Source organism: Salinispora cortesiana (assembly GCF_000484695.1).
Classification (GTDB): domain Bacteria; phylum Actinomycetota; class Actinomycetes; order Mycobacteriales; family Micromonosporaceae; genus Micromonospora; species Micromonospora cortesiana.
Window position 1 is genome coordinate 1 of sequence record NZ_AXVR01000022.1, and the last position, 57,671, is coordinate 57,671.

43 protein-coding genes and 2 pseudogenes (1 of these 45 running past the window's edge) are annotated in these 57,671 nt (G+C 70.5%); 35 read left to right on the forward strand and 10 right to left on the reverse strand.

Annotated features, from left to right (window positions below):
- Nucleotides 1–536 (reverse strand): annotated as a pseudogene (locus K228_RS0112075) (CAP domain-containing protein); the annotation flags it as partial.
- 358 nt (nucleotides 537–894) lie between these two features.
- On the opposite strand from K228_RS0112075, the gene K228_RS0112080 reads away from it, so the two are divergent.
- The 3 genes from K228_RS0112080 to K228_RS0112090 all read left to right on the forward strand — a co-directional run bounded on the left by K228_RS0112080 (nucleotide 895) and on the right by K228_RS0112090 (nucleotide 5,730).
- Nucleotides 895–1,089, forward strand: coding sequence for a hypothetical protein (locus K228_RS0112080; RefSeq protein WP_012181397.1), 195 nt, complete (start codon nucleotides 895–897; stop codon nucleotides 1,087–1,089).
- A 424-nt stretch (nucleotides 1,090–1,513) separates the two neighbouring features.
- On the forward strand, nucleotides 1,514–5,110 hold the full coding sequence (smc, locus tag K228_RS0112085) for a chromosome segregation protein SMC (RefSeq protein ID WP_025618671.1): 3,597 nt from the start codon (nucleotides 1,514–1,516) through the stop codon (nucleotides 5,108–5,110).
- Nucleotides 5,107–5,730, forward strand: a complete 624-nt coding sequence (locus K228_RS0112090; protein WP_025618672.1) for an HAD family hydrolase — start codon at nucleotides 5,107–5,109, stop codon at nucleotides 5,728–5,730. Before smc ends, K228_RS0112090 begins: the two co-directional genes overlap by 4 nt.
- 3 nt (nucleotides 5,731–5,733) lie before the next feature.
- Here K228_RS0112090 and K228_RS0112095 read toward each other — a convergent pair whose 3' ends face one another.
- Entirely contained in the window at nucleotides 5,734–6,261 is a 528-nt protein-coding gene (locus K228_RS0112095) for a DinB family protein (RefSeq protein ID WP_025618673.1), read from the reverse strand.
- Between the two features lie 128 nt (nucleotides 6,262–6,389).
- The gene (locus tag K228_RS0112100) at nucleotides 6,390–8,126 is read right to left on the reverse strand and encodes an alkaline phosphatase D family protein (protein WP_025618674.1); all 1,737 of its coding nucleotides are present in this window, start codon (nucleotides 8,124–8,126) and stop codon (nucleotides 6,390–6,392) included.
- A 143-nt stretch (nucleotides 8,127–8,269) separates the two neighbouring features.
- On the opposite strand from K228_RS0112100, the gene ftsY reads away from it, so the two are divergent.
- The 22 genes and pseudogenes from ftsY to K228_RS25560 all read left to right on the forward strand — a co-directional run bounded on the left by ftsY (nucleotide 8,270) and on the right by K228_RS25560 (nucleotide 35,262).
- A complete protein-coding gene (gene ftsY / locus K228_RS0112105) occupies nucleotides 8,270–9,475 on the forward strand; it encodes a signal recognition particle-docking protein FtsY (protein ID WP_025618675.1) in 1,206 nt (401 codons plus the stop codon).
- 10 nt (nucleotides 9,476–9,485) lie between these two features.
- Nucleotides 9,486–10,343 (forward strand): aminoglycoside phosphotransferase family protein, encoded by an 858-nt coding sequence (locus tag K228_RS0112110; RefSeq protein WP_025618676.1) that lies wholly within the window; start codon nucleotides 9,486–9,488, stop codon nucleotides 10,341–10,343.
- A gap of 195 nt (nucleotides 10,344–10,538) precedes the next feature.
- The gene (locus K228_RS0112115; protein WP_025618677.1) at nucleotides 10,539–11,912 is read left to right on the forward strand and encodes an ammonium transporter; all 1,374 of its coding nucleotides are present in this window, start codon (nucleotides 10,539–10,541) and stop codon (nucleotides 11,910–11,912) included.
- A 60-nt stretch (nucleotides 11,913–11,972) separates the two neighbouring features.
- Nucleotides 11,973–12,311: a P-II family nitrogen regulator gene (locus tag K228_RS0112120; RefSeq protein WP_180198442.1), complete on the forward strand. Its 339-nt coding sequence runs from the start codon at nucleotides 11,973–11,975 to the stop codon at nucleotides 12,309–12,311.
- Between the two features lie 27 nt (nucleotides 12,312–12,338).
- On the forward strand, nucleotides 12,339–14,630 hold the full coding sequence (locus K228_RS0112125; protein ID WP_025618678.1) for a [protein-PII] uridylyltransferase: 2,292 nt from the start codon (nucleotides 12,339–12,341) through the stop codon (nucleotides 14,628–14,630).
- A gap of 158 nt (nucleotides 14,631–14,788) precedes the next feature.
- Complete coding sequence (gene ffh / locus K228_RS0112130; RefSeq protein WP_025618679.1) at nucleotides 14,789–16,333, forward strand: signal recognition particle protein; 1,545 nt, start codon at nucleotides 14,789–14,791, stop codon at nucleotides 16,331–16,333.
- A 157-nt stretch (nucleotides 16,334–16,490) separates the two neighbouring features.
- Nucleotides 16,491–17,570, forward strand: a complete 1,080-nt coding sequence (locus K228_RS0112135) for an amidohydrolase family protein (RefSeq protein ID WP_025618680.1) — start codon at nucleotides 16,491–16,493, stop codon at nucleotides 17,568–17,570.
- Between the two features lie 84 nt (nucleotides 17,571–17,654).
- A complete protein-coding gene (proS, locus tag K228_RS0112140) occupies nucleotides 17,655–19,061 on the forward strand; it encodes a proline--tRNA ligase (protein ID WP_025618681.1) in 1,407 nt (468 codons plus the stop codon).
- 219 nt (nucleotides 19,062–19,280) lie between these two features.
- Nucleotides 19,281–19,928: a ribonuclease FAU-1 family protein gene (locus tag K228_RS0112150; protein ID WP_025618682.1), complete on the forward strand. Its 648-nt coding sequence runs from the start codon at nucleotides 19,281–19,283 to the stop codon at nucleotides 19,926–19,928.
- Between the two features lie 349 nt (nucleotides 19,929–20,277).
- The gene (rpsP, locus tag K228_RS0112155; RefSeq protein WP_025618683.1) at nucleotides 20,278–20,742 is read left to right on the forward strand and encodes a 30S ribosomal protein S16; all 465 of its coding nucleotides are present in this window, start codon (nucleotides 20,278–20,280) and stop codon (nucleotides 20,740–20,742) included.
- Entirely contained in the window at nucleotides 20,717–20,977 is a 261-nt protein-coding gene (locus K228_RS0112160) for an RNA-binding protein (RefSeq protein ID WP_025618684.1), read from the forward strand. Before rpsP ends, K228_RS0112160 begins: the two co-directional genes overlap by 26 nt.
- Nucleotides 20,977–21,519 (forward strand): ribosome maturation factor RimM, encoded by a 543-nt coding sequence (rimM, locus tag K228_RS0112165; protein WP_025618685.1) that lies wholly within the window; start codon nucleotides 20,977–20,979, stop codon nucleotides 21,517–21,519. The genes K228_RS0112160 and rimM overlap by 1 nt, the downstream gene beginning before the upstream one ends.
- Nucleotides 21,520–21,558: 39 nt before the next feature.
- Nucleotides 21,559–22,332 (forward strand): tRNA (guanosine(37)-N1)-methyltransferase TrmD, encoded by a 774-nt coding sequence (trmD, locus tag K228_RS0112170; protein ID WP_025618686.1) that lies wholly within the window; start codon nucleotides 21,559–21,561, stop codon nucleotides 22,330–22,332.
- 143 nt (nucleotides 22,333–22,475) lie between these two features.
- Entirely contained in the window at nucleotides 22,476–22,832 is a 357-nt protein-coding gene (rplS, locus tag K228_RS0112175; protein ID WP_018218952.1) for a 50S ribosomal protein L19, read from the forward strand.
- Between the two features lie 178 nt (nucleotides 22,833–23,010).
- Entirely contained in the window at nucleotides 23,011–23,883 is an 873-nt protein-coding gene (lepB, locus tag K228_RS0112180; RefSeq protein WP_025618687.1) for a signal peptidase I, read from the forward strand.
- 10 nt (nucleotides 23,884–23,893) lie between these two features.
- Nucleotides 23,894–24,535, forward strand: a complete 642-nt coding sequence (lepB, locus tag K228_RS0112185; protein ID WP_025618688.1) for a signal peptidase I — start codon at nucleotides 23,894–23,896, stop codon at nucleotides 24,533–24,535.
- Between the two features lie 165 nt (nucleotides 24,536–24,700).
- Nucleotides 24,701–25,513 carry a ribonuclease HII gene (locus K228_RS0112190; RefSeq protein WP_025618689.1) on the forward strand — a complete coding sequence of 271 codons (813 nt, stop codon included), beginning with the start codon at nucleotides 24,701–24,703 and terminating at the stop codon, nucleotides 25,511–25,513.
- Complete coding sequence (locus K228_RS0112195) at nucleotides 25,510–25,833, forward strand: DUF2469 domain-containing protein (protein ID WP_018218957.1); 324 nt, start codon at nucleotides 25,510–25,512, stop codon at nucleotides 25,831–25,833. Before K228_RS0112190 ends, K228_RS0112195 begins: the two co-directional genes overlap by 4 nt.
- Nucleotides 25,834–26,045: 212 nt before the next feature.
- The gene (locus K228_RS0112200) at nucleotides 26,046–26,696 is read left to right on the forward strand and encodes a murein hydrolase activator EnvC family protein (RefSeq protein ID WP_025618690.1); all 651 of its coding nucleotides are present in this window, start codon (nucleotides 26,046–26,048) and stop codon (nucleotides 26,694–26,696) included.
- A 298-nt stretch (nucleotides 26,697–26,994) separates the two neighbouring features.
- Nucleotides 26,995–30,162 carry a DNRLRE domain-containing protein gene (locus tag K228_RS0112205; RefSeq protein WP_245603461.1) on the forward strand — a complete coding sequence of 1,056 codons (3,168 nt, stop codon included), beginning with the start codon at nucleotides 26,995–26,997 and terminating at the stop codon, nucleotides 30,160–30,162.
- Between the two features lie 101 nt (nucleotides 30,163–30,263).
- Nucleotides 30,264–33,205, forward strand: a pseudogene (locus K228_RS25555) (LamG domain-containing protein); the annotation flags it as partial.
- Nucleotides 33,206–33,999: 794 nt separating this feature from the next.
- Nucleotides 34,000–35,262: a nucleoside hydrolase gene (locus K228_RS25560; protein ID WP_025618692.1), complete on the forward strand. Its 1,263-nt coding sequence runs from the start codon at nucleotides 34,000–34,002 to the stop codon at nucleotides 35,260–35,262.
- Nucleotides 35,263–35,411: 149 nt separating this feature from the next.
- On the opposite strand, the gene K228_RS0112220 is transcribed toward K228_RS25560, so the two are convergent.
- The 4 genes from K228_RS0112220 to K228_RS0112235 form a co-directional block, all read right to left on the reverse strand.
- Nucleotides 35,412–36,389 carry a tyrosine recombinase XerC gene (locus K228_RS0112220; RefSeq protein ID WP_025618693.1) on the reverse strand — a complete coding sequence of 326 codons (978 nt, stop codon included), beginning with the start codon at nucleotides 36,387–36,389 and terminating at the stop codon, nucleotides 35,412–35,414.
- A gap of 173 nt (nucleotides 36,390–36,562) precedes the next feature.
- Nucleotides 36,563–37,837 carry a DNA-processing protein DprA gene (locus K228_RS0112225; protein ID WP_025618694.1) on the reverse strand — a complete coding sequence of 425 codons (1,275 nt, stop codon included), beginning with the start codon at nucleotides 37,835–37,837 and terminating at the stop codon, nucleotides 36,563–36,565.
- A 19-nt stretch (nucleotides 37,838–37,856) separates the two neighbouring features.
- Entirely contained in the window at nucleotides 37,857–39,377 is a 1,521-nt protein-coding gene (locus tag K228_RS0112230) for a YifB family Mg chelatase-like AAA ATPase (protein ID WP_025618695.1), read from the reverse strand.
- A 15-nt stretch (nucleotides 39,378–39,392) separates the two neighbouring features.
- Complete coding sequence (locus tag K228_RS0112235; RefSeq protein ID WP_025618696.1) at nucleotides 39,393–39,749, reverse strand: YraN family protein; 357 nt, start codon at nucleotides 39,747–39,749, stop codon at nucleotides 39,393–39,395.
- A gap of 271 nt (nucleotides 39,750–40,020) precedes the next feature.
- On the opposite strand from K228_RS0112235, the gene K228_RS0112240 reads away from it, so the two are divergent.
- From K228_RS0112240 to K228_RS0112275, 8 genes are all read left to right on the forward strand, one after another.
- On the forward strand, nucleotides 40,021–40,953 hold the full coding sequence (locus K228_RS0112240; protein ID WP_025618697.1) for a hypothetical protein: 933 nt from the start codon (nucleotides 40,021–40,023) through the stop codon (nucleotides 40,951–40,953).
- Between the two features lie 387 nt (nucleotides 40,954–41,340).
- The gene (gene rpsB, locus K228_RS0112245; RefSeq protein ID WP_025618698.1) at nucleotides 41,341–42,186 is read left to right on the forward strand and encodes a 30S ribosomal protein S2; all 846 of its coding nucleotides are present in this window, start codon (nucleotides 41,341–41,343) and stop codon (nucleotides 42,184–42,186) included.
- Nucleotides 42,187–42,275: 89 nt separating this feature from the next.
- Nucleotides 42,276–43,103 carry a translation elongation factor Ts gene (gene tsf / locus K228_RS0112250; RefSeq protein ID WP_025618699.1) on the forward strand — a complete coding sequence of 276 codons (828 nt, stop codon included), beginning with the start codon at nucleotides 42,276–42,278 and terminating at the stop codon, nucleotides 43,101–43,103.
- Between the two features lie 152 nt (nucleotides 43,104–43,255).
- Complete coding sequence (pyrH, locus tag K228_RS0112255; RefSeq protein WP_029723522.1) at nucleotides 43,256–44,023, forward strand: UMP kinase; 768 nt, start codon at nucleotides 43,256–43,258, stop codon at nucleotides 44,021–44,023.
- Nucleotides 44,024–44,091: 68 nt separating this feature from the next.
- Nucleotides 44,092–44,649, forward strand: a complete 558-nt coding sequence (frr, locus tag K228_RS0112260; protein ID WP_025618701.1) for a ribosome recycling factor — start codon at nucleotides 44,092–44,094, stop codon at nucleotides 44,647–44,649.
- A 304-nt stretch (nucleotides 44,650–44,953) separates the two neighbouring features.
- Nucleotides 44,954–46,270 carry a phosphatidate cytidylyltransferase gene (locus K228_RS0112265; RefSeq protein ID WP_025618702.1) on the forward strand — a complete coding sequence of 439 codons (1,317 nt, stop codon included), beginning with the start codon at nucleotides 44,954–44,956 and terminating at the stop codon, nucleotides 46,268–46,270.
- Nucleotides 46,271–46,398: 128 nt separating this feature from the next.
- A complete protein-coding gene (gene rlmN / locus K228_RS0112270; protein WP_025618703.1) occupies nucleotides 46,399–47,517 on the forward strand; it encodes a dual-specificity RNA methyltransferase RlmN in 1,119 nt (372 codons plus the stop codon).
- Between the two features lie 51 nt (nucleotides 47,518–47,568).
- Nucleotides 47,569–48,723, forward strand: coding sequence for a DivIVA domain-containing protein (locus tag K228_RS0112275; protein ID WP_025618704.1), 1,155 nt, complete (start codon nucleotides 47,569–47,571; stop codon nucleotides 48,721–48,723).
- A gap of 119 nt (nucleotides 48,724–48,842) precedes the next feature.
- On the opposite strand, the gene K228_RS27030 is transcribed toward K228_RS0112275, so the two are convergent.
- Nucleotides 48,843–49,109, reverse strand: coding sequence for a DUF2631 domain-containing protein (locus tag K228_RS27030; protein ID WP_025618705.1), 267 nt, complete (start codon nucleotides 49,107–49,109; stop codon nucleotides 48,843–48,845).
- Between the two features lie 195 nt (nucleotides 49,110–49,304).
- On the opposite strand from K228_RS27030, the gene K228_RS0112285 reads away from it, so the two are divergent.
- Nucleotides 49,305–50,897 (forward strand): Rieske 2Fe-2S domain-containing protein, encoded by a 1,593-nt coding sequence (locus K228_RS0112285; RefSeq protein WP_025618706.1) that lies wholly within the window; start codon nucleotides 49,305–49,307, stop codon nucleotides 50,895–50,897.
- A 93-nt stretch (nucleotides 50,898–50,990) separates the two neighbouring features.
- Here the strand turns inward: K228_RS0112285 and K228_RS0112290 are convergent, their stop codons facing one another.
- Together K228_RS0112290 and K228_RS0112295 are read right to left on the reverse strand one after the other, a co-directional pair.
- Nucleotides 50,991–52,616 (reverse strand): phytoene desaturase family protein, encoded by a 1,626-nt coding sequence (locus tag K228_RS0112290; RefSeq protein ID WP_025618707.1) that lies wholly within the window; start codon nucleotides 52,614–52,616, stop codon nucleotides 50,991–50,993.
- A gap of 125 nt (nucleotides 52,617–52,741) precedes the next feature.
- Nucleotides 52,742–55,924 carry a DNRLRE domain-containing protein gene (locus K228_RS0112295; RefSeq protein WP_025618708.1) on the reverse strand — a complete coding sequence of 1,061 codons (3,183 nt, stop codon included), beginning with the start codon at nucleotides 55,922–55,924 and terminating at the stop codon, nucleotides 52,742–52,744.
- A gap of 434 nt (nucleotides 55,925–56,358) precedes the next feature.
- On the opposite strand from K228_RS0112295, the gene K228_RS0112300 reads away from it, so the two are divergent.
- Nucleotides 56,359–57,671 carry the 5' portion of a polymorphic toxin-type HINT domain-containing protein gene (locus tag K228_RS0112300; RefSeq protein ID WP_025618709.1) on the forward strand. The gene runs 6,562 nt beyond the window's last position, so 1,313 of the gene's 7,875 nt are visible here — the first part of the coding sequence; its start codon is at nucleotides 56,359–56,361; the stop codon falls past the right edge of the window.

Sequence of the window (57,671 nt, forward strand, 5' to 3'; positions counted from 1 at the left end):
CTCGGGGGGGCTTGCCAGCCCTGCGTGGGCTGCTCGTGGTGGGGATCACCGGCGCGTCCGTGGCGCGGGTGATCCGCGGCTCCCCAGCCCCGGGCGGGCTCGCCGTCGGGCTGCCAGTGCGCGGTCGGCTGCTGCTGGTCCCACTCGTTGGCGGGCCGGTCCCACTGGTCAGTGGGCCGGTCCCATCGGTCGGCGGGTCGGTCCCACTCGTTGGCGGGCTGCCCCCATCGGTCGGTGGGCCGGTCCCACTCGTTGGCGGGCTGCCCCCATCGGTCGGTGGGCCGGTCCCACTCGTTGGCGGGCTGCCCCCATCGGTCGGCGGGCCGGTCCCACTGGCTGGTGGGCTGCTCCCATCGGTCGGCGGGCTGCTCCCGGCCACCGGAGGGGCTGTCCGGTTCGTCGCCGAACAGGTAGGCGGAGCGCGGCTCCGGGCGGTCTGTCGGCCATGCTGGTTCGTCGGCCGCCGGTTCGGGTTGCCGACGGCTACCGTCCGGGTTCCTCGGGTCGTTCCAGCCGTACACGACGGTCGCCTCCACGGGTTGAGGTGCGGGCCGGGGCGACGCTACGTCCCGGCCGTTGCCTGCGGCAACGTGGCTAAGAAAGAGTTAAGGGGAACCCAGACCCCAGGGGTGGGGAGTTGGCGGAAGTAGTGCGTACAGTTGGGTGGTCCGGACAGTGCATGTCCGCGCCGAAAGGCAACCCCCGTTAGGTGGACAGGTCTACGTGGAGCTGGTTCACGGCCTGTAGCAACTTGACGAAGGAGGGGGTGCCGGCTCAATATGTAGGTGTCGCCAGTCGCGCCCGGTCATGCCCAGAATTTGCTGGAGTGACAGTCGCGTACTAACTGGGCGCGCGTTGGCCGGCTTTTCCGGCAGCGCATATCAAGGAGTCAACATGGCGAAGGCCCTGTACGGCCACGTAGGTGCGGCACCCGATCGGCGCCTGCTCGACGAGGTCACCCGACTGCGTGCCACGGTTCAGGCACTCGAGTTCGAGATCACGCGGCTGCGTGCCGAGAACGATCGGCTCGCGGCGGCGGCAGCCGAGGCGGACGACCTGCTCCGTCTCGCCGAGCCCGCGCTGACCTGACCCACCAGGTCCGCACTGATCCGCAGTCCGCAGAAAACTGAATCGCACCAGGTAAGAAGCGCGCCGACACGACTGTGCCGGCGCGCGGTTCTGTGTGTGCCGTCACCTGGTGTGAATCACCACCGGTGTACGCCGTCACCAGCGGTGGCCGATATCTGCGTCCGGTCATCTGCGCCTCGGGTCATCTGTGCCTCCGGTCACCTGTGCCTCTGGTCACCTGATCTGGTCCAGGGGCGCCGAAACAACGCCCCGAGTCACCGTTTCTTGATCGGCTCGGGCGTGAAACCCGAATCGGATATGACTGGCGGTGGCGCCGCAGGCGGGTCGCGTGCGTGGTGGCCACCGACTGCGGGTTAGTCTGCGGGTTCACCAGGTCCGCGCAGCCGGGCAACGGTACGGCGGCCACCGGACGAGGATCGAGAAGGTGTATCTCAAGAGCCTGACGGTCAAGGGCTTCAAGTCCTTCGCCTCAGCGACGACGCTGAAGCTGGAACCGGGCATCACCTGCGTCGTGGGTCCGAACGGCTCCGGCAAGTCGAACGTTGTCGACGCCATCGCCTGGGTCCTCGGCGAGCAGGGCGCGAAGGCACTGCGGGGCGGCAAGATGGAAGATGTCATCTTCGCCGGCACCGCCGGGCGGGCGCCGCTGGGCCGGGCCGAGGTAACCCTCACCATCGACAACACCGACGGCGCGTTGCCCATCGAGTACACCGAGGTCTCGATCACCCGCCGGATGTTTCGCTCCGGCGAGAGCGAGTACGAGATCAACGGCGACTCCTGTCGGTTGCTCGACATTCAGGAGCTGCTCAGCGACTCCGGCATCGGCCGGGAGATGCACATCATCGTCGGGCAGGGGCGGCTCGACGGCATGCTGCACGCCAAGCCGGAGGACCGGCGGGCCTTCATCGAGGAGGCGGCCGGGGTCCTCAAACACCGCAAGCGCAAGGAGAAGGCGCTGCGGAAGCTCGACGCGATGCAGACCAACCTCAACCGGCTCACCGACCTCACCGCCGAACTGCGCCGCCAGCTCAAGCCACTCGGCCGGCAGGCCGAGGTGGCCCGCCGGGCCGCGGTCATCCAGGCGAACCTACGGGACTCCCGACTTCGACTGCTCGCCGACGATCTCGCCACCCTACGCAGCACCCTGGCCAAGGAGATCGCTGACGAGACCGCGCTGCGGGAGCGGCGCGAGCGGGTCGAGGACGAGTACGCCGACGTGCAGGCCCGCCTCGGCGAGCTGGAGGCGGCGCTCGCCGAGGACGCGCCGCTGCTTGCCGCCGCCCAGGACACCTGGTACCGGCTTTCCGCCCTGCAGGAGCGGTTCCGGTCGATGGAGCAGCTTGCCCGGGAGCGGCGGCGTCATCTCAGCGCCACGCCGGACGATGAGCGGCCGGGCCGTGACCCGGACCAGCTGGAGGCGGAGGCGGAGCACGTCCGCGAGCAGGAGGAGGAGCTCCGCGCGGCGCTCACCGACGACCAGATCCGGCTGGCGGAGGCGGTGGAGCACCGGCAGGAGTTGGAGCGGCAACTCGCCGCCGCCGAGCGGGAGCTGGTTACGGCGGCGAAGGCCATCGCCGACCGACGGGAGGGGCTGGCCCGGCTGGCGGGGCAGGTCAACTCCGCCCGCGCCCGCACGGCCACCGCCGGTGAGGAGATCGAGCGCCTCACCACCGCGTACGCCGACGCCCTGGCTCGGGCGGAGCGGGCCCAGGCCGAGCTGGACGCGGTGGCGGAGCAGTCCACCGAGGCCGATCGGGACAACGCCGGCCTGGACGCCCGCCACGCCGAGGCGGTCGCCGGCCAGGAGCAGGCGCAGGCGGGGGTCCGGTCGTGCAGCGACGCCGAGCGATCCGCGGAGAAGGAAGCCGCCACCTGGAAGGCCCGCGAGGAGGCGCTCGCCCTGGGCCTGCGCCGTAAGGATGGCGCGGGTGCCCTGCTGGCGCGGGCGGGCGAGGTGCCGGGGCTGCTCGGCGGCCTCTCCGGGCTGCTCACCGTCTCGCCCGGGCACGAGGCGGCGCTCGCCGCTGCGTTGGCTGGGCTCGCTGACGCCGTCGTGGTCAGCGGCGTGGACGAGGCGGCCGAAGCGATCCGCCTACTCAAGATCACCGACGCTGGTCGGGCTGGTCTGCTGGTGGGCAGCCCGGCCGGCCCCGGCATGAACGGCCCGGCCGACGCGCTGCGCCCCAAGCTGCCCGACCGGGCCCAGTGGGCGCCGGACCTCGTGGAGTGCGCCGCGCAGATCCGTCCCGCCGTACACCGGGCGCTGCGGGATGTCGTCCTCGTCCCCGACCTCGCCACCGCCGCCGAGGTGGTCGGCGACAATTCCGAGCTGCGAGCGGTGACCCCGGAGGGGGACGTGCTCGGGGCGTACGCCGCCGCCGGCGGGTCCGCCAAGGCGCCGAGCTTCATCGAGGTGCAGGCCGCCGTGGAGGAGGCGCGGACCCATCGCGCCGCCGCCGAGCAGACCGCTGCGCAGCTGCGCGAGCAACTGGTGCGGGCGCGGGCCGAGGTGGCCGTGGCGAAGGAGGCGGTGCAGCAGGCGGCCGCCGCGAAGCGGGAGGCCGAGGGGCACCGCAACGCCGCCGCCCGCCGCCTTGCCGAACTGGGGGCCGCGGCCCGGTCGGCGCGGGCCGAGACCGAACGGCTCGGTGCGGCCCGCTCCCGCGCGACCGAGGCTCGCGAGCGGGACCTCGCCACCCTGACCGAGCTGGCGGAGCGGCTGCAACTGGCCGAGGAGGCGCCGGTGGACGCCGAGCCCTCCACCGAGGAGCGCGACGAACTCGCCGCGGCCCTCCCCCGAGCCCGGCAGAACGAGATGGAGGTACGGCTGGCGGTGCGCACCGCCGAGGAGCGGGTCGCCTCGATCTCCGGACGGGCCGACTCGCTACGCCGGCAGGCCACGGCCGAGCGGGCCGCCCGGGAGCGGGCGGCGGCGCGGCGGGCGGTGCGTACCCGGGGCGCCGCGGTCGCCGGGGCGGTGGCCGCCGGAGCGCACACGGCGCTGGCCCGGCTCGATGTCTCGATCGGTCAGGCAGCGCAGCAGCGGGACGCCGTGGCCAGCCAACGCGCCGCCCGGGAGGCCGAGCTCGCCGAGGTACGCGGCGCCGCGAAGCGCCTCGGTGCGGAGCTGGAGCGGCTGACCGGCCAGGTGCATCGGGACGAGGTCGCCCGCGCTGAGCAACGGCTGCGGATCGAGCAGCTGGAGGCGAAGGCGGCCGAGGACTTCGGCCTGGACCTGGCGACCCTGATCGCCGAGTACGGTCCGGCCCAGCCGGTTCCGCCGACCGATGCCGAGGTCGCCGCCGCCGAAAAGGACGGCCAGCCCGTGCCCGAGCCGGTCGGGTACGAGCGGGCGGTGCAGGAGAAGCGGGCCGCCAAGGCGGAGCGGGAACTGACCCTGCTCGGCAAGGTCAACCCTCTCGCGCTGGAGGAGTTCGCGGCGCTGGAGGAACGGTACAAGTTCCTGAGCGAGCAGCTGGAGGACCTGAAGGCCACCCGGCGGGATCTGTTGACCGTGGTCAAGGATGTGGACGACCGGATCCTGTCGGTCTTCGCCAGCGCCTTCGCCGACACCGCCCGGGAGTTTGAACAGGTTTTCGGCGTCCTCTTCCCCGGCGGTGCCGGGCGGCTGGTCCTCACCCAACCGGACGACCTGCTCACCACCGGCGTCGAGGTGGAGGCCCGCCCGCCGAGCAAAAAGATCAAACGTTTGTCGCTGCTCTCCGGTGGGGAGCGGTCGCTGACCGCGGTGGCGATGCTGGTGGCGATCTTCCGAGCTCGGCCCAGCCCCTTCTACATCATGGACGAGGTGGAGGCGGCGCTCGACGACGTGAACCTGGGCCGCCTGCTCACGTTGCTCACGCAGCTGCGGGAGAAGAGCCAGCTGATCGTCATCACGCACCAGAAGCGGACGATGGAGGTCGCGGACGCGCTCTACGGCGTGACCATGCGAAACGGGGTTACCCAGGTAATCAGCCAGCGGCTCGACCGAGCCGGGGGCGGGCAGGAGGATAGCGAGTGAGTCGGGAACGAGCGACGGCGTTGTTGGTGGACTTCGATGGGGTGCTGCGCCGCTGGGACCCGGCGGTCGCCGCCGGCGTCGAGCGGGCGTACGGGCTCACCGACGGTGTCCTCACCGAGATCGCGATGTCCTGGGGGCTGCTCCAGCCGGTACTGACCGGCCAGGTGAGCCACGCCGAGTGGATGGCCAGCGTGGCCGCGGCGCTCACCCCGTCGGTGGGGGAGCAGCAGGCCCAGGCGGCCGTGCACGAGTGGCAGCGCTACCGGGGCGAGGTCGACCCGCAGGTGTTGACGTTCGTCCGGGAGGTCCGGGCGTCCGGGGTCCCGGTCGGGCTCGCCACGAACGCCACCGACGTACTCGATGCCGACCTCGCCGCGCTCGGGCTCGGGGATGAGCTGGATGTCGTGGTCAACTCGTCGGTCGTCGGCGTGCACAAGCCGGCAAAGGAGTACTTCCAGGCGGCCTGCGAGGCATTGGGCACCGCGCCGTCGCGGGTGCTGCTCATTGACGACGACGACCGGGTGGTCGCGGGGGCCCGGGTGTCCGGCCTGTCGGCGCACCGCTGGAGCGGCCCCGGCGACCTGCGCTACCTGCGGGCCGCCCTGGCTCCGGCCGGCTGACGGTCAGTCTCCGGTGACGCCGTCGAGGCGTTCCCGGATCAGGTCGGCGTGGCCGTTGTGTCGGGCGTACTCCTCGATCATGTGGAGGTAGACCCAGCGTAGGCTGAGCTGGCGGCTGCTGCCGTCCCGTCGGCGCAGCGTGAACTCCTCGTCGAGGTCGCGACCGGCGGCTGCGGCGTCGGCGGCCGCGATCTCGGCCCGGAGCGCGGCGAAATCGGCCTCCGGGTCGGCGGTCTCCACCCGGAACTCGGCATCCGAGTCAGCGGTGAAGTCGAACGGGTCGGGCAGATCCTGCCCGGCGAAGCGCTGCCGGAACCAGGCCCGCTCGACGTAGGTCATGTGTCGAACCAGGCCGAGGAGGGAGAGCAGGGATGGTTCGACGCTCGCGGTGCGCAGCTGGTCGGCGGTCAGGCCCGCGCACTTGTGCAGCAGGGTGTCACGGTGGTAGTCGAGCCAGCCGGTGAGCAGGGCGCGTTCCGCGCCGAGGTAGGGCTCGTGTCGGCGGTCGATCTCCGGTGCTGTCCAGGTCATGCCCCGTATCCTCGCGCAGCGGGTCCAGGACAAGCGCACTACCCCGGTGAGAGCTCATGCCGGCGCCGTTCGGACCGGACCCGGCAGCCTCCGGCGAGCCGGGACCGCCTTCGGTGTTGGGCCGGGCGTCAGTCGCTGGTGAGCTGGTGGCGCATCACCTCCTGCAGCGCACCCGTGCTGGTGGTGCCCGCGATCGTCACCTCGGCCGTCCGTCCGTCGTGGCGCAGGGTGCCGATGGCGTTGCCGAAGTACGGGCCGGCCAGCTTCGTCCAGCGCAGTGGCGGCCGGCGGATCCCGGCGGTACGGGACAGCGCTCGGGCGGCCATGGCCAGGGCAGGTGACCAGCCCAGCCGCAGCGGTAGGCGCATCTCGGCCGGCACCTGGTTGTGCAGCGGGGAGCAGGTGAGCTGGTGTACCGGGGTGACCACCGCAGGGTCGGCGAATCGGGCCCGGGCCACGTACGAGTGGTGCACGTCGCCGCTGAGGACACTGATCGATGCCGGTGGCGGGGCGCCGGGGTCGCGCTCCGCCGGCTGCCCGGGCTGCCCCGGCTCACGGCGAGGCCGGGGCGTCCCGGCCGGCGTGCCGCCACCGACCCGGGCGAGGAGGGCGCCGAGCGCGTCGAAGGAGCGCCGGAACGCCGCCCAGTGCTCGAGGTCGACAGCGCGACGCAGCTTCTCCGCCGCGTTGGCCACCCAGCGCCGGTGGGAGTCGGCGAGCACCTCGTTCCACGCCTCCACGTGGTGGACGCCGGGTGGGAGCAGCCAGGGCAGGGACGAGCCCAGGACCAGGTGGTCGTAGCTGCCGTGGGCCTGGTCAACCAGCCAGGACCACTCGCTTGGCGGCAGCATCGCCCGCCGGCCCGGTTCCAGCACCCGGCTGCACCGGTTGTCGAGCATGACCAGGCGGGTCCGGCCGAGATCGAGCGCGAAGCTCCACCGGTACCGCACCGCCCGCCGCTGTTCGGGACCGTGCGCGAGGCCGGACTCCCGGTCGACCTGGTGACCGAAGTCGCGAAGTACGTCGGTGGCGTCCGCGGCGGCGGTCACCTTCGCGTAGAGCGGGTCGGCCACGACCTCCTTCGGGGCGAGGTTGCCGAGGTGCTGGTAGACCCAGTAGGAGGCCAGCCCGCTGCTGATGCGCTCGCTCCACCAGGGCTGGGCGCGGGCGTCGGCACGCCAGGCGGCGGAGGTGTTCCAGTCGTCCACGATCTCGTGGTCGTCGAAGATCATGACGCTCGGCACGGTGGAGAGCAGCCAGCGGGTCTCCGGGGCGCGCCACGACTCCAGGTAGAGCTTGGTGTACTCGTCGAAGCTGACCACCTGGTCGACCGGCGCGCCCACCGGCCGCCGGCGACGCCGCCGGAGTAGCCGCCGCACGGTCGGTGAGGTCTCGTCGGCATACACCTGGTCTCCGAGGAGCACCAGCAGGTCGGGCAGCTCCGCCGGGTCGGGGGTGGCGGCCAACCCGCGGGCGTACGCGTCGAGCGCGTCCGGGGGCAGCCGGTGGGCGGTGGCGTGCTGGGTGGATTCCCGGCACGAGCCAAACACCAGGCGTACCGGCTGGTCCCGGTCGTCGGCGGCCCGGGTGCGGATGACGCTGGGTCGGTCCGGGCCGGGCAGTGGCCAGACGGGCTCCCCGTCGAGCAGCACCTCGTAGCTGCTGGCGGTGTTGGGGGTCAGCCCGGAGACCACGACCAGGGCGTAGTGGTGCTGGTAGGCGGAGAAGGTGGGCGCGGTGCCGGTGGCGCCGTCGGCGGTACGGACGGTGACTGTCGCCGGGGCGCTGGTCTCCACCCAGATGGTGGCCTGCGTGCCGACCACCCGGCGGAGCAGTGGGCCGACGAGCAGGTCTGCGGCGGGCATGATGGGCCTCCCGATGAGCGTGTCGTCCCTGCTACCCGGTCGGCGGGCGCAGCGCTGGGCGCGGACGAGCCTATTGCCCACCGGCTTCCGGCGGGGGTGCGGTGGTGGAGACGCGATCGCTGGCGTCTGACAGGATTTCGGGCATGACGGATTACCTCCTCATCGCACTTGCCCTGCTCGGCGTGCTGATTCTCGGCACCGTCGGGCTGGTGGCGCCAAAGCTGCGTCGCCGTCGGGAGCCCCCGTTGCCGACGACGGAGGTCGAGACCCGCGCCGAGGAGGACCTCGCCGGACCGCCGGTCGAGGCGGCCGAGGCGGAGCCGCCCGTCGGGATCCTGGTCGAGCCGCCGCCGGCTCCCCCGGTGCAGGTGCCGGAGGTCCCGGTCGAGGTCCCGGTGGAGGTTCCGGAGCCGACCGCCGGCCGGTTGGTTCGGCTCCGCTCCCGGCTGTCCCGCTCGCAGAGCGTGTTCGGCAAGGGGCTGCTGGGCCTGCTCAGCCGGGACCGCCTCGACGAGGAGACCTGGGAGGAGATCGAGGAGAGCCTGATCACCGCGGATGTCGGCATCGACTCCACCCGGGAGATCGTTGACCGGCTCCGCGAGCGGACCCGGGTGCTCGGCACCCGCACCGTCGCTGAGCTGCGTACGCTGCTCGCCGCCGAGCTGGTCAACGCCCTCGACCCGGAGCTGGACCGGGCCCTGCACACGGCGCCGAAGGACGGCGTGCCGGCGGTGCTGTTGGTGGTGGGGGTCAACGGGGCCGGGAAGACCACCACCTGCGGCAAGGTCGCTCGGGTGCTGGTGGCCGATGGCCGGAGTGTGATCCTCGGCGCGGCCGACACGTTCCGCGCCGCCGCCGCGGACCAGCTGGAGACCTGGGCGGGCCGGGTCGGGGCGGAGACCGTTCGGGGCCCGGAGGGGGCCGATCCGGCCAGCGTCGCCTTCGACGCGGTCAAACGCGGGATCGAGACCGGGGTGGACACGGTGTTGGTCGACACCGCCGGCCGGCTCCAGAACAAGGTCGGCCTGATGGACGAGCTGGGCAAGGTCAAGCGGGTGGTGGAGAAGCACGGTCCGATCGATGAGACGCTGCTGATCCTCGACGCCACCACCGGCCAGAACGGTCTGGAGCAGGCGCGGGTCTTCACCGAGGCGGTGGACGTGACCGGCGTCGCGCTCACCAAGCTCGACGGCACCGCCAAGGGCGGCATTGTGATCTCCGTGCAGCGCAAGCTGGGCATCCCGGTGAAGCTGGTCGGCCTCGGCGAGGGCAAGGACGACCTGGCTCCGTTCGACCCCGCGCAGTTCGTGGACGCGTTGCTGGGGGCCGAGACCGGGCCGGACGCGTAACACCACGGTGATGACCAACAATCGCGCTCACCCCGGGTGGCGCGACCCACACCGCCCGACATCCCGCCTCGGGCGGCCCTACGTGATGGCCCAGGAGATCCCGCTGCGCGGCGGCAACGTGAGCACGGTGGTCCGGGTCGGGGACACGGTCCGGCGCAACACCGGCCCGTGGACACCGTCGGTGCACGCCCTGCTGCGGCACCTGGAGTATGTGGGCTTCACCGGCGCCCCTCGGGCGCTGGGGATGGATGAGCGTAACCGTGAGGTGTTGTCGTACCTGGAGGGGGAGTGCGGGGAGTACCCGCTGGCCCCGCACTGGGTCACCGACGAGGCGCTGGTGACGGTCGCCACGATGCTGCGGATGTTTCACGACGCGCAGTACGGCTTCGTCCTGCCAGAGGGTGCGGTGTGGCGTTCCTTCGGCCCGTCGCCGGAGAACGAGGTGATCTGCCACCACGATGCCGCCCCGCACAACGTCGTCTGGCGCCCGGACGGCACCCTCGGAATGATTGACTTCGATCTCGCCTCGCCGGGCTCCCGGATCTACGACGTCGCGTACGCGGCCTGGACTTGGGTGCCGATCTTCGCCGACCGAGACTCGATCACCCTCGGGTGGCGGCGTCCGGACCGGCCACGGCGACTGCGGCTCTTCGCCGACGCGTACGGGCTCATCCCGCGTGATCGGCATCGGCTGGTTCGTACCATCCGCAAGCGGATCGTTGACCACGTGGAGGGCATCCGGCGGATGGCCGCGGCCGGGGATCCGGCCTTCGTACGGATCGTCAACCGGGGGCACCTTCGCCGCCCGATGCGGGACCTGCGCCTGCTCGAGTACGAGCGGCACGCCCTGGAGGGCGCCCTGCGCTGACGGGTCGGCTGCCGCGACATCGTCCGTCCGGACAGGTCCGGCCTTCTTCACACGTACGAAACAGGCCGTCACCGCCTGGAAATCGATGGGTGACGCTGCGGGAAACAGGGAACGAGCAGGCTTCCGGGTAACCGGTGGACGGGCAGTGCTGCCTCGGAAGCCGTTAGGGAGGGAACTTCACCTTAGGAGGCCAGCGTGCCTGAAGCACCGACCATCGACACCGGCAACACCGCGTGGCTGCTGGTGTCGAGCGCGATCGTGCTGCTCATGACGCCCGGACTGGCGCTGTTCTACGGCGGCCTCAACCGGGCCAAGGGCGTCCTCAATATGATCATGATGAGCTTCTCCGCGATCGGGCTCGTCAGCATTCTCTGGTTGTTCTACGGCTTCTCCGCCGCTTTCGGTACGGATCAGGGTGGGGTCATCGGCGACCTCGGCCAGTACCTCGGCACCAAGACCTTCATGGCGGAGACCGACCTGTGGGGCGAGACCGGCATCCCGCTCTACGTCTTCATGGCGTTCCAGATGATGTTCGCTGTCATCACGGTCGCCCTGATCAGCGGTGCGATCTCGGACCGGGCCAAGTTCTCCGGCTGGCTGCTGTTCGTGGTCGGCTGGGCGAGTCTGGTCTACTTCCCGGTCGCACACTGGGTGTGGGGCGGCGGATTCATCGGTGCGGAACTCGGCGCACTCGACTTCGCCGGTGGCACCGCGGTGCACATCAACGCCGGGGCGGCGGCGCTGGCCCTGGTGCTGGTGCTGGGCCGGCGGCTCGGCTGGCCTCGGGAGACGATGAAGCCGCACAACGTCCCCATGGTCGCCCTCGGTGCCGGCCTGCTCTGGTTCGGCTGGTTCGGCTTCAACGCCGGCTCCGAGTTGACCGCGGACCTGACCACGGGGCTGGCCTTCGTCAACACCCAGGTGGCGACCGCCGCCGCCGTGCTCGGCTGGCTGCTGGTGGAGCGGGCGCGGGACGGCCGACCCACCCTGGTCGGTGCCTCCTCCGGCGCCATCGCCGGGCTGGTCGCGATCACCCCGGCCTGCGCCTTCATCACCCCGTGGGCCGCGGTGCTGCTCGGCCTGGTCGCCGGCGCGGTCTGTGCGTTGGCGGTGAGCCTGAAGTATCGGCTGGGCTTCGACGACTCGCTCGACGTCGTCGGCGTGCACTTCGTCGGTGGCTGGATCGGCTGCCTGTGGATCGGTCTCTTCGGCACGTCGTCGGTCAGCTCGCTGGTCAGCGACGAGGGCCTCTTCTACGGCGGCGGGCTGGCCCAGCTGGGCGTCCAGGCGCTCAGCGCGTTGATCGTCACCGGTTACTCCTTCGCGGTGGCGCTCGTCCTCGCCCTCGTCCTGGAGAAGACGATCGGCTTCCGGATCAGCAAGGAGGCCGAGGTTGAGGGGATCGACATCACCGAGCACGCCGAGAGCGGCTACGACCTCTCTCCCGCCGCCGGTTCCGCCGGTGGCGGCGCGTTCGCGGCGGCGGGCCTGGCCGGCGGGAAGCCGGCCGGGGAGAGCAGCGCCGCGGAGCAGGTCGCGTCGGCCTCGTCGGCGGGTGGTCGGCGGTGAGCGGCGGGCCCGCCGTCGAGCAGGTCACTGGTTAACGTTCCGGGAATGGAGGGGTTGGACATGAAGCTGGTGACCGCGGTCATCAAGCCATATCAGCTGGACGCGGTGAAGGAGGCCCTGCACGCGCTCGGTGTGGCCGGCCTGACCGTCAGCGAGGTCCAGGGCTACGGCCGCCAGAAGGGGCATACCGAGGTGTACCGGGGTGCCGAGTACACGGTGGAGTTTCTGCCCAAGATCCGGGTTGAGGTACTCACCGACGAGCTGGATGTCGACAAGATCGTCGACGCTGTCGTCGCCGCCGCCCGGACCGGCAAGATCGGTGACGGCAAGGTCTGGGTCACCGCGGTCGAGGAGGTCGTCCGGGTCCGTACCGGCGAACGCGGCCTCGACGCCGTCTAGGCGCCCCGCCGGCGGGAGTGGGCACCGATGACCTCGTTGACCAAGCAGCGTACGGCCGGACCGGACCTCCTCATCAACGAGGCCACCGGTGCTCCGGGCGGGATCGACGCCGCGGCGCGGGCGGCCCGGGCGGCGTCGATCGACGGTTGGCTCGCCGGGCTGCTGCCCGGGCGGGAAGGGGTCGCGCTGGTCGCGGTGGGCGGGCTCGGCCGTCGTCAGTGCGCCCCATACGGGGACCTTGATCTGCTGCTGCTGCACGCCGACGTACCCGAGGTGGACGAGCTGGCCGCCGGCATCTGGTATCCGGTCTGGGACGCCGGGCTGCGGCTCGACCACTCGGTACGAACCGTCCCCGAGGCCCACGCGGTCGCCCAGGATGATGTCCGGGTGGCTCTCGGCCTGCTTGACGCCCGCTTCGTCGCGGGTGACGAGGCGCTCGCCGACCAGCTTGTTCGCTCCGCCGCCGACCAGTGGCGACGTGGCGCGGTGCGCCGGCTGCCGGGGTTGCGCGAGCTGACCGAGGCGCGGTGGGCGGCCCACGGCGAGCTGGCCTTCCTGCTCGAGGGGGACCTCAAGGAAGCCGCCGGCGGGCTTCGCGACGTGGGGCTCCTCCGGGCGATCGCCCGCGCCGGCGTCACCACCGCCCTCCGGCCCGCGGTCCGCGCCGCCCACCTGCGGCTCCTGGACACCCGCGACGCACTGCACCTGCGGGTCGGTCGGCGGGTGGACCGGCTGGTCGCCCCGGAACGCGACGGGGTCGCCGCCCTGCTCGGGCTGCGCCAGCCGCGGACCGACGCGGCGGAGCCGGTGGACGAGGGGGACCTGCTGCTGCGCCGGGTCGCCAACGACGCCCGGACCGTCAGCCACGCCCTCGACGACGCCTTCCGGGCCGTCGACCGGCTCCGCGCCCGGCGCCGGGGCGCCGACCGCCGATCGCTGCGCCGGCCGGTGGCCCGGGACGTGGTCGAGCACGACGGTGAGCTGGTGCTCGCCCGCGCGGTGATCGGGGTACGCCCGGAGCCGAGCCTGTCCCTGCGGGTCGCGGCCGCGGCGGCGACCACCGGTCTGCCGATCGCGGCGGCCACCTGCGAGTGGCTGGCCGCCTACTGCCCGCCGCTGCCGACTCCCTGGCCCGCCGCGGCGCGCACCGCCCTGGTCACGCTCCTGGGCGCGGGGCCGGGGCTGGTGTCGGCGTGGGAGACCTGCGACCGGTACGGGCTGGTTGACGGCTGGCTGCCGGAGTGGACCCGGATCCGGAGCCTGCCACAGCACCACCCGGTGCACCGGTTCACCCTCGACCGGCACCTGGTGCAGACCGCGTACGAGGCCAGCCGCCGTACCCGGGAGGTGGACCGGCCGGACCTGCTGCTGCTCGGCGCCCTTCTGCACGACGTGGGCAAGGGGCTACCCGGTGACCACAGTCAGGTCGGTGCGCCGATCGCGGCGGCGGTCGCCGCTCGGATCGGCTTGCCCGCGGCCGAGGTGGCGCTGATCGGGCGGCTGGTCCGGCTGCACCTGCTCCTGCCCGAGGTGGCGACCCGGCGCGACCTCGCCGATCCGGTGACCGTCGCCGGCGTGGCGGCGAAGGTCGTCGACACCAGCACCCTGGAGCTGCTGCACGCCCTGGTCCGCGCCGACGCGGCGGCCACCGGCCCGGCCGCCTGGTCGCGCTGGAAGGAACGGCTCGTCGCCGAGCTGGTGGCCCGGGTCCGCACCACACTGGACACCGGCCGGTTGCCCGAGCCGCCCGTACCGGATCCGGCGTTGGTCGCCGGCCCGCTGCCGGTGGTCCGCCTGACCGGGGACGAGGTGGCGGTGGCGGCGGCCCACCGTGATGGCCTGCTCACGACGGTGGCCGGTTGCCTGGCCCTGCACCGGCTCGACGTGATCTCCGCGGACGCCTCGACGGTTTCCGGGCGGGCGCTGGTCGAGTTCCGGGTCCAACCCCGCTACGGCCTCGCGCCGGATCCGGTAGCACTCGGCGCCGACCTGCGCCGGGCCGTGACCGGGGACCGGTCGGTGATCCAGCGGCTGCGGGGGCGGGCCGTCGCCGCCGGTGGCGCGGGCCCCGCACCCCAGGTGCGGTGGTATCGGGAGGCGGCCACCGACGCGGTGGTGTTGGAGCTGCGGGCGGCCGACGCCGCCGCCCTGCTCTACCGGGTCAGCGCCGCGCTGGACGAGGTGGGAGTTCAGCTGCGGGCGGCGCGGATCTCCACCCTCGGCGCCGCCGTGGTGGACGCGTTTTACCTGGTCGGCACCGGGCCGGACGCCGAGGGCCAGGCTCGGATCTCCGCCGCCGTCCTGGCTGCGGCGCGATGAGGGGGGCGAATGCCGTCGGCCGGACGGTGGGTACGCGGGCGGCGCCGGGTGTGCCGGCCGGAAGCGGGTGTATCGCGGGCCGGATACCCTAGCGGTGGCGGGACAGTTCGTCCGGCCGTGCTCGTGCTCACCAGAACTCTGACAAACGGGATGTTCGCGTGTTTGACACCTTGAGTGACCGCCTGTCCGGGATCTTCACCAAGCTCCGCGGTAAGGGACGGCTCACCGACGCCGACATCGACGCCACCGCCCGCGAGATCCGCCTCGCGTTGCTGGAGGCGGACGTGGCGCTGCCGGTGGTCAAGGGCTTCATCGCGCGAGTCAAGGAGCGGGCGCGGGGCGCCGAGGTCTCCCAGGCGCTGAACCCGGCCCAGCAGATCGTCAAGATCGTCAACGAGGAGTTGGTCAACGTCCTCGGTGGCGAGGCGCGGCGGCTTCAGTTCGCCAAGCAGCCGCCGACCGTGATCATGCTGGCCGGTCTCCAGGGCTCCGGCAAGACCACGCTCGCCGGCAAGCTGGCCAGTTGGCTGCGCGGCCAGGGCCACCAGCCGCTGCTGGTCGCCGCCGACCTGCAGCGCCCCAACGCCGTCGGGCAGCTCCAGGTGCTCGGTGGTCGTGCCGGCGTCGAGGTGTACTCCCCGGAGCCGGGCAACGGCGTCGGCGACCCGGTGCAGGTGGCTCGTGCCTCGATCGAGCACGCCCGTCGGGCTGCCCGGGACATCGTCATCGTGGACACCGCCGGCCGCCTCGGTATCGACGCCGAGATGATGCAGCAGGCGGCCGACATCCGGGACGCGGTCAACCCGGACGAGGTCATCTTCGTCATCGACGCCATGGTCGGCCAGGACGCGGTGCGCACCGCGGAGGCGTTCCGGGACGGTGTCGGCATCACCGGCGTGGTCCTCTCCAAGCTTGACGGTGACGCCCGTGGTGGTGCCGCGTTGTCGGTCCGGGAGGTCACCGGCCAGCCGATCCTCTTCGCCTCCACCGGCGAGAAGCTGGAGGACTTCGATGTCTTCCACCCGGACCGGATGGCCAGCCGGATTCTCGGCATGGGCGATGTTCTCACCCTGATCGAGCAGGCCGAACAGGCCTTCGACGTCGATCAGAAAGAGAAGATGACCGCCAAGCTGATGGGCGGTGAGCAGTTCACCCTGGAGGACTTCCTCGACCAGCTCATCGCGGTTCGGCGGATGGGTCCGATCGCCAACGTGCTGGCCATGATGCCCGGCATGGGGCAGATGAAAGACCAGCTCGCCGAGGTGGATGACAAGCACTTCGACCGGGTCACCGCGATCATCCGGTCGATGACCCCAGCCGAGCGCACCAACCCGAAGATCATCAACGGTTCGCGTCGGGCCCGCATCGCCAACGGCTCCGGGGTCACCGTGATGGACGTCAACCAGCTACTCAACCGCTTCACCGACGCCCAGAAGATGATGAAGCAGATGGGCGGCATGATGGGGCTGCCCGGAGGGCGCCGAAAGGCGACCAAGTCGCCGAAGAACAAGCGCAAGGGCGGGAAAGGCGGCGGTCGGTCGCGGGCCGGCACGGGGGCGCGGGGCGGCTTCCCCGGTGGCATGCCGCAGCTGCCGCCCGGCCTGAACCCCGACGACCTGGCCGGCCAGGGGCTACCACCGGGATTCAAGCTCCCGAAGATCGACTTCAACAAGCTCGGCAAGGGGGATAAGCGCTCCCGCTGACCGGGTCGAAACGGGGCCAGGTCGGTGCTGGTCGCCGCTGAGCCGGCGCCGGCCGCGCCCCCTCGGTGGTGGCCGTCCCTGAGCCGGCGCCGGCCGTGGTCCGCCGACGGGCGGCCTGCCCGCACGCCCCGGCGGGCGATCAGGTAGGACTGAGCGTATGGCTTTGCACGTGCGCGGTGTGCTCCTGCCCGAAGACGAGGTCCGGGACGTCTGGCTGGTCGGTGACCGGGTGACCTTCCAGCCGGTGGCCGGCGCGGAGACCATCGCGGACGGTGGCTTCCTGCTCCCCGGCCTGACCGACGCGCACTGCCACATCGGCATCGCCCGGGGCGGGACGCCGATCACCTCGCTCGACCAGGCCCGCGAGCTGGCCCAGGTCAACCGCGACGTCGGGGTGCTGGCCATCCGGGACGCCGGCTCCCCGTACCCGTATCCGGAGCTCGATGACGCCCCGGACCTGCCGCGGCTGGCCCGGGCCGGCCGGCACGTCGCCCCGCCGAAGCGCTACCTGCGTGGCGTCGGGGTGGAGGTCGGCGCGGCGGAGGTGGCCGCGACCGTCACCGCGCAGGCCAACGCCGGCAACGGCTGGGTCAAGCTGGTCGGCGACTGGATCGATCGTGGCGTCGGTGACCTCGCCCCGGCCTGGGACGCGGAGACCATGACCGCCGCGGTTCGGGCCGCGCACGCCGCCGGGGCCCGCGCCGCGGTGCACACCTTCTCCGAGTCCGCCGTCGAGATCATGGTGCGGGCCGGGGTCGACTCGGTGGAACACGGCACCGGCCTGAGCCTGGACCTGGTCGACGTGATGGCCCGACAGGGCACCGCGCTCGTACCCACCATGATCAACATACGGACCTTCGGCGGCATCGCCGACCAGGCGCGGGCGAAGTTCCCCAGCTACGCCGACCACATGCTCGCCCTACGAGACCGCTTCCCCGAGGTGGTCCGCGCCGCCTACCAGGCCGGCGTGCCGATCTACGTCGGCACCGATGCCGGCGGTGGCATCGCGCACGGTCTGGCCGCCGAGGAGATGCTGCTGCTGCACGAAAAGGCCGGGATGCCCGCCGAGGAGGTCCTCGCCGCCGCCTCCTGGCGCGCCCGCGAGTGGCTCGGCTTCCCCGGCCTGGTCGAGGGGGGCCTGGCCGATCTGGTCGTCTACCCGCAGGATCCGCGGCGGGACCTCCGTGTCGTCCGGTCCCCCGCCCGGGTCGTCCTCCGCGGCCGGGTCCTGCGCTGATCTACCAGGGCGGGTCAGCGCTCCGCCGGTGGAGCGACCGCCCGCTGGCGGCGACCGCCCCGGCGGCACATAGGATGTGCGGTCATGGCGCGCGTGCTCACTCCCCGTGCGGAGGACTTCCCCCGCTGGTACCAGGACCTGATCGCCAAGGCGAAGCTGGCCGACAACGGCCCGGTCCGGGGGACCATGGTGATCCGACCAGCCGGCTACGCCATCTGGGAGCGGATGCAGGCCGAGATGGACAACCGGATCAAGGCTGCCGGCGCGGAGAACGCGTACTTCCCGCTCTTCATCCCGGAGGGCCACCTTAAGCGCGAGGCCGAGCACGTCGAGGGCTTCTCGCCGGAGTTGGCGGTCGTTACCCACGGCGGCGGCAAGCAGCTCGCCGAGCCGGTCGTGGTGCGCCCGACCAGCGAGACCGTCATCGGTGAGTTCATGGCCAAGTGGGTCGACTCGTACCGGGACCTGCCGTTGCTGCTCAACCAGTGGGCGAACGTGGTCCGCTGGGAGCTGCGTCCCCGCATCTTCCTGCGGACCAGCGAGTTCCTCTGGCAGGAGGGGCACACCGCGCACACGACCCGCGAGGACGCCCGCGCCTACGCGCGACGGATTCTGCACGAGGCGTACGAGGACCTGATGGTCAACGTCCTCGCCATCCCGGTGCAGGTGGGCCTCAAGACCGCCCGGGAGCGGTTCGCCGGCGCGACCGCCACCTACACCCTCGAAGGCATGATGGGCGATGGCAAGGCGCTCCAGCTGGGCACCAGCCACGAGCTGGGGCAGAACTTCGGCCGGGCCTTTGACATCAGCTACACCTCGGCCGAGGGAGGTCGGGAGCATGCCTGGACCACCTCGTGGGGCACCTCCACCCGAATGCTCGGTGGTCTGATCATGTGCCACGGTGACGACAACGGCCTGCGGGTGCCGCCGAAGCTCGCGCCGGTCCAGGCGTACGTGATGGTCGTCAAGGACGGCGAGGGGGTCGGCGAGGCCGCGACGCGGCTGCACGACGCGCTGCGGGATGCCGGCGTCCGGGTCGCCCTCGACGACCGGACCGACACCCCCTTCGGGCGTCGCGCGGTCGACGCGGAGCTGCGCGGCTACCCGATCCGCGTCGAGATCGGCCCCCGGGACCTGGCCGCGGGGAACGCGGTCGTGGTCCGGCGGACGGACGGCTCGAAGTCCCCGGTTCCGGTGGCCGACGTGGTCGGCGTGGTGCGTGCGGCGCTCGAGGCCGACCAGCAGGCGCTGCACGACCAGGCGCTCGCCAGGCGGCAGGCGCGGACCAGCGAGGTGGGGACGCTGGCCGAGGCGATCGAGGCGGCAGCGACGGGCTGGGCCCGGGTGCCGTGGTCGGTGGTCGGCGCCAAGGGCGAGGCGGAGGCGAACGCCCAGGGTGTCACCGTGCGGTGCCTGATCCGGGCCGATGGCTCGGTGCCGGACAGCGAGGACGAGCCGGATCTGGTCGCCATCCTGTCCCGGGCCTACTGAACTGCGCCCGCACGGGTCGGTACGCCATCGACCCGTGCCTACCCGGTCCTGCCCGGTCCGACCCGTGCCTGCCCGGTCCGACCCGAGCTGGCTCGGGCGCACAGATGGGGCAGCTCGACAGCGAGCGGAGCGAACCGGGCCACCGGCGTTCCAACCGGTCGTCGGTCGGGTGGGGCTCGGCGATCCAACCGACCGTCGGCGGGCGGTAGGGTCGGGCAGGTGAGGTTCGAACCTGGGCGGTTGGTGGTGCACCGCAACGTGCGGCGGGGGCGGATCGGTTGGGTTCGTCCGGCGCGCGTGGTCAGCGATGACGACCGGGGGCTGCTGCTGTGGATCCCCCGAGGCTCACTGGTGGCCAGCGAGACCACCGACACCGGGCTCGGGATGCGGGCGATTCCGTTCGCCGAGTGGATCGTCTCGGCGTACCGGCTGACGCCGGCGCGGTGGCAGGGGCCACCCCTGCTGAAGTTCCTGCCGGTCGGGGCCGCGCACTCGGTCTGGTTGTTCCAGGACGAGCAAGGGCATTTCGCCCATTGGTACGTCAACCTCGAGGAGCCCGGTGTTCGCTGGGACGACGGTGGGCTCGCCGGCGTTGACGTGGTGGACCAGGATCTTGACGTGCTGATTCACGCGGACCGTCGCTGGGAGTGGAAGGACGAGGACGAGTTCGCCGAGCGGCTCGACTTCCCGGAGCACTACTGGGTGCCCGACCCGGACGCGGTCCGGGCCGAGGGGAAGCGGGTGATCGCCCGGGCCGAGGCGGGGGAGTTCCCGTTCGACGGCACCTGGTGTGACTTCGTGCCGCCGGTCGAGTGGACGGCCCCGCTGGACCTGCCGCCCGGGTGGGACCGGCCGCCGGCGCGCTGACGGCGTCTACTCGGCCGTCGGAACCGATGGCGCCCGCTCGGCCGCCGGAACTGACGGCACCACTCGGCCGCCGGAACCAACCGCCGCGAGCCGGGTCGGCCCACCCCGACCGAATCGGTGTGCTCCTCGTCATAGTCGAATGGTGCGCCGGGGCCGGTCCGATGTGAGGCTTCCCGGTCCGATCTGGCAGAATGGCTGGCTGGTATCCGGCGTGGGTCCGGCGCCCTCTACCCGGGCACCACGTCAGTCCACCCGAGCAGTCTCCGGCCCAACCCCACTGTGCCGGAGTGCGCGCTCACCCGTGCACCGCCCGTCCAGGGGCGGTGGAAACAACAGGAGCGAAAACACTGTGGCCGTAAAGATCCGGCTCCTGCGGATGGGCAAGATCCGCAACCCGCAGTACCGCATCGTCATCGCCGACTCGCGTACCAAGCGTGACGGCCGGGCGATCGAGTTCGTCGGGATCTACCAGCCGAAGCACGACCCTTCGGTGATCGAGGTCAAGTCGGACCGGGTGCAGTACTGGCTCTCCGTGGGCGCGCAGCCGAGCGAGGCGGTGCAGCGCCTGCTGGAGAAGACCGGTGACTGGCAGAAGTTCAAGGGCCTGCCGGCCCCCGAGCCGCTGAAGGTCGCCCCCGAGCGGGTTGACCGCAAGGCGGCCTACGAGGCTGAGGCGAAGGCTGCCGCCGGTCTGGCGGAGGCCCCGGCCAAGCCGGCCAAGAAGGCCGCCAAGGCCGAGGCGGCGCCGAAGGCCGACGAGGCGGCGCCGAAGACCGAGGAGCAGGCCGGTGCGGGCTCCGGCGAGCAGGCCTGACGTGGCACTTCGTCCGGCGCTGGAGCATCTGGTCAAGGGCATCGTCGACAACCCCGACGATGTCCGGGTCCGGCTGGTCGATTCCCGGCGGGGCAAGCGGCTCGAGGTCCGCGTGCACCCGGAGGACCTCGGCACGGTGATCGGGCGGTCCGGGCGGACCGCGAAGGCGCTGCGCCAGGTCATCGGTTCCATCGGTGGACGCGGCGTACGCGTCGACATCGTCGACTCGTACTGATGCTCGTCGTCGGCAGGATCGGCAAACCGCACGGGATCCGCGGTGAGGTGACCGTGGAGGTGCGGACCGACGAACCTGAGACGCGGTTCGCCCCGGGCTCGGTGCTGCGCACCGAGCCCGGGGCGAACGTGCCCGCCCACCCCGGCGCGTACCGGGTGCCGGGTGAACTGACCGTCGAGGCATCGCGGTGGCATCAGGGGCGGATGCTGCTGGTCGCCTTCGAGGGTGTGCTCGACCGCAACGTCGCCGAGGCACTCCGCGGCACCCTCGTCGGGGTGGACCGCGCTGACGTGGCCCCGCCGACGGACCCGGAGGAGTTCCACGACCACCAACTGGTCGGCCTGGCCGTGGTCACCCCGGCTGGGGAACGGCTGGGGGATATCGCCCGGATCGACCACGCCCCCGCCGCGGACCTGTTGGTGCTGCGCCGTCCCGGCCGCCGGGACGTGTTGATTCCGTTCGTCCAGGCGATCGTTCCCGAGGTTGATCTCGCCGGCGGTCGCGTGGTCGTGGATCCGCCCGGCGGCTTGCTCGACCTCTGACCGGGCAGTCTGGCCCGCACAGCTGTTGGAGCCCCCGCAATGCGCGTTGACGTCGTGTCGATCTTCCCGGAGTACTTCGCTCCGCTGGACCTGTCGTTGATCGGCAGGGCCCGAGCCAGCGGCACCCTCCAGTTGGCCGTGCACGACCTCCGTACCTGGACCCACGACGTGCACCGGACGGTCGACGACACGCCGTACGGCGGGGGGCCGGGGATGGTGATGCGGCCGGAGCCGTGGGGAGAGGCGCTGGACGCGCTCGCCCCGCCAGGAGGTAGCCCGCCCCGGCTGCTGGTGCCGACGCCGACCGGTGTTCCGTTCACCCAGGCGCTGGCCCACGAACTGGCCGCCGAGCCGCACCTGCTCTTCGCCTGTGGCCGGTACGAGGGGATTGACCAGCGGGTGTTTGCGCACGCCGCGAGTCGGATGTCGGTCACCGAGGTCTCCCTCGGTGATTATGTGCTCTTCGGCGGTGAGGTGGCGGTGCTGGTGATCCTGGAGGCGGTGACCCGACTGTTGCCCGGGGTGCTCGGCAACGTTGGCTCGTTGGACGACGAGTCGCACGCCCACGGGCTGCTGGAGGCGCCGATGTACACCAAGCCGGCTGCCTGGCGGGGCCAGGAGGTGCCGGCGGTGCTTCGCTCCGGCGACCACGGGAAGATCGCCCGTTGGCGCCGGGATGAGGCCCTGGTGCGGACGGTCGCCCGGCGTCCCGACATGATCGCCGCGCTGGCTCCGGAGCGCCTGGACCGGCAGGACCGGGCGACGTTGGAGCGGGCCGGGTTCCCGGCAATCCCCGGCGATGTGGCAAAATAAGGGGTTGCCGCAGTCAACCGCGCCGCGGATGGCTGCGAGGACCCTCGACCGGGGCCGGCGAGTGCCGGCGACCATCCGGGGGTCAGAATCACCCATTCGCGCATCGACTGACGATGCGCCGTGAGCCTCGCGAGGACGCAGCGATGAACATCCTGGACGCGCTTGACGCCCAGTCGAAGCGGACCGACGTTCCCGATTTCCGCGCCGGTGACACCGTCAAGGTGCACGCACGGGTCGTCGAGGGAAACCGGTCCCGGGTCCAGATTTTCCAGGGCGTCGTCATCCGTCGTCAGGGTGACGGTCTGCGGGAGACCTTCCTGGTCCGCAAGATCAGCTTTGGGGTGGGGGTCGAGCGCACCTACCCGATCAACAGCCCGGCCATCGACCGCATCGAGGTCGTGACCCGCGGTGATGTCCGGAGGGCCAAGCTCTACTACCTCCGTGAGCTGCGCGGCAAGAAGGCGAAGATCAAGGAGAAGCGGGAGAAGCAGCCGAGCTGAATCGTGCTGCACCACCCGTCCTGAGCTGCGCGTATGGTGTACGAACCGGAGGGCACCATCCGGGACGTGCCAGCGCAGCCGGATGCCCCCGTCCAGTGACGGGGCAGGTGTCCACTGCCGTCCGGAGGCCTCGACCAGGTCCCCGGGCGGTAGTGTCGTTTCTGCGGACCGGGGAGGCGTGGTGCGGACGCGCGACGAGGACGGCACGGTCGATCCACGCCGTCGCCGAGCCCGGCGACGCCGTCGCCCGTTGCCGCTCTGGCAGGAGCTGCCGCTGCTGCTGACGGTCACCTTCTGCCTCGCGGTGCTGATCCGGACCTTCCTGCTTCAGGTGTTCTTCATCCCGTCCGGCTCGATGACCGAGACGCTGCTCGTCGGGGACCGGGTGCTGGTCAACAAGGTCGTCTACGACGTACGGGACCCGCTGCGGGGTGAGGTGGTGGTCTTCCGTGGCCCCGAGCGGTGGGCCGCCCAGCTCGACGAGGAGCCCGACCCCGGATTCCTGCGCCGGCTCACCGCCACCTTCGGCGACCTGGTGGGAGTCGGCAGCCCCGGCGAGAAGGACTTCATCAAGCGGGTCATCGGGTTGCCGGGCGACCGGGTGAGCTGCTGCGACGAGCAGGGGCGGGTGCTCGTCAACGGCATCGCCCTCAACGAGCCGTACGTGTGGCGCGACTCGCCGGTGGACCTTCCGCCGAACCAGGGAGAGTGCCGCGCGCGTCGCTTCGACGAGGTGATCGTCCCACCCGGGCAGCTCTTCGTGCTGGGCGATCACCGGTTGGTCTCCCAGGACGCCCGGTGTCAGGGCCCGGTGCCGATCGACAATGTGGTCGGACGGGCGGTCGGCGTGGTGTGGCCACCGTCGCGGTGGGGTGCACTCTCCACTCCGGAGGTCTTCGCGAACGTTCCGGCGCCGGCGGGTTCCCCGACCAGCGGACCACCGCCGGTGGGGCCGAGCCCCGACGGTGGCGTGCTGCTGCTCCTTCCGCTTCCGGCCGCGTGGCTCAGTTCCCGCGCGTTCCGTCCAGTGCCGCGCAGCTCGGCAACGTAGGCTCCATTCCGTGATTGACGAGCAGACCGACAAGTCCCGCAACTCCTTCTGGAAGGAGCTGCCAATCCTCCTGGGCGTGGCGATTCTGGTCGCGGTGCTGGTGCGTGCCTTTGTGTTGCAGACCTTCTTCATCCCGTCGCCGTCGATGGAGAACACGCTCCAGATCGACGATCGGGTGCTGGTCAACAAACTGGTGTACGACTTTCGCTCGCCGAAACGAGGCGAGGTAGTCGTCTTCAAGGCGCCGACCTCGTGGAGCGGTAACCCGGACGGGGAGGACTTCATCAAGCGGGTCATCGGCATCGGCGGCGACCACGTGGTCTGCTGCGACGAACAGGGGCGGATCACGATCAATGGCGTTGCCCTGGACGAGCCGTACCTCTACTCCGTCGGCGGCGAGCGGGACCAGCCCGCTGACCAGGACTTTGATATCACCGTTCCGCGGGGGCGGCTGTGGGTGATGGGCGACCACCGTTCGGCCTCGGGCGACTCGTTGCAGCACTGGCAGCAGTCGGGGGAGGACGTCCACGAGGCGACCATCCCCGAGGATCGTCTCGTCGGCCGTGCCTTCACGATCTTCTGGCCGCTGGACCGGGCGCGCTGGCTGAGCGTCCCCGAGCAGTACGGCCCCATTCCCCGGCCCGGAACCTGAGCCGGTGGGCCGGGTAGGCCCGGTAGGCGATGGCGAGGGCGTCTGGCAGGCTGGGACGGTGACCGTCGCCCACGCCCTCCGTCGCCCCACCCGGGTGCTGCTTGTCGCCGTGCCCGGCCGTCTCCTGGTCGTCGAGCCGGGGGCGAGCGCGGACCGGGGTGGGTCATGCTGACGCCGCCGCGTACCGTCGTCCGCCGCGACGGCGGGCTCTACGCGCTGGAACGTGCCCTGCAACGACGCGGATTTCGGCAGGTGGCCGGCGCCGACGAGGCCGGCCGGGGCGCCTGTGCCGGCCCCCTGGTGGCCGCCGCCGCCATCCTGCCCCCGGGGCGGCGCGGGGAGGTCGACGGACTCGCCGACTCCAAGCTGCTCACCCCGGCCAGCCGAGAGCGGGTGTATGCGGAGGTCGTCGCTCGGGCGTCGGCGTACGCGGTGGTGGTGATCCCGGCGGCGGAGGTGGACCTGCGCGGACTGCATGTCTGCAATCTGGCGGCGATGCGTCGCGCGCTGGCGTCGTTGGCGACGCGGCCGGAGTACGTGCTGACCGACGGCTTCGGGGTGGACGGGCTGGACGTGCCCGGGTTGGCGGTCTGGAAGGGCGACCGGGTGGCGGCCTGTGTCGCGGCAGCCAGCGTGCTGGCCAAGGTCACCCGAGATCGGATCATGGTGGAGCTGGACCTGGAGTTCCCCGGCTACGGGTTCGCGGAGCACAAGGGCTACATCACCGCCGAGCACTCGGCTGCGCTGCGGGAACGCGGGCCGTGCCCGGAACACCGTTTCTCGTACGTCAACGTCGCGGCTGTCTCCGGCCGACATGGGGCCCCGCCCCGGGCCCGCCGACCGCTGGTCGCCGCGGCCGACGAGGCGATGGAACGCGCTGGGGTGGTAAAGGGTACCGTCGGCGTGGCGTTGGGCGAGCGGCCCTGGGCTGCGGCGTCGGTGGGGAATGATGTGGCCATGGAAGGCGGGATGGGATGAGCGCGGAAGATCTCGAAAAGTACGAGACGGAGATGGAGCTGCAGCTCTACCGGGAGTACCGCGACATTGTCCGCCAGTTCTCCTACGTCGTGGAGACCGAGCGTCGGTTCTATCTGGCGAACCAGGTCGACCTGCACGTGCGTAACTCGGACGGTGAGGTCTACTTCGAGGTCGAGATGCACGACGCCTGGGTGTGGGACATGTATCGTCCTGCCCGGTTCGTTAAGAACGTCCGAGTAATGACGTTCAAGGATGTCAATGTAGAAGAGTTGGAGAAGCCGGATATCTCGCTGCCGGCCGACTCTGGCTTCGGCAACTGACCTCCGGACCACGCTGACCCTCCCGTCCCCTCCCCAGCGGGACCAGCTTCCGTCGCCCCGACCGCACGTCACCCCGATCCCATCAGCGGCCCAGGCCAGCCTCGTTTAGCAGATCGAATCACTCCCCGCGCTCCCTCCACAGCGTTGCGGCTATCCACAGGTGAGCTGGGCGGGGGTGACCCACCGACCGGTTGTCCGGGCAGGCTGCCGCCATGGAGCCGTCCCCGATCCTCGCCTTCGTGCTCAGCGCCGGGCTGGTCACCACGCCCGCCGTGCCCGCGTCACCGGTGGTTGGGCCCAGGCCGCTGTTGGTGGGTCCCCCGCCGCCGGCGGTTGGGCCCATGCCGTCGTTGAGTGGGTCCATGTTGCTCGGGGTCGGTTCCACGCCGGCTGTGGCCGGTTCGCCGTCCCCCGGGGTGCTGCCGGCCTTTCGGTGGCCGCTGTCCGGGGAGCCGCCGGTCGTGCGACGGTTTGACCCACCGCCGCAGCCCTGGTTTCCCGGTCACCGCGGCGTTGACCTGGCAGCCGACGCCGGCGCGCCAGTGCTGGCAGCGGGCGATGGTGTGGTCACCTTCGCCGGTGTCGTGGCTGGCCGGCCGGTGCTCACCGTGACCCACGCCGCCGGGCTGCGGACCACCTATGAGCCGGTGCGCTCCGATGTCGAGGTTGGCGCGCCGGTCCTGGCCGGAGTGCCGATCGGTCGGCTGCGGGCCGGGCACCCGAGCTGCCTGGCCGCGGCCTGCCTGCACTGGGGCCTGAGACGCGGCGACACCTATCTGGACCCGTTGGCGCTGCTCGGTCGGGGGCCGGTGCGGCTGCTGCCACTCGGCGGTGCGCTCAGTAGCGGACATGCCAACCAGTGAGTCGGCGTCCGAGTGTTTGGAGGGTGTTTTCAGTTGTTTTGGTCAAGTAGTAAACTTCAATGCCTAATGAGGTGTATTGACGGTGTAAGCAAGTTGTAGAAGTGAGAGATCACTTAATAATTGTTTATCGGCATTTTAGTCGGACCTCGCATTGTGTAGTTGCGAGCAATCCATTCTTCCGTTTTCTGGACCGTTCGTACTCACCCTTTGTAGTTCTTCTTGCGCTTTGGGGAAGGTGTTCCTAAGGTCCTGTTCGCAAACGTGAAGATCGTGCGGGGGAGGGTCTGTGGCGCGTCGGATGACGGCCGCGGTTCGTTCGTGCCTGGTTGTGAGTGTCGCCGTGTTGACGGTGGCCGGGTTGGCGGGCGTGCCGGGTGAACCAGCGGAGTTCCTGGCTGCGGGACCGGATGGTGTGACGGGTGGCGTGGAGAGTCGCTCGGACGAGGCGGTCTCCCTGCGGGCTGCCCGTGAGAGTGGCCAGCCGGTGCGGGTGGAGAGTCTGACTTCGGCAACAACCGAGGTGTACGCGCTGCCGACGGGGCAGTTCCGGGCGGACATCGCCGCCGGCGTGCAGCGCTTCCGCAGGGACGGGAAGTGGGTCCGAGTAGACCTGACACTGCAGGCGCGACCGGACGGCTCGGTGCGGCCCGTGGCCCATCCGAACGATCTTTGGATCTCTGGTGCCAAGGGCGCGGGTGAGCAGGATCTCGCGGTGGTGGGCGCCGGGGAGAGCCGGGTGGTGATGGGTTGGTCTGGTGCCTTGCCCACGCCGGTGTTGGAGGCGAATCGGGCGACTTATCCGGACGCTCGGCCTGGGGTTGATTTGGTGGTGGAGGCGACCCGCCTCGGGTTTGAGCAGTTCCTCGTGGTCAAGAACCGAGCTGCCCTGATCCATGTGGATGAGGTTGACTATGTGTTCTCTGGTTCTGGTGTGGAGTCGTCGTCGCGTGGTGTGGATGGTTCGGTCCTGCTGAGGGATCGTGCGGGTGAGCAGAGGGCGCGTATCCCCGCTCCGCTGATGTGGGATGCGCGGAAGGACATTGTTGGTAGTCCTGTTAACGAAAAGCGGGTCCGCACGGATGTTGTCGATCGGGGAGGTCGGGTCGAGCTGACGCTGGCCCCGGACATGGGCTGGCTGCGTAGTGCCGCCACGGAGTATCCGGTGACGATTGACCCAACGGTCAATCCGCTGGGGACGACGTTCGACACGTACGTGCGGGAGACCGTGACCAGCGATCAAAACCAGCGGAGCGACTTGCAGGTCGGGCTGTTGGCGACCACCCCGACGGAACTGACGCGCTCGTTCCTCACCTGGGATACGACGGTGCTCGTCGGTAAGCAGATCACCGCGTCCACGGTGTCGTTCTGGAACTGGTGGTCAGACACCTGCACCCCCACGCCGTGGGAGATTTGGACGACGGGGACGTCGACCTATACGACCACGTTCACGAACCAGCCGGAGTGGTTCACCAAGGAAGCTACCTCGACAGAAACGCACGGTTCGTTCGACTGCAGTGATGCGTGGGCGACGATTGATGGTAAGAGTTTCTTCCAGCGGGCCGCCACGGCGAACAAGACCCGGGCGGGTATGGGGATCCGCGCGACTGACGAGACGGACACCTCCGGTTTCAAGCAGTTCCGGTCCCGGGAGGGCGCCAACCCCTCGCAGGACCCGAAGGCGTCGGTGACCTACAACTCGTGGCCGACGATGGAGTCCCGGTCAACCGTTCCCGCCACCAGCTGCGTGACCGGCTCAGATCGTCCGCTGGTGGACACGCTCACCCCGCAGTTCAAGGCCACTGTCTCGGACGGGGACGGAACGGCGATGACGGTCACCTTCGAATGGTGGGCGATGAATGTCGACCGACCGGTCGGCTCGGTCAGCTTCAACAATGTGGCGTCCGGTGCCACGGCGGCGACGACGGTCCCGGCCGGTGATTTCGTGGACGGTGGCATCTATCGCTGGCGGGTGAAGGCCGCAGATGGTGTTTCCGGCAGCGATGTCTGGTCGTCATTCTGCGAGATGCAGGTCTACACCACGGATGCCCCGGTGACCGGTTGTGTCGGCGGTACCGACAGCGACTTCAACGGGGATGGTATTGCTGACATCGCTATCGCCGACCCGGAAGCGGCCGTCGAGGGGCAGGAGAAGGCGGGTCACATCCGGGTGGTGTACGGCGGCGGCACGGTCGAAACGTTGCATGAGGGCAACTCCCAGGTGTCGGGCGCGGTCGGAGCAGGTGACCAGTTCGGGTATTCCGTGTCGGCGTATGACGCGAACAACGACGGCTGTACTGACCTCGCGGTCGGGGTTCCCTTCGAGGATCTGACGGCAACGGACGATGCGGGCGTCACGTACGTCCTGCTCGGTACGCCGAACGGACTCGCGCAGGGGCCCGCGTCGTTGACCTTCCACCAGGGTGCGGGTGACACGCCCGATCAGGCCGAGGTTGACGATCACTTCGGGTTCGCTGTGGCTGGTGCGCGTTCCCTTACCGGGGAGCCCTATCTTGTGGTCGGGACCCCGGGCGAGGACGTCGGCGACACGGTTGACGCCGGTGTGGCGCACTACTTCCGCGGAAATCTCAACGTGCTCTTCCAGTCCGGGGAGCTCATCCCGGGCGTGGTCGAGCAGGACGACCGTGTGGGCTACGCGGTGGCGGCATCGTCCAATCACTTCGCCATCGGCTCCCCGGGCGAGGCGATCGGTCCTGAGGCGTTCGCGGGAGCTGTCTGCGTGTTCAGCAGCTACGAGTTGGTCGAGGGTAAGCCGAAACTGGCGGTTAATTTTCACCAGAGTGCCGCCAATGTGTCGGACGTGGCAGAGGCCAACGACCTCTTCGGTAAATCGATTTCGATCGCGCCCTACCGGCCGGCTGGTGCCGCGGCCGACCAGGCGGACTCGCTGCTAGTGGTCGGGGTTCCTGGTGAGGACATCACCGTCGAAGAATCCAACACCGTGGTCGCGGACGCGGGTCTGGTACACCGGTTCCACGTCACCGGCGACGCGACCCGCACGGAGCTGCCCGCGCTCACCTACGCCCTGGAGGAGGGCGCCTACCTGGGTGAGGAAGTCGCTGTGGTGAATACCGAGCCGGCCAGCGACGACACGAACGACACCATGTTCCTGGCCGTCGGCGCTCCCGGTGCGGACACGGATGACTTGCTTGACGCGGGTCGCGTACTGGTGTTCCCCGCGCTGGCTGACCCGATCGGCACGCCGACAACGATTCACCGCGAAGCCGCCAGCCTGCCCGGCAGCGCCGTGACGCAGGAGTTGATCGGCGCCAGCCTGGGGGCCATCTCGCAACAGTTGTACGTCGGTACTCCGTACCGCGATCCGGCGGTATACGGATTCGCCTGGTCCAGCCTGGCGGCCGGCGCGGCGTCGCCGAGCACTACCTGGCAACCCGGTCAGGGCGGAATTCCCGCCGGTGGCACCGCCTTCGGCGCGGCGATCGGGTGACGGCACACATGACAACGCAGAGTTCACCGGGGGAGGAACGTACGGTGGTTCGTCGCAGGCGTCGGCGGGACGGGCTGTTCAGGGTCGGGCTGGTGGCCGGCATGGTCGGCCTGCTGTCCGGGATGGTGTTCGTGCAGCCGCCCGAGGCGGTGCCGTTGATCCCGACCGCCGCGTTGGCGGAGGAGCCGGTCCGGGACACCGAGGCGGAAGCGCTGGTAGCGGCGAAAGAGCTCGACCAGCCGGTGGAGGTGCTGGCACTCCGCACGGAGTACCGCGACGTGTTCGCGCAGCCAGACGGGACGCTGATCGCCAACGACTACACCCAGCCGGTTCGGGTGACGCAGGGCGACAGCTGGGTCCCCGCCGACGCGACGTTGGTGGCCCAGCCGGATGGCTCGTACGGTCCGAGCGCGGCGTTGCTCGGCATCCAGCTCTCCCCGGGCGGCGACGTGCCACTGACGGTGGCGATCCGGGATCAGAAGAGCATGACCCTGACCTGGCCGCACGGTCCGCTACCCGAGCCGGTCGTGGTGGACAGCCAGGCGACGTATCCGGACGTGCTTCCGGACGTGGACCTGGTCACGAACGTGACGGTCGAGGGCTTCTCCCACGTACTGGTCGTCAAGACCCCGGAGGCGGCCGAGCTTCCCGAACTGCAGGACCTTCGGCTCGGTGTCACCACGGTCGGGTTGACGATCGAGGAAACCCCGGAGGGAGGCGTGGTGGCGTTGGACCCGGCCACCAACAACCCGGTCCTGCAGGCTGACGCACCGACCATGTGGGACAGCGGACCCCAGGAGGGCGGTGGGGTGCTGGCCACCGAGGCCCTGTCTTCCGCCAGCGATACCTCCACCGATCCTGGTGCGGCTTCCGCGCAGGGCCCGGGTGACACGTCGAAAGTGGCGCCGGTCGAGCTCGAATACACGGAGAACATGCTGACGCTGACTCCGGATCAGGGCATGTTGACCGACCCGGCGACGTCTTTTCCGCTCTACATCGACCCGGTCTGGCAGAGCAGCACCAACAGCGGTTGGGCGATGGTCGACAGCGGCTACCCCAACGAGGAGTACTGGAAGTTCGACACCAAGCGGCACGAACGAATCGGGCGCTGCCCCAGCTCGTGCTACAACTCCAAGGTCAAGCGGCTGTTCTACCGGCTCGCCACCCCGTACTCGGGCCGGACGATCCTGCAGGCAGAGTTCAGGGTGACGTTGCAGCACGTCTACAACAGCACGGCCCGAGCGGCCGCGCTCTACGTGATGCCAGCCGGGATCAGCTCCTCCACCAACTGGAACAACCAGCCCGGTGGCTCTGGTTGGTCCGGAGCGACGCACCTCGCCACCAACTCCCCAACCAAGACCCAGTCGAGTTGCACGTCCACCAACCAGAACACGGAGTGGAACGCGAAAGCCGCCGTGGAGCTGGCAGCGAAGAACGGGTGGAGCACGGTGACCCTCGGGATGCGATCGGTCAACGAGACCAGTGGGTTGCACACGAAGCGGTTCTGCGACAACGGGTCCTCTCCGTGCAGTACAACCGGGCACCCCTGATCGCGAACGAGAACGAGCTCACCATGTCTCCAGGTGGGCAGTGCGTCTACGGTGCGGGCGCCCCCTATGTGGACGTACCGCCGCGGCTGAACGCGGTGCTGCGGGATCCGGACCACTCCTCGGCGCACACCGAGCAGATCAAGGCCCAGTTCAAGGTGACCTGGACGCCGAGCGGTGGGACGGCGCAGTCGCGTAGTTACATCACACCGTTGAAGGCCAGCGGATCGGTCTTCTCATACACGGTGCCGAGCGACATCGCAGAGAATGTGCCTATCTCGTGGGAGGTACGGGCCAGCGACAACACCAGCTGGGGTCCGTGGAGCAGCGACGGCTCCCGCAATGTCTGCCAGTTCCGGTACGACAAGTCGAGCCCGAGCCCACCGGACGTGGACTCCGCGGTGTATCTGCCGCAGGACGCGGCGGACAACGGGACGGGGGACGCCCCACTATGTATCGAAAGTGACGAGTGGCTGGGTTCGATCGGTATCCCGGGCAGCTTCACCTTCGACTCCGCCGCCACGGACGTGGTGGAGTACCGGTACGGCTTCAACACCAACCCGGTGCCGGGAGTGAACGTGCTGGTGCCGGAGACCGACGGCGGGCCGGTGACTTTGACCGACTGGTACCCGGACAGGGAGGGCCCACGGACGATCAACGTCCAGGCCATTGACCGCGCTGGCCGGTCGAGCACCATCGCCTCCTGCACCTTCCGGGTGGGTAAGCGGCCGCCGACCGCTGCCTGGGCCCTCGGCGAGGTCGCCGGCCAGGACATGGCGGACGACGCGCTCGGCGGCAACGACGCCTCCGTTGGTAGCGGCGTCACCTTTGGTGTGGAGGGGCCGGGCGGCGCCTCCGACACGGCGGCCCAACTCGACGGGACGAGCGCCGGCTATCTCACCACGGCGAGCAGCGTGTTGACCGATACCTCTACCAGTTTCACGGTCAGCGGCTGGTTCAAGGTCGATGATCCCTCCCGCCAGCAGGTGGCGGTGAGCCAGGACGGCACCGGTGAGCCGGGATTCGCGCTGGGGGTGCGGAACGGGGCCTGGTTCTTCTGGGTACCGACCACCGAGGTCAACTCGCTCGGTCGGTGGGAGGTGACCGCCGAGGCGGCCACCACTGACTGGACCTACGTCACGGCGATCTTCGACGGCGGCAAGCAGGAGATGTCGCTCCAGGTTGGGGCCAACACGCCGCACGTCGCCGAGCGCCGTTCGTTGACGAAGTCGCGCGGTCCGCTCCAGCTCGGTCGCCGGCTTGTCAAGAGCGGATACGCCGACTACTGGCAGGGCACGATGGCCGACGTCGCCGTCTTCGACCGCCTGATCGTCGACGACGAGGTCACCTCACTGCAGAAGACGCCACCGAGCCGGAAGGCGTACTGGCGGCTGAACGCGGAGACCAACATGCTCAGCCCGGAGCACGGCGGTGGAGTGGGGCTCACCCTCGGATCCGGCGCGATGATCTTCAACCATCCGGTGCTGGCGCTGCTCCTGGCCAAGGTCCGACACGGACGCTTCACCCTTCAGCAAGCGGCTAGTCAAAACTGAGACGGAACACTAGCTTCCTGTCCATGCCGATGTCGCGCCGCCGCGCCGGCATCGACTCTCTTGATCGAGCGCCACCTCGGTTGCCTCGCCCCCGAGGTCGGTGTGCGCGGCCCCGACGGTGTGGGCCGTGGAGGTCGAACTGCTTGGGGTAGTCCTTGCGGGCTGGCTGGCAGGCTCGTAACTCGTCAAAGGGGCTGGTTGTAGGTGTTCGCAACACTGACTCCGAACTTGGCCCCCGAACCCGGGCAAACCCGAGATATCTCCACGATGCGACCTTTTGCTCAGGTACTGTGACGTAAGTAGTGCGAATGAACAAAGCTCGCATAGTGGTTAGATCCGGCCTGTCCATGGAGGGGCGCGCACCACCGGCATTGCGTGGGGCCGGGTGGTGAAACTTCGTGCCCATAAGTGCGGGCTGTAAGCGGGGGAGCCCGAGACGGAAATCTTCACACCCAGGAGTGATGTTGATGGGGAAAGTTGCTAATCCAACACTGAGAAGTGTGTCCGCGATTGCCGCCGGGGCGCTCGCCTGCGCCGTGGCTGTTGGCGTCGCGGGCGGTGTGCCACACGCGCTCGCGGATCCCGCGTCTCCGTTGATGCCGGAGAGCTTCCAGCCGGTGCACGATAGTGAGCGGGGTGCTCCCGATGACGGTAGCCGTGCTCTCCCGCCCTACTACTCCGAGGAGCCCCAATATCCGGATAGTCGTATCCGTGAACCCGTGATCTTCTCTACTGACATGTCGATGGGGCTGACCACGGGCTCCCGTAACGGAATATCCACTTCGGTCCCGGACATTGACGACTCGTACGCGCTCGCCCTTGCGTTGGCTCACGGGGTTGATGTGCGAGGCGTTGTGGCGACCATGGGTAACTCGATGGCCAAGCCGACCGTGGTCACCGCCCAGGCGACGGTTGACGCACTCGGTGCGGACATACCCGTGGTGCAGGGGGCGGAGGTCTGGTTGCCGGTCGAGGCCCAGCAGACCACCGGTGGCGCGGATCTGACCGGCACCTGCGTCAACGACGGTGTCCGGTTCATGGCCGACCAGCTGCGGGAGACCGGCGGGTTGACGATCCTGGCGATCGGGCCGTTGACCGACGTGGCCTGCCTGACCATGAATTTTCCGGAAGAGGCCTCCCTCATCTCCCGGATTGTCGCCCTCGTCGGCAGCAAGCCGACGACAGTGTTCGAGATTTTCGGCACCCCTCTGGTTGACTTCAACTACATCATGGACCCCCGCGCTGAGCAGATCATTCTGGATCAGACGTTTATTCCGTTTACGGCCATCACCTTCGACCTCTCCTCGCTGGCGCCGATTCCGATCCCCGAGCTGGAGCGGTTGGCCAGTAGCCCGGACCCACTGGCACGTTTCTACGGTGAGTCCTCGATGCCGCGCCTGGAAATGCTGAAGGAGATAGACTTCGGCCCCGCGTACCCGATTTTTGACGCAGCCGCCGCATGGCACCTGATTCGGCCGCAAGACCAGGTCTGTCAGCAGGCGGGCTACCGGCTGAAGACCGGTTCGCCGGCGACAGCGGAGGCCGGAGAAACAGACATCTACGACTGGTTCTCGCCCGAGATCACTGAAACCCGGCAGGTCACCTCGTGCACGGGTTTCACGAGTAAGGAAGCGGCAGGCCGCTACCAGCAGGCGATTCTGCAGGCAGTTGGCGGCGGAGTTGGGCAAACGGGTCCGGAGATCCTGGGCGACGATGAGGGCTCTCCGCGGACCGACGAGGGGTCTGCCTCCACCGACGAGGGGAGCTTGTCGAACGGCGAGGGTATCGCGCGGACTGACGAGGGTGCTGCTGCACTGACTGACGAGGGCACCTTGTCGACCGGTGAGGACACCGGGTGGACTGCTGAGGGTGCTACTACCTCGACCGACGAGGGCGCGGCGCAGACCGACGAGCAGGCCGCGCCGACCGATGAGGGCACGGCGCAGATCGACGACGGAGCTGCCCCGACCGACGAAGACGCCGACCGGGCGGCCTGGTGAGCCTTCCGTGGAGTCAACAGTTCGGGCGAAGCGTTGAGTCGACGGTAGGGCGGTTCAGGGCTGCGACCTGAGTAGCGGGAGCCTGCCACGCATGGTTACGCCCCCACGCCACATGGCGTGGGGGCGTAACCATGGGCGGGTCGTTCGGTTCACGCCCGGGGGTGAGCCTGCCCGTATACGGCCCGCAGCCGCTCGACCGACACGTGGGTGTAGATCTGGGTACTGGCCAGCGAGGAATGCCCGAGGAACTCCTGCACCGCCCGCAGGTCCGCGCCGCCCTCCAACAAGTGGGTCGCTGCCGCGTGCCGCAGCCCGTGCGGGCTGGTCCGGGGCAAACCCGCCGCGGTCGCGTACCGGCCGACGATCCCCCGCGCGGTGGTCGGGTTGAGCCGGCCGCCCCGCGCCCCGAGCAGCAGCGCGTTTGCCGACCGAGCGCCGACCAGCCGGGGGCGGCCGTGGCGGAGCCACACGTCGAGCGCCCGTTGCGCCGGGATTCCGTACGGCACGCTGCGTTCCCGGCCCCCTTTGCCGAAGACCCGGAGCACCCGCCGGCCCGGGTCCACGTCCGCGACGTCAAGCCCGCACGCCTCACTGACCCGGACCCCGGTCGCGTATAGCAGCTCCAGCAGCAGTTGGTCTCGCAGCCGGGCCGGGTCGGCGGCACCCGGCGGGATGCCATCGGTCGGCTGGTCCTGGGGCGCCGCGTGCGCCGCCGCCAACAGGGCAGCGGCCTGATCAACCGGGAGTACGGCGGGTAGCTCCCGGTGGGCGCGGGGACTGGCCAGGCCGGCGGCGACGTCGGTGGGTAACCGGCCGTCGCGGTGCGCCCAGGTGCTGAAGGTGCGGGCCGCGGCGGATCTTCGGGCCAGGGTGGTCCGGGCGGCTCCCGTCGTGCGCTGCCGGGCCAGCCAGCTGCGGATCTGTGCCAGCGTGAGGTCAGCGGGAGTACGGGCTCCCGCCCGTACGGCGTGGTCGAGCAGGCTGATGACATCGGCGACGTACGCCCGGACGGTGTGGGTGGAGCGGCTCTGGACCTGCGCTAGCTGGGTCGCGAAGTCGTCCGCCGCCTCGCGTAGCGGCGCAGGCAGCGCCGCGTGCAGGGCCCGGGTCGCTTCGCCTCGCTTCACCGGCCGGCCTCGCACCAGCTGGTGGCCCGGCCCGGCGGGCCGAAGGTGAGCTGCTTGTCGGCGTGCACTCGATCAGCCTACGGGCGCCTTGCACAGTGTCTATGGGGCGTCGCCAGGCAGGGCCGGCCGCTGCGGCCCCGACGGCTCCTGAAGCATCAACGGCTCCTGCAGTATCACGGTTCCTGCCGCGTCAACGGGGGCGAGAGCGCGTATCCGTCGCCGCGTCGGCTGACCAGGCCCAGCTCCTCGAGGAGGGCCAGCTTGCGCAGCGCTGTCCGGGCCCCGACCCCGGACCGGGCGGCGATGTCGTCAACTCCGCGTACGCCCCGCCGGGGTAGTGCCTCCAGCACCATCGTGGACTCGTCGTCGAGCTGGTCCCGTACCCGGGCCGGACCCCGGACCGGTGGTGCCAGGTCCCCGCCGATGCGACCCACCTCCTCGAGGACCTGCGCGGGGGAGATGACCAGCCGGGCTTCCGGGTGCTGCCGAAGCAACTCGTGCGCCCCGACGGACATGGTGGAGGTGACCGGGCCGGGCACCACCATGGCCGGCCGGGCGATCGCCAGGGCCCGGTGCATGGTCTGGGTCGCTCCGCTGCGGGCGGTGGCCTCGACCAGTACGCTACCCCGGGTCGCCGCGGCGATCACCCGGTTGCGGATCAGGAACCGGGGCCGCAGCGGATCTGCTCCCGGTATCCACTCGCTGACCAGCAGCCCGGTGTCGGCGATCCGGTCGAAGAGGGCGGTGTTGCCCGTCGGGTACGGCCGGTCCAGGCCGCAGGCGAGCACGGAGACGGTCAGCCCGCCGGCGGTCAGCGCTCCCCGGTGCGCGGCGGCGTCGATACCGAACGCCCCGCCCGAGACGACCGTCCAACCCCGTTCGGCCAGTCCGTACGCCAGCTCGGTGCTCACGTGGAGGCCGTAGCCGGTCGCGGCCCGGGCACCCACCACCGCGACCGACCGGTCCAGCGTCTCGGCCAGGGGGTGCCCGCCCCGCACCCAGAAGCAGAGCGGTGGGGCGGTCTCCCGGTCGACCCGGCGGGTCGAACCCGCCAGCACGAGGCGGCGTAGGTCGGCGACGGGCCATGGCCACTCGTCGTCGGCCGGCGTCACCAGCCGGGCGCCGAGGCGGTCGGCGCGCTCCATCGCCTCCGCGGCTACCGCCAGCGGGTCTCCGGCCGAGAGTCGGGCGGCCACGGTTTGCCGCAGGGCCTCCTCGGGGGCGCCGCCCTCCCGTAGCAGGGTCAGCGCGCCAACCGCGCCGTGCTGCTTGACCAGACTGAAGACGGACCGGTTGTCCGGCTCGGCGATCCAGGTCAGCGCCACCCGAGCGAGGCGGTCGGCGTCGAGCGCCGCTGCGGGCCGGTCCCCCGTCGGGTGTCGCATCCCGGCCGGCTCGGGACTTCCCACCGCCCCGGAGCCCTCGCCGGCCGCTCCCCCGGCGGTCACCGTGCCGCTCCCCAGGGGTTCACAGCGCCTCCCCGGTGCGCAGGCCGATCGCCTCTCGGACGTCCTCAGCGTCGGGGCGCTGCCGACCGTCCAGGTCGGCGATCGTCCACGCCAACCGGAGGACCCGGTCGAAGCCCCGGGCCGAGAGTGATCCCCGGTCGAGCCGAGCACGTAGCTCCCGGAGGTCCGGGCCGGGCAGGCACCAGGGCGGCCGCCGCAGCACCGGCCCGGGTAGTTCGGCGTTACTCCGCTGGCCGAGGCGGGACCAGCGGTCGAGGGCCGCCGCGCGGGCCGCCGCGACCCGGGCGGCCACCACGGTGGACGACTCGCCACCGGAGCTCACCTGCATCAGCTCGGCGGCGCGTATCGGCCGCACCGTCACCTGGATGTCGACCCGGTCGAGGAGCGGGCCGGAGAGGCGGCCGAGGTAGCGGCGTCGGGCGAGCGGGGTGCAGTCACAGGAGATGTCCCCGGCCGGCTTGGCGCAGGGACAGGGGTTGGCGGCCAGGACGAGCTGCACCCGGGCCGGGTATTCGGCGGTGCCTCGGGAGCGGGCCAACCGGACCCGGCCGTGCTCGAGTGGCTGCCGGAGGGCGTCGAGAGCGCGCCTATCGAATTCGGGAACTTCATCGAGCAGCAGTACGCCCCGGTGGGCCAGGGACACCGCGCCGGGGCGGGCGAAGCCGGAGCCACCACCGACCAACGCCGAGACCGTGGCGGTGTGGTGCGGCGCCTGGAACGGTGGTCGTCGGATCAACTGCCCACCGGAGGGCATCAGGCCGGCGATCGAGTGCAGCGACGTCACCTCCATCGCGGCATCGTCGGGCAGCTCGGGCAGAACCGACGGGAGCCGTTCGGCGAGCATGGTCTTGCCGGCGCCGGGCGGGCCGAGTAGGGCGAGGTGGTGGCCGCCGGCGGCGGCGATCTCCAGGGCGCGCCGGCCCAGACTCTGGCCGGCGATGTCGGCCAGGTCGAGGGTGGGGGTGGGGTCCGCCCGGGTGGCCTGGGGCGGCTGCGGCAGGGGGGTGCCGTCGGTGAGGAAGGCGGCCAGCTGGCGGAGGCTGCGGACGGGGTGGACCTGGATGCTGGGGATCATGCCCGCCTCGGTGGCGTTGTCGAGGGGAACGACCACCCGGTGGTGGCCGGCGCGGGCCGCCGCGGCGACCATGGGCAGCGCGCCGCGGACGGGACGGACGGTGCCGTCCAGGCCCAGCTCGCCGAGGAGCACCACCTGATCCAGCGGGGCCAGCGGTAGCTCCCCGGCGCTGCCCAGCACCGCTACCGCGATCGCGAGGTCGAAGCTGGAGCCGTGTTTGGGCAGGGTGGCGGGGAGCAGGTTGATGGTGATCCGGCGGTTGGGCCAGGACCGACCGGAGTTGACCACCGCGGCCCGGACGCGGTCACGCGCTTCGTGTAGGGCGGTGTCCGGTAGGCCGGTGATCGCCACGGTGGGCAGGCCGGGCGCGAGGTCGGCTTCGACCTGCAGCACATGCCCGGTGACCCCGACCAGGCCGACGCAGCGGACCCGGGCGTAGCTCATCGGTGCGATCCCATGTCAGAAGGCCCCTTTCAGGTGCTCGACACGGGGCGGGCCACCGGCGAGGCGGATGGAGAGCACGTCGAAGCGCACCTCGTCGGCCCGGGTGCCGGTCTCGGCGAGCCAGCGGGCGGCGAGGAGACGTAGCCGGCGGGCCTTGGTGCCGGTCACGGCCGCGGTGGGGGTGCCGAAGGTGTCGGTGCGCCGGGTTTTGACCTCGCAGATGGCGAGGACCGGGCCGTCCCAGGCGATGATGTCGATCTCGCCGTGCGGGCAGCGCCAGTTGCGGGCCACCGGCTGTAGCCCCGCCGTGATCAGGTGTCGGAGGGCGCAGCGTTCCCCGTATGCGCCCACCGCCCGGTTGTGTCTGCTCATGCCCGGCACGGTGCCGGGGTCGGCTCCGCGTCGTGGTCCGGGCGGGGCGTGCCTGTGGACGACGGGGGCGCCTGTGGACGCACGGACGATCAAGCTTCCGCCGTGCTAAGGGCGATGATCAAGCTTCCACCGAGCCAAGGAGGTCGCCTTCGGCGGCGATTGTGGACTACACCGGGGGTTGGAGTGGATCACCTCGCCAAACACGGAGAGTGATGATCGGATGACCAAAGATTGGCGGGTTGATGCAGGCCGGGGGGGGGCTACCCGGCGAATGGCGTCCGGGCATTCGGTCGCATACGGTGCCGACGTGGACGGACGACGGAGTTTCACTGAAGATCAGGAGTCGCGTTGGTACCACGACGATCGGGAGCGGGGTTATCAGGAGTCGACGTGGCGGGGTGAGAGCCGCTACAGCGAGGGGGACCCTCGGGGCCCCGAGCAGGGTGGCGGGGAGAGCCGGTACGGGGACTTCGGCGACGGGCGGGGAGGGCTCGGCGGCCCGGAGGACTCCGGTGCGTTTCGGACCAGCGAGGACGACTCCGGACGTTTCAGCGCCACGGGTGCGTACGGCGACGCCCGGTCCGAGACCGAGGGCTACCGGGCGAGCCGCTCGCGGCGTGCTGCCGATCCGGAGAGCACCGGTGACTCCGCTACGGACCGGCCGGGGCGGCGCTCGCGGGAGGCACGTGACCAACTCTCGGCCTCCAGCGCGGACGCGTTCGGTGGAGCCGGCCCGGTCGCGGAGCCGGGGCGGCCGGGCGCGCTGGGCGGATACCCGATCGTGGAGCCGAACCGCCCCGCCGACGAGGCGGTGAACCCGTTGGAGCAGCCGACCGGAGCGATGCCGCCGGTCGGTCCGCGCGCTGAGCTGTCGCCCGCGGCGACGCCGGCTCCCCCCGCGAGCGACGGTGTCTATCGCACGCGCCGCCCGGCGTTGGCGGTGATCTTTGCGGTCCTGGTGCTGGTCTTCGAGGTGCCGGCGCTGCGGGTGCTGCTGGACGGGTTGACCGGGGAGCTGGCGGTGGCGAACGTGCTGGCCGGGATGTTCCTTGTCGGCGGGGTGCCGATCTTCGCCGTCGGCCTGTACGGGCTGCGTGCCGGTGGGCTGTCGTTGGCGGATGGCCGCGGTTGGCTGCGTCCGCCGACGGCCCATCTCACCGCCGGCCTGGTGCTCTTCGTGGCGGCGGCGCTCGCGGTCGGCTGATCCGCCGGTCGGGCTGGCTGCCGGTCAACCCTGGTCCGGCAGCCAGCCGACGCGGGCGGGCCTGTCCAGCCAACCCGGGCCGCTAACCCGGCCCACCCGGGCCCACCCGGCCCACCCGGCCAACGCCGGTCCGGCCGCGTTGGGGCCTACGACAATCCCGGCGTTGCGGCCCTTACTCCCGAAGGCGGGGTTAGCGGGTGGTGGCGTACACTGGTCGACTGGCGACCGCCTTGCGCGGTCGACCTCGCGCGCCCTCTCCGCGGCTTGCCGTGGGGCGGCGGCTCCCTGGTCCCGACCTTCTGGGTTGGGCCCACCACGGCCGACGACCGGGCGCCAGGACGCCCAGCCGCCGGCCGGGCGGAACAACCAGGGATGCAAGGAGTAACCATGGCCGTCGTGACCATGCGCCAGCTGCTCGAGAGTGGTGTCCACTTCGGGCACCAGACCCGGCGCTGGAACCCGAAGATGAAGCGCTTCATCTTCACCGAGCGCAACGGTATCTACATCATCGACCTGCGCCAGACCCTCGACTACATCGAGAAGGCCTACGAGTTCGTGCGCGGGACGGTCGCCGAGGGGGGCAGCATCCTCTTCGTTGGGACCAAGAAGCAGGCGCAGGAGGCGATCGCCGAGCAGGCGACCCGCGTCGGTCAGCCGTTCGTCAACCACCGCTGGCTCGGCGGCATGCTGACCAACTTCCAGACGGTGTACAAGCGGCTCCAGCGGATGAAGGAGCTGGAGGCCCTCGGTGACCTGAGTGGCACCGCGGCCGGCTACACCAAGAAGGAGACGCTGCAGCTCAACCGCGAGAAGGGGAAGCTGTCGCGTACCCTCGGGGGTCTGCGGGACATGCAGAAGCTCCCGGCCGCGATCTGGGTGGTCGACACGAAGAAGGAGCACATCGCCGTTGACGAGGCCCGCAAGCTGGGCATCCCGGTCATCGCGGTGCTCGACACCAACTGTGACCCGGACGAGGTCGACTACCCCATTCCGGGTAACGACGACGCGATCCGCTCGGCGGAGCTGCTGACCAAGGTTGTGGCTGCCGCCGTCGCCGACGGCCTGATCGCCCGCTCCGGCCGCCGTCGGGGCACCGACGAGAAGCCGGAGGCGGGGGTCGCCACCGACGAGCCGCTGGCCGAGTGGGAGCGCGAGCTGCTCGAGGAGCCGAAGAAGACCGACGAGCAGCCGGCGAAGACTGACGAGCAGCCGGCGGCAGCCGCCGCGGAGTGACCGCCTGCCCGCCCCGGCCGTTCGGCCGGGGCCCGGGTACATCGTCATCCAGACCACCCACCCGCAGTCTCACCACTGAAGAGAGAGTCATGTCCAACTTCACCGCCGCGGATGTCAAGAAGCTCCGCGACCTCACCGGCGCCGGCATGATGGACAGCAAGAAGGCGTTGACCGAGGCCGAGGGCGACTTCGACAAGGCCGTCGAGGTTCTGCGCGTCAAGGGCGCCAAGGATGTCGGCAAGCGGGCTGGCCGGACCGCCGCCAACGGCTTGGTCGCGCACTCCGGCAACGCCCTGCTGGAGCTGAACTGCGAGACGGACTTCGTCGCCAAGACCGACAGCTTTGTCGCGCTGGCCCAGCAGCTGGTCGAGCACGGCGAGCGCACCGGCGTGAGCAACGCCGAGGAGCTGCTGGCCAGCGAGATCGACGGCAAGGGCGTCGCCGAGCTGGTTCAGGAGCAGTCCGCCAAGATCGGCGAGAAGCTGGTGCTGAACCGGTTCGCGAAGCTGGACGGCACCGTCGCGGTCTACCTGCACCGCAAGGCGCAGGATCTGCCCCCGGCCGTCGGCGTGTTGGTGCAGTACACCGGCAAGACCGATGAGGCGGGTGACGCCGACGCGCGCGGTGTGGCGATGCAGATCGCCGCGATGCGCCCGCAGTACCTGAGCCGGGACGAGGTGCCGGCGGAGGTCGTCGAGTCCGAGCGGCGCATCGCCGAGCAGACCGCCCGGGAGGAGAACAAGCCCGAGGCGGCGCTGCCGAAGATCATCGAGGGTCGGGTGAACTCCTTCTTCAAGGACTTCGTCCTGCTGGAGCAGGCGTCGGTCACCGACAACAAGAAGCCGGTGCGGCAGGTTCTGGCCGAGGCCGGTGTTGAGGTCACCCGCTTCGTCCGGTTCGAGGTCGGCCAGGCCTGAGCCGAGCCCGAGCGCTTGCCGGCGCTCGGGACGGGAACGTGGACGAGGAGGTCGCCGGTGTACGTGTCAAGCACCGCGGCCTCCTCGTCACATAGGGTCGGTGGCGGCAATTCGCGGCGTGTGGGGCGTACGCATGGTGAAGGGCGGGGAGGATGACACAGGTTGTGAGTGACCGGAGTCTGCTGGCGGAGGATCCGACGGCGCCGCCTCCTGGCCGCGCGCGTCGGGTGGTGCTGAAGCTCTCCGGCGAGGTGTTCGGCGGGGGCGCGATCGGTGTCGACCCCGATGTTGTTCAGGCCATCGCCCAGCAGATCGCGACCGTGGTCCGCCGCGGGGTGCAGGTCTCGGTGGTGGTCGGTGGCGGCAACTTCTTCCGGGGCGCCGAGTTGCAGAAGCGGGGGATGGACCGGGCCCGGGCCGACTACATGGGCATGCTCGGTACGGTGATGAACTGCCTCGCCCTCCAGGACTTTCTGGAGAAGGAGGGCATCGAGACCCGGGTGCAGAGCGCCATCACGATGGCCCAGGTCGCCGAGTCCTACATTCCGCTGCGCGCCATCCGGCACCTGGAGAAGGGGCGGGTGGTGATCTTCGGGGCCGGCGCTGGCATGCCGTACTTCTCCACCGACACCGTCGCCGCGCAGCGTGCCCTGGAGATCCGCGCCGATGTGGTGCTGATGAGCAAGAACGGGGTGGACGGCGTCTACACGGCGGATCCGCGGATCGACTCGACCGCCAGCAAGTTCGACTCGATCACCTTCTCTGAGGTGCTTCGTCGTAACCTGCGGGTCGCCGACGCCGCCGCGTTCAGCCTCTGCATGGAGAACGGCCTGCCGATGTTGGTCTTCGGCGCCCAGGGCGACGACACCATTACCCGGGCCGTGGGGGGCGACAGGATCGGCACCCTGATCACCACCTGAGCGGTTCGACCTCGACGGTCCTCCGACCCGACCAGCCACGACGAGCATAGAAGGAGGCGAGGAGAACGGTGATCGACGAAACCCTCCTCGAGGCCGAGGAGAAGATGGAGCGTGCCATCGAGCACGCCAAGGAGGAGTTCGGGGCCATCCGTACGGGCCGCGCCAACGCCGCCATGTTCTCCAAGATCATTATCGACTACTACGGCAGCCCGACCCCGTTGCCGCAGATGGCGTCGATCGGGGTGCCGGAGCCCCGTATGGTCATCATCAAGCCGTACGACACCTCGCAGACCAACGCCATGGAAAGGGCGATCCGCGACTCCGACCTTGGGGTAAACCCCAACAATGAGGGTAACCAGCTGCGCATTCTGCTCCCGCAGATGACCGAGGAACGCCGCCGCGAGATGATCAAGGTGGCTCGGCACAAGGGGGAGGAGGCCAAGGTGGCGGTCCGCAACGTCCGCCGCAAGGCCAAGGAGGAGCTGGACCGGCTGGTCAAGGCCGGTGAGGTCGGCGAGGACGACGGGCGCCGTGCAGAGAAGGAGCTGGACGATCTGACCCAGCGCTTCGTCGGTACCGTGGACGAGTTGATCAAGCATAAGGAAGCCGAGCTGCTCGAGGTCTGACCTCGCTGCCCGACTGCTGACGCGGCACCGGCGACCACGCCCCTTCGGGGCCGCCGGTGCCGCCCTTCTGTCGCGGCTCGGCACCGCACCGGCCGTCTCGGTGACTGCTCGGGGTGGTGGAGGCGGTTTCGGATGCCGGGGTGGCGAGTGCAGTAGGCTCGGCTCGATTCTCGGGCACCCGGCGGTGAATGGCGGGGATCGACCGGCCGACCCGTCGGTCAACCAGAGGGAACATCATTCGGGTAGGGGACATGGTTGTGGTTGTGCGTCTGGTCGTCGGTTTCGTCTCCCCTCCCGGTGCGTGATGTCCCCCGTTGACCCATACGGCAGCGCCGAACCGCACGGTTGGGAACGGCCGGCCTCCGCCGCGCCGTGGCCCGACCGGGAGCTCGAGCCGGAGGTGCGGAGCCGCGGGTTCGCCGTCTCCCCGGACCGACCCGCCGAATCCCGGGGTATTCCGCAGGCGGATCCCGGTGCGGTGACTCGCGACGCCGCCGCGATGGTTCGGCGCCGGGAAGCCCCCGGTTACGACCGCGGTGCCGGCCGGCATGGCCGGTCGCCGGCGGAGCCGGCGGGCGGGCCCGACCGGTTCCCGAGTAGCGGCCACCACGCCCCCGCCGACGACCGGGACTACCCGACCGCCCAACAGGCTCCGATCCGGGACACCCCGGTCGGCTCCGAGCACCCCACGGCCCAGCTTCAGCCGGTCCCCGACGACGACGATCCGGCCGCGCAGCCCCCACCGCGGGGGCGGCGTCGGCCGGGACGGCGCCGTGCCACCGGCGCCGCTGCCCGACAGCGGTCGTCCGGCAAGGCCGGCCGTAACCTGCCGGCGGCCATCGGAGTGGGGGTCGGTCTCGGTGCCCTCATTCTCGTGCCCCTCTTTCTCTACCCGTTTGCGTTTGTGGTGGTCGTCGCGGGGGCGCTGGCGGTCGGTTGTTGGGAGATGACCCGAGCGGTCAGTCGCGCGGGTGTCCACCCGCCGCTGGTCCCGCTGGCCGCGGGGAGCGTGCTGGTCTCCGGGTTGGCCTGGTTCGCCGGGCCCGATGCGTTGACCCTCGGCTTGGTCGTCACGGTGCTCGGCGCCCTGGTGTGGCGACTGGGTGACGGGCTGGCCGGGTTCCGCCGGGATGCCCTCGCGTCCACCCTGATCGCTGTCTACGTACCGTTTCTCGGTGGTTTTGCCGCGCTGATGGCGGCGGCGGAGGACGGGGCGCTGCGGGTGTTGGTGACAATGGCCGCGGTGGTGCTCTCCGACACCGGTGGGTATGCGGCCGGAGCGAACTTCGGTCGGCATCCGATGGCGCCGACGATCAGCCCGAAGAAGTCCTGGGAGGGGCTGGCGGGTTCGCTCGGCGCGGCAGCCCTCGGTGGTGCCCTGCTGATCTGGCTGCTCTTCGATGTGGCGCCCTGGTGGGGAGCGCTCTTCGGGGTGGCTGTCTCGGCCGCGGCCGTCCTGGGCGACCTGGCCGAGTCCATGATCAAACGAGACCTCGGGGTGAAGGACATGAGTAACCTGCTGCCGGGGCACGGTGGCCTGATGGACCGGCTCGACTCGGTTCTCTTCGCCCTCCCGACGGCGTACCTGTTGCTGGCGCTCTTCGCTCCGGTGACGGGCTGAGTCGTGGGCAACCCGGTGCCCCCCGCCGGGCACGCCCCGCCGCCATCAGTGTTGTCGGCCGGGTCGGGGCGAGGCTGGCGGATCCACAGCGGTGCGTTCCGGTCCCGGCGTGACAGACTGGATGGGTCATGACGAGCCTGCCCTTGACCCCGGTCAACCCCGACGCCTCCGCCCGCCGCGCGGCGATGCCCCCGCGGCACCTCGCCGACCTCGATCTCGCCGGTCGCCAGGCTCTGGTCGCAGAGCTGGGCGAGCCGCGGTTCCGGGCTCGGCAGGTGTCGACCCACTACTTCGGCCGCTTGGTCCGTGATCCGGAGCAGATGACTGACCTGCCGTCGGCCACGCGGGAGAAGCTGGCCGACCAGTTGCTGCCCACCCTGTTGACGCCGGTGCGGGAGCTGGCGTGTGACGACGGGGCCACCCACAAGGCGCTCTGGCGCCTGCACGACGGCTCGCTGGTCGAGAGCGTGCTGATGGGCTATCCGGACCGGGTGACGGTCTGTCTCTCCAGCCAGGCGGGGTGCGGGATGGCCTGCCCCTTCTGCGCGACCGGCCAGGCGGGCCTGACCCGCAACCTCTCCACCGCCGAGATCGTCGACCAGGCGGTCTATCTGGCCGGCGTGGCCGCCTCCGGTGCGGTCGCCGGCTCCCCACCGCGGCTGTCTCGCGTGGTGTTCATGGGGATGGGGGAGCCACTGGCCAACTACAACCGGGTGCTGGCGGCGATTCGCCGGCTGGTGGCGCCCTCGCCGGAAGGACTCGGGCTGTCCCAGCGGCACATCACCGTTTCCACGGTGGGTCTGGTCCCTGCCATCCGTCGACTGGCCAGCGAAGACCTCTCCGTGACCCTTGCGTTGTCGCTGCATGCGCCCGATGATGAGCTGCGCGACGAACTTGTGCCCGTCAACCAGCGCTGGAAGGTGTCCGAGGTGCTGGAGGCGGCCTGGGAGTACGCGGACCGCACGGGACGTCGCGTGTCGATCGAATACGCAATGATCAAGGACGTGAACGACCAGCCGTGGCGAGCCGACCTGCTTGGGCGGCTGCTGGCCGGCCGGTTGGCCCATGTGAACCTGATCCCGCTCAACCCCACTCCGGGTAGCCGCTGGGATGCGAGCCCGAAGCCGGTCGAGCGGGAGTTTGTCCGGCGGTTGCGCGCCGCCGGGGTCTCCACGACAGTGCGGGACACCCGGGGGCGTGAGATCGACGGAGCGTGTGGTCAGCTCGCTGCGGCCGAGGGGCAATGAGAGCGTGGGGGCCGGGGAAACCCGGCGGAGCGAATGAGACCAGGAGACATAGTGGCGAGTCAGGGTCAGCGTTTCCGGCGTAAGTCGCTGCGCCGGGGATACAAGGTTGACGAGGTGGATGTCTTCCTCGACCGGGTCGAGGCCACGCTGGACGGGCAGCCGGTGGGCGCGCCCGTGTCCGCGCAGGAAGTTCACGACGTCGTCTTCCGGGTCCGATTCAACGGCTATGACGAGTGGCAAGTCGATCTTCACCTCGACCGGGTCGAACGGCAGCTTGCCGACTTGGAGGAGCAGGGCGGCCTCTCGGCCCCGGCGGCCGACCCGCACCCGCCCGAGCGGATGGGCCCGCCGGATCGGATGGGTCCGCCGGATCGGATGGGTCCGCCGGATCGGATGGGTCCGCCCGACCAGTTCGGCCCGCCGGAGCGGATGGGTCCACCGAGACACGACGAGCGGGGCATCGCCCCGGAGCAACAGCCGATGCCACCCCGGTTCATGCCGGCGCAGCCCGGGGGCCCGTACGGCCGGTACGACGACACCACCGGCTCCTACTCCGGCGGCTACGACGCCCCCCGCGGCGGCTACGAACCGCCCCGCCCTCCGGCCGCCCCGTACGGTCCCGGTGGCCAGCCGCGGGGCCCGGCCACGGGCGGCTACGGCCCCGACGAGCCGCGGTTTGACGGCTTCGAGGCGGGTCGGCATGGGCGTCCCGACATGACGACCGAGATGCGGATGCCGGAGCGAGGGCGGGAGATGGGCGCTCCGCCCCCACCGCAGCCCGGCTTCGGCGGCCCGCCGGCCGTCCCCAGCCCACCCGCGCCCCCTGCGCCCCCCGGGCCGCCTCCGCCGCAGCCCGGCTTCGGCAACCCGCCCGCGCCCCCCGGGCCGTCGATGGCGGCTCCGCCCGGGCCTGCCGGCCCGCCGATGGGAGGACCGCCCATGGCCGGCCCGCCGGGCAGCGACCTCTACCGGGTCGACCAGATCCGCCGCAGCTTCCAGGTTCGTCGCTTCGGCAGCGGGTACGACCCGGACCAGGTCGACCGCTTCTTCGACAGCCTGCTCGGCGGGATGCAGGGGCGGAATCCGATGCCGGTGAACCCGCGCGACCTGGGCACGCTCCGTTTCGGCCTGGTCCAGGGCGGCTACTTCGAGGAGGAGGTTGACGCCGCCCTGCAGAATGTGCAGGACGTCCTGCTTGGTCGTTGACCTCGGAACAACACCGGGTTGACCCCCCGGAACGACACGCCGGGTTGACCCCGGAATAGCGCTGTGGCCCGCTCCCTGACTCAGGGAGCGGGCCACAGCGCTACGGCGTACGGTGCGGGCTACGGGCGAAGCCCGCTGCGCCGGAGCACGATGTCGCCGACGACGATCGCCAGCAGCAGAACGGCGAGGCCGATCAGCCAGAGGTCCTCGACCCTGCCCTCGTGGTTACCGCAGATCATTGCCAGCAGCGACAGCGCGACGACCACCGCGCCGATCCGTCCGGACCTGCGGTGCCCGGGCTTGTGTTGGTCCGGAGACGTAACCGGCTCGCTTCCTGCCACTGTCGGTCCTTCCCTCGTGAGCTGATCTGCGGTCAAGTCTGGCACGCCTCCTACCGGCCCCGGCGCTGGGTCCGACCATCTCCCGGGCCGGAGTCGTTGCGACGCCGGGATCCCACGCCGGCCGGTACGAGAGGTGTTGTCGCCCATGGACGGCACTACCGGCGTCGCGGCATGGTGGCGAGAGCGGCTCCGGTAGGTTCTGACGTGAACCTTGTTATGTCTGCTAAAGGGAGAACTGCGGTGCGAGTGACCGGTACCGGGCACGCCAGCATGCGGATCGACACTCCCGCGGGGAGCATCCTGTGCGACCCGTGGGTCAACCCGGCGTACTTCGCCTCGTGGTTTCCGTTCCCCGACAACTCCCAACTCGACTGGGCGGCGCTGGGCGACGTTGACTACCTCTACGTCTCGCACCTGCACCGGGACCACTTCGACGCGGCGCACCTCAAGCGGTACGTGTCGAAGCGGGCCACCGTGCTGCTGCCCGCCTTCCCGACCTCGGAGATGGAGGACGAGCTTCGGGAGCTGGGGTTCACCCAGTTCCTGAAGGCGCCGAACGAGGAGGTCGTCGACCTGGGTGGCGGCCTGAAGGTCATGATCCAGGCGCTGACCAGCCCGACCGACGGACCGATCGGGGACTCGTCGCTCTGGGTGGAGCACGACGGGGTCCGGTTGCTCAACCAGAACGACGCCCGCCCCACCGACCTCAGCGTCTTCACCGAGCTGGGCCACGTGCACGCACACATGCTCCAGTTTTCTGGGGCGATCTGGTATCCCATGGTCTACGAGCTGCCGAACGCCGCCAAGACCGCGTTCGGCAAGCAGAAGCGGGACCGGCAGTTCGACCGGACCTGGCGCTACATCGACGACCTGAAGGCCGACCACGTCTTCCCGATCGCCGGCCCGCCGTGCTTCCTCGACGACACGCTGTGGCAGTTCAACGACATCCACGGCGACGAGGGCAACATCTTCCCCGACCAGTCGGTGTTCCTGGACGAGTACGCCAAGGTCGGCGGCACCAACGGGGTGGTGCTGCTGCCGGGCAGCGTCGCCGAGGTCACCGCCGACGGCTGCCAGACCACCCACCCGGTGCCGGTGGCGGAGTTCTTCGCCAACAAGGTCGCCCACCTCGAAGAGATGCGGGAACGCAAGCAGCCGATCATCGCGGCGGAGAAGGCGTCCTGGCGGCACCCGGAGGTGGATGTCCTGGGGGAGATGCAGCGCCGCATCGAGCCGTTGCTGAACGAGTCGATCTATCTGGCCAAGGGGGTCGGCGGCCCGGTCCGCTTCGACCTGGTCGATGTTGACGACGCGGGTACGGAGACCGTCGAGTCCATCGTGGTGGACTTCCCCGGCAAGCAGGTCCGCCCGTACGCCGACGAGAAGGTGCGCTACCGGTTCCGCACCGAGCGGGCGCTGATCGAGCACCTGCTGCACATCGGCGAGGTCGACTGGGTCAACTCGCTCTTTCTGTCCTGCCGGTTCTCCGCGGCGCGGATCGGCCAGTACAACGAGTTCGTCTACGCCTTCTTCAAGTGCCTCTCCCAGGAGCGGTTGCAGTACGCCGAGGGCTGGTACGACGAGCACGAGCGGGCGGTCGACGCGGAGGACATCACCCTCGGCGACTGGGTGGTGCAGCGGCGTTGCCCGCACCTCAAGGCGGACCTGAGCCGGTTCGGCATCGTGGCGGACGACCAGCTCACCTGCCAGCTGCACGGCTGGCGCTTCGACCTGGCCAGCGGAAGGTGCCTGACCAGCGTCGGCCACAAGATCCGTGCCGAGCGCGCCGACGAGCAGACCCCCGCCCCGGTCGTCGAGACGACGACGACCTGAGCCCCGTTCGGCCCCACGCCGCGGCCCGTTCGATGAAGAGCACCGGCCCCGCGTAGCTCCGGCTGCGCGGCGGCTGTTTCATCCGGCGCATCCTCACCGCCCGAGGTCGGTGAGGATGCGCCGGGCGGCGTTGTGGCCGGACGCGCCGATGACACTGCCGGCCGGGTGACAGCCGGCGCTGCCCGCGTACACGCCGTCGATCCCGGTGGCGTACGGCATCCGGTCGGTGAACGACACCGTGTTGTCCACGTGGTGGATGTGCCCACCGGTGATGCCGAAGTGCGCCTCGATGCCGGGTGGGGCCAGCGGTACGGCGTCGGCGATCAGGGCCCCGGTGCCCGGGGCGTACCGCTCGCAGATCGCCACCAGCCGCGCCACGTACCCGGGTAGCGCCTCTGCCCAGGTGCGGTCCGCCAACGCGTACGGCACCGACTGCACGAAGAGCGCCGACGAGTGGTGCCCGGCGGCGTCGGAGAGCGTCGGGTCGACGGTGGTGTGCAGGTACCACTCGATCGTCGGCTCCTGGGGCAGCCGCCCGGCCCGCACATCGGCCCACATCGCGCGCAGCCCCGCCAGCGGCGTGTCCCGGGTGTCGCCGGGGGCGGAGCCGGGCAGCAGGTGGATGGTGGACCCGAACGGGCTGGGGGCGCCTTCCGGTAGGCAGGAGAAGCGCGGCAAGCCGGTCAGCGCCAGGTTGAGCTTGAGCGTGGTGCCGGGGCGGCGGACCGCCGCCATCCGGTCGGTCAGCGACACCGGGAGCGCACCGTCGGGGAGCAGCTCCATCAGCCGGTACGGGTCGCAGGCCCCCAGCACCACGGACGCGGCAACGCTCTGCCCGTCGGCGAGCCGGACACCGGAGGCGGCACCCCCGTGCAGGGTGATCGCGCTGACCGGCGTACGGGTGTGGATGGTGGCGCCGGCGGCGCGCGCGGCGTCGGCGAAGGTCCGGGAGACGGTACCCATGCCCCCCTTGGCGATCATCCAGGTGCCGTCGGCGCCGGGAAGCCGGCACATGTTGTGAACCAGGAAGTTGTGCCCGGTGCCGGGGTCGTCCGGCCCGGCGTTGACCCCGGAGAGGCCGTCGGTCACCGCGTACATGCTGACCAGCAGCTCGGAGTGGAAGTCGAAGCGGGCCAGGTAGTCGACGACCGAGCCGCGGACCAGGTCGACGAAGATCTGGCGTAGCGCCGGCCGGACGTACCGTTCGGCGGTCTCCTCGACCGGCAGCGGCTCGGCCAGCCAGGCCGGCGCCAGGTCCGCGCGCAGCGCGGCCAGTTCGGCGTGGAGCGCGGCGTCGGCGGCGACGTCGGCGGGGGAGAAGAACTCGGCCAGCTGTCGCCGGGTCGCGTTCGGGTCACGGCCGAAGAGCAGGTACGGCGAGCCGGGCCCGCCCGGGGTGGGCAGAAAGTAGTGCGGGTCGCGCCGCAGCACCGGGATGCGGACGTCGAGCCGGGCGAGCAGCTCCGGGGGCATTAGCCCGAGCAGGTATGACCCGGTGGAGTGGCGCAGTTCCGGCACCCGGGGAAACGGTGTCTCGGTGCGGGCCGCGCCGCCGACCACGTCGGCCGCCTCCAGCACCAGCACGTCCAGCCCGGCTCGGGCCAGCAGGATCGCCGACACCAGCCCGTTGTGTCCGGCGCCGACGACGGCGACGTCCACCCGCCGCGGGAGCTGGGTCTGCGGTTGGGCCCGCAACGTCGAGGTCGCCTGCCGATCCATGCAGCGAAGATAGCGGTCGATCTGCCCCTGGGCTACCCCGGCACCGCGCGTGGGTGGGAACGGCGCGGCGGTTGGGCTGGGGTCGCGCGGGCCTGGTCAGCTACTGCCGGGCCCGCGCGACGCGTTCAGCCGAAGGCCTTGACGCTGTTCCAGTTATCCCCCAGTACGATTTTCACTGGGGCGTTGGTGTCGGTGGTGGACGGGTGGTAGATCCGCATCATGCCGTCCCCCCCCAATCGGGCCCACATGTCCGGGACACGGTCCCCGTTCACGTCAGGGATACCGATTACCGCGTTGACGTTGGTTTCGGTCCAGTTGATGCCGTAGCGGACGTCACCATTCTGGGAGTTCGCAGCGAGTTTGATCGAATCCAGGTCGACGCTGCCGGCTACTGCGCCTGGCTTCCCGTGGCGGACGTACATGTTGCCGTTGACCAGGTTGCGCCAGAGCAGATCCGGTGTGTTGTCCAGGTCGATGTCCGCGACGTTGACGATTTCCCGGCCTGCCCAAGCGTTCTCGTTCATCAGGATGGCTTCCTGGAAGCTGGCGCCGGTGTAGCCGCTCAGCGTCCAGAACGCCGTCCCGGCCCGCAGGACCAGATCGGGTCGCCCATCGCCGGTGACGTCGCCGAGCGCCTTGATCTGGGTCCAGGTAGCGGGGTCAGGGGCGTTGGGCGGCAATACGACGCGGAGTCGGTCATCGACGTTGAAGGTGCCGTACCCGTCGCCGGGGTAGAGCCAGAAGCCGCCGTCCGGGGTTCGGGCGAACAGGTCCGTGGAGCCGTCGCCGGGGTACACGTCGGAGTGTTTGGTGATCAGCGCGGCCTCGCCGGTTTCCGGGTCGTACCAGTGGCCAGGCGGGTTGAGCGTTCCTGGTCCGGTGTAGGAGGCGGCCTGCCAGGCGTACAGCTCGCCGTCCACGTCACCCGCGTAGTTCCGGAGGTTGCCGGTGGAGTCGATGAGGAGTAGGTCGGGGATCCCATCGCCACCGGTGTCTCCGGGACTGTCGGCGGTGTCGCGGGGCGGTACGTAGAAGTAGTAGTCCGTCCGGGCGCTCTTGTTGCCGACATCGTCGTAGGCGTAGACGTGCAGGGTGGTGGGGCCGGCGTGCCGGGGTTTCAGATCCGGCACGGTCGCGGTGCCGTTGGTGGCGTTCACGTACCTGGTGTCGATCGCCTCAAAGGCGTAGCTGAATCTTGCCGCATCCGCGGCGGTGAAGGTGATCGGCCCGGTCTCCCCGAACTTCACGGTCGCCCAGGTGGCACCGTCGGGGGTGCCTTCCAGGAAGACGTCGCTGCTGACATCGGGCGCCGGTGGAGCCGAGGCATCGACGATGAGCTTGCAGGGAGTGACGGGCGGGTTCCAGCTGGAGCGCGCGTCGGAGGTGTCCTCGGCCCGGACGTTCCACAGGTAGACGCCCCCGTCAACCAGGGTGCTGCTGGGGATCGTCAGGCTGGCCTTGCCGGCGCTGGTGGTGGTGACCAGGATGCCGGTGGGCCAGGGGGAACCGCTCTTCAAGAAACGGAAGCGCAGGCCCTTCAGGTTGCCGTCGGGGTCGGAGGCGGTCGCCGACAGAGTGAGGTCGGTCTTGGCTACCCTGACCCCGCCGGGGGCGCATGCGCCCCCCGGAGAGGTGGTGAGGCTGGTCGGGATGTTGGGCGTGCGGTTGTACGTAACCGACAGCGTCGCGGACTTCGCCGTGAACTTGCGCCAGGTCAGGGTGTCGGACTCACTGGTGGCCCGCATGCCCAGATTGATGTTCGACCACCCGTTGTCGGCCCCCTGCTGGGCCGCATTCTTCACGTTGAAGCGCACGTAGTCCCCACTGCAGCCGCTGTAGCCGTGGGCGAACGACAGCTTCTGCTGCAGGGTCATATAGCTGGGCTGGGCCTTCCAGGTGGTGCCGGAGGAGATCGCGCCGACGAGCCACAGCTGCATCTGCCGGTTGGTGCAGCTCCAGGAGTGCTCGTTGTACACCTTGAAGGTCGCCGAGCTGACCGTCGCGCCCCGCAGGGAGCTGCTGAAGCCCATCCGCCAGAACGAGCGGGTTCGGAGCGGAGTGGACTTTTCGTATCCCACCCGCGCAACGGTCGTTCCCTTGTTGAAGTTGGTGCCGTTCCAGGTGTTGGTGGTGGGGTGCTGCGAGTAGACGGTCGCCCAGTCGACCACACCGCTGTTGAGGGTCGGGTCCAGGAAGACGGGGAAGAGCGTCTCCGGATCGGTCAGGAGCCCGGTGGCAGCGGCATCCAGGTGCAGGCGGAGCGCGCCGGTGCCGTCGCCGTCCACCCGGGTGGGGAGCTGGGCGTTCCGGGCACCGGGCTCGTTGCCGCTGAGACCGCTGAGGTTCAGTACGTCGGCGGGGGTGCCCACCGCGGTGCGGATCTCGGCATCCGGGCTCTCCTGGCCAGCGGAGTCCCAGGCGAACGGGGTGGGGATCGAGCCGACCTCTTGGCCGGTCTGGTCCAGGATCTGGATTCCCCCGGTGACGGCGTCGTGGTGGAAGCGCGCGGTCTCTGACGTGAGTCCGTAGGTCACCGCGCTGGCGGCCTCGATTGTCTCGGCCGCGCGGTTCTTGACGACCAGCAACTGGCCGAATCCGCCCACGTCGCGGGCGACGACGAGCAGGTCAACGCCGGGTAGGACATCGGGGTAGAGCGCCCGCGGGCCGTCGAGGACCGGTTCCGGCAGGTGTCCGGGCCAGGTGAAGGCGACGGTGTGGCCGTCCACCTCCGCTTCGGCCAGGACGGTTTCGCTGTCATCAGCCTGCGCCTGGCCCCCACCGGATCCGCCGGAGCCGCCAGAGCCGCCAGAGCCGCCAGAGCCGCCAGAGCCGCCAGAGCCACCGGATCCGCCAGAGCCACCGGATCTGCCGGCTGCGCTGGTGCCCGCGGAGAAGCGGACGGGGGAGGGGGCGTTGACCGGACGGATGTCGAGGCCGTCCGGAGTCGCCTCGGTACGGGTCAGCGTGGTGTTGATTGGCGACCACCGGCCGGCGGCGTTCTTTGTCCGCTGTGGCGTGGCGTGAAAGGCGGAGCGGAGTTGCCCGTCGGGCAGTGCCCACGTCTGTGAGGTGGCGGTGGTGGCGGTCTCGACCAGCACCTCCTCGCCGGTGCGGAGTGCTTGCGCCATCGCGGCGGCCTCGTCCTTGAGCGGGACGGCCGCGTTGCTGGCGACCCCCTCCTGGGGTTCGTCGGTCCCCGGCCACCACGACAGTAGGGCCGCGACGACGGCGGTCAGCAGGAGACCGAGGGTGAGGGTCAGCCGGGTGCGTGTACGCACGAAGGGACTGAGCAGGCGAGGCGCGGTCACGGCGATCCCCTCCCGTGGGGGCCAGGCGGACAGAAAGGCGCGGCAAGCAGCCCCGTCCGTGGGTCGGGGGCAGAACGCGGGCACACGATCGCACGGAAATGAGCGAGTGGCGTGATCCGTGAACGTTATGGATCTGTGACCCAGTGTGGCCGCTCGAAGGCGGGGTCAGAGTATTCGACCTTTATGAAGAATTTGTCCGTGCTGTGTGTGGAGCTTGGCCTAATTCATGCTCTTGGGTTGGTTATTTGATCTTTCTTGGCTTTGTCTCAGGAGCGTCCCGTGGCCTAGATCACTCACATTGGATTTCGGCATGACTGCCGCCTTGAGCTGGGCGGACCTATGCCGCAGAGTGCACACGCACGTGTCACGCCTGGCGCGTGTTCTGCGCGGTCTATTCCGTGCCTTCTCTTTCGTCCTCGCGGGAGTCGACGGGTATGCGTGGTACCGGTTTGTTGTTCCGGCGGCCGTCCGGCCGGCGGACGCCGACAGAGTTGGGCCGCCTGGTGGGGCCGATCCGCCGGGCCTTCGTCTTGGCGCTCACGGCAACCCTGGCGGTGACCAGCCTGCCCGCCGTCGCGTTCGCGGTACCCGGGCCGGGCATGACTCGAGAGCAGGTCGAGCTGCCCGACCTGCCGGAGATCGAGCGGGTCGGCCGGGACGAGGGCGCCGAGACGGACCTGACCACCGCCCCCGAGGTGCCGATCGACCCGTACGAGCCGCAGGCGGTTGACCCCTGGCAGCAGGACAGCGGCGTGGTGGACCTGACCGGTCTCGGGGCGGGCGACAGCCGGCCCGTGGATGACCTTCCGATCGCCCTCGGCGTGCCGGAGGAAGGCGACCCAGCCGACCTCGCCGGCACGTGGGCGGTGGACCTGGCCGCGCCCGAGGCGTCGCAGGACGCGGGGGTCGCGGGCCTGATCATGAAGCTCACCCCGCCGGAGACCGCGGACCCGGCCGCCGAGGTCGCGCTCAGCGTTGACTACACACCCTTCGCCGACCTGTACGGCCCGCAGGCGGCCGACCGCTTCGGAGTCGTGCTGCTGCCGGACTGCGTCTACGAGGACCCGGACAGCGGGGACTGTGCGACCAATGGCGGCTCTGGCGGCGGCGTGCAGGCGCGGACCGCCGCCCCGACTGACCTGACCGGCCAGGCCGTTGCGCAGGCCGTGCCGAGTGAGGTCGAGCTGGTGCCGGCCGACGAGGCGCCCACCAACAACTCCGCAGCCGAGGACGAGCCGAGCCGGCGCGTGGTCACCGGCACGGTCCCCGTCGCCTCACTGCTCGGTGTCGACGCCGCCGCCGAGAGTGCCGACGCCGCCGAGAGTGCCGACACCGCCGCCGAGAGTGCCGACACCACTGCCGAGGGCGCCGCTGCCGACATCGCAGCCGCTGCCGAGGGCGCCGCCGTCGCGACGAGCGCCCCCTCGACGAGCTCGAGTGTGGTGGGTGTGCTGGACACCGGTGCCTCCACCGCCGGTGACTTCACCGCGACGCCCCTGCTCTCCTCGGGATCCTGGGCGGCGGGCGCGTCCTCCGGCGCGTTCACCTACGGGTACCAGGTGCAGGTGCCGGAGACCGCCGGCGGCCTGATGCCGAAGGTGAACCTCTCCTACTCCTCGCAGTCGGTGGACGGCCGTACCTCCGCCACGAACAACCAGGCCTCCTGGATCGGCGACGGCTGGGACTACAACGCGGGGGCGATCACCCGCAGCTACGCCAACTGCCGACAGGACTCGAAGAAGCCGGG

What these genes read in the sequence shown, in the direction of transcription:
- K228_RS0112205 (WP_245603461.1), top strand. Translation starts at nt 26,995, where the DNA reads ATGACGGCCGCGGTTCGTTCGTGCCTGGTTGTGAGTGTCGCCGTGTTG.
- proS (WP_025618681.1), top strand. Translation starts at nt 17,655, where the DNA reads ATGGCGCGCGTGCTCACTCCCCGTGCGGAGGACTTCCCCCGCTGGTAC.
- K228_RS0112095 (WP_025618673.1), bottom strand. Translation starts at nt 6,261, where the DNA reads ATGACCTGGACAGCACCGGAGATCGACCGCCGACACGAGCCCTACCTC.
- rimM (WP_025618685.1), top strand. Translation starts at nt 20,977, where the DNA reads ATGCTCGTCGTCGGCAGGATCGGCAAACCGCACGGGATCCGCGGTGAG.
- K228_RS0112240 (WP_025618697.1), top strand. Translation starts at nt 40,021, where the DNA reads ATGGCGTCCGGGCATTCGGTCGCATACGGTGCCGACGTGGACGGACGA.
- K228_RS0112120 (WP_180198442.1), top strand. Translation starts at nt 11,973, where the DNA reads ATGAAGCTGGTGACCGCGGTCATCAAGCCATATCAGCTGGACGCGGTG.
- K228_RS0112195 (WP_018218957.1), top strand. Translation starts at nt 25,510, where the DNA reads ATGAGCGCGGAAGATCTCGAAAAGTACGAGACGGAGATGGAGCTGCAG.
- rlmN (WP_025618703.1), top strand. Translation starts at nt 46,399, where the DNA reads ATGACGAGCCTGCCCTTGACCCCGGTCAACCCCGACGCCTCCGCCCGC.
- trmD (WP_025618686.1), top strand. Translation starts at nt 21,559, where the DNA reads ATGCGCGTTGACGTCGTGTCGATCTTCCCGGAGTACTTCGCTCCGCTG.
- tsf (WP_025618699.1), top strand. Translation starts at nt 42,276, where the DNA reads ATGTCCAACTTCACCGCCGCGGATGTCAAGAAGCTCCGCGACCTCACC.
- rplS (WP_018218952.1), top strand. Translation starts at nt 22,476, where the DNA reads ATGAACATCCTGGACGCGCTTGACGCCCAGTCGAAGCGGACCGACGTT.
- pyrH (WP_029723522.1), top strand. Translation starts at nt 43,256, where the DNA reads ATGACACAGGTTGTGAGTGACCGGAGTCTGCTGGCGGAGGATCCGACG.
- K228_RS0112110 (WP_025618676.1), top strand. Translation starts at nt 9,486, where the DNA reads ATGACCAACAATCGCGCTCACCCCGGGTGGCGCGACCCACACCGCCCG.
- K228_RS0112100 (WP_025618674.1), bottom strand. Translation starts at nt 8,126, where the DNA reads ATGCCCGCCGCAGACCTGCTCGTCGGCCCACTGCTCCGCCGGGTGGTC.
- K228_RS0112235 (WP_025618696.1), bottom strand. Translation starts at nt 39,749, where the DNA reads ATGAGCAGACACAACCGGGCGGTGGGCGCATACGGGGAACGCTGCGCC.
- K228_RS0112125 (WP_025618678.1), top strand. Translation starts at nt 12,339, where the DNA reads ATGACCTCGTTGACCAAGCAGCGTACGGCCGGACCGGACCTCCTCATC.
- rpsB (WP_025618698.1), top strand. Translation starts at nt 41,341, where the DNA reads ATGGCCGTCGTGACCATGCGCCAGCTGCTCGAGAGTGGTGTCCACTTC.
- K228_RS0112230 (WP_025618695.1), bottom strand. Translation starts at nt 39,377, where the DNA reads ATGAGCTACGCCCGGGTCCGCTGCGTCGGCCTGGTCGGGGTCACCGGG.
- ftsY (WP_025618675.1), top strand. Translation starts at nt 8,270, where the DNA reads ATGACGGATTACCTCCTCATCGCACTTGCCCTGCTCGGCGTGCTGATT.
- K228_RS0112135 (WP_025618680.1), top strand. Translation starts at nt 16,491, where the DNA reads ATGGCTTTGCACGTGCGCGGTGTGCTCCTGCCCGAAGACGAGGTCCGG.
- K228_RS0112265 (WP_025618702.1), top strand. Translation starts at nt 44,954, where the DNA reads ATGTCCCCCGTTGACCCATACGGCAGCGCCGAACCGCACGGTTGGGAA.
- K228_RS0112200 (WP_025618690.1), top strand. Translation starts at nt 26,046, where the DNA reads ATGGAGCCGTCCCCGATCCTCGCCTTCGTGCTCAGCGCCGGGCTGGTC.
- K228_RS0112290 (WP_025618707.1), bottom strand. Translation starts at nt 52,616, where the DNA reads ATGGATCGGCAGGCGACCTCGACGTTGCGGGCCCAACCGCAGACCCAG.
- K228_RS0112190 (WP_025618689.1), top strand. Translation starts at nt 24,701, where the DNA reads ATGCTGACGCCGCCGCGTACCGTCGTCCGCCGCGACGGCGGGCTCTAC.
- K228_RS0112080 (WP_012181397.1), top strand. Translation starts at nt 895, where the DNA reads ATGGCGAAGGCCCTGTACGGCCACGTAGGTGCGGCACCCGATCGGCGC.
- K228_RS25560 (WP_025618692.1), top strand. Translation starts at nt 34,000, where the DNA reads ATGTCGATGGGGCTGACCACGGGCTCCCGTAACGGAATATCCACTTCG.